This is a genomic window from Glycomyces sp. NPDC021274 (assembly GCF_040641195.1).
Taxonomy (GTDB): domain Bacteria; phylum Actinomycetota; class Actinomycetes; order Mycobacteriales; family Micromonosporaceae; genus Glycomyces.
This window is the reverse complement of sequence record NZ_JBFADC010000014.1, coordinates 1-57322: the sequence shown is the minus strand read 5'-3', so window position 1 is coordinate 57322 and position 57322 is coordinate 1. Positions and strand designations below refer to the sequence as shown.

Annotated in this window: 51 protein-coding genes (1 of these 51 cut by a window edge); 11 read left to right on the top strand and 40 right to left on the bottom strand. The window is 71.1% G+C overall.

Translation table 11 applies throughout. The features are described from left to right. From AB0I03_RS23390 to AB0I03_RS23350, 9 genes are all read right to left on the bottom strand, one after another. Window positions 1-598: the 5' portion of a transcription antitermination factor NusB gene (locus tag AB0I03_RS23390; protein ID WP_360416236.1), read on the bottom strand. It extends 779 nt beyond the left edge of the window; the window shows 598 of its 1377 coding nt (coding positions 1-598); it begins with the start codon at window positions 596-598; the stop codon falls past the left edge of the window. Continuing rightward, a complete protein-coding gene (fmt, locus tag AB0I03_RS23385) occupies window positions 595-1518 on the bottom strand; it encodes a methionyl-tRNA formyltransferase (protein WP_360416234.1) in 924 nt (307 codons plus the stop codon). Before fmt ends, AB0I03_RS23390 begins: the two co-directional genes overlap by 4 nt. Then, on the bottom strand, window positions 1515-2066 hold the full coding sequence (def, locus tag AB0I03_RS23380) for a peptide deformylase (RefSeq protein ID WP_360416441.1): 552 nt from the start codon (window positions 2064-2066) through the stop codon (window positions 1515-1517). Before def ends, fmt begins: the two co-directional genes overlap by 4 nt. 246 nt (window positions 2067-2312) lie before the next feature. Next, window positions 2313-3017, bottom strand: coding sequence for a hypothetical protein (locus AB0I03_RS23375; RefSeq protein ID WP_360416232.1), 705 nt, complete (start codon window positions 3015-3017; stop codon window positions 2313-2315). Window positions 3018-3019: 2 nt separating this feature from the next. Beyond that, window positions 3020-3703: a hypothetical protein gene (locus tag AB0I03_RS23370; RefSeq protein ID WP_360416230.1), complete on the bottom strand. Its 684-nt coding sequence runs from the start codon at window positions 3701-3703 to the stop codon at window positions 3020-3022. Window positions 3704-3705: 2 nt separating this feature from the next. Beyond that, entirely contained in the window at window positions 3706-4464 is a 759-nt protein-coding gene (locus AB0I03_RS23365; RefSeq protein WP_360416228.1) for a hypothetical protein, read from the bottom strand. A 2-nt stretch (window positions 4465-4466) separates the two neighbouring features. Continuing rightward, a complete protein-coding gene (locus AB0I03_RS23360) occupies window positions 4467-5342 on the bottom strand; it encodes an ABC transporter ATP-binding protein (protein WP_360416226.1) in 876 nt (291 codons plus the stop codon). Then, a complete protein-coding gene (locus AB0I03_RS23355) occupies window positions 5339-5704 on the bottom strand; it encodes a GntR family transcriptional regulator (RefSeq protein WP_360416224.1) in 366 nt (121 codons plus the stop codon). Before AB0I03_RS23355 ends, AB0I03_RS23360 begins: the two co-directional genes overlap by 4 nt. A gap of 188 nt (window positions 5705-5892) precedes the next feature. Beyond that, complete coding sequence (locus tag AB0I03_RS23350) at window positions 5893-8304, bottom strand: BTAD domain-containing putative transcriptional regulator (protein WP_360416222.1); 2412 nt, start codon at window positions 8302-8304, stop codon at window positions 5893-5895. 115 nt (window positions 8305-8419) lie between these two features. On the opposite strand from AB0I03_RS23350, the gene AB0I03_RS23345 reads away from it, so the two are divergent. Further along, on the top strand, window positions 8420-9112 hold the full coding sequence (locus AB0I03_RS23345; protein WP_360416220.1) for a hypothetical protein: 693 nt from the start codon (window positions 8420-8422) through the stop codon (window positions 9110-9112). Window positions 9113-9377: 265 nt separating this feature from the next. Here the strand turns inward: AB0I03_RS23345 and AB0I03_RS23340 are convergent, their stop codons facing one another. Then, window positions 9378-10772, bottom strand: a complete 1395-nt coding sequence (locus AB0I03_RS23340) for a hypothetical protein (protein ID WP_360416218.1) — start codon at window positions 10770-10772, stop codon at window positions 9378-9380. Window positions 10773-10780: 8 nt separating this feature from the next. Beyond that, entirely contained in the window at window positions 10781-11107 is a 327-nt protein-coding gene (locus tag AB0I03_RS23335; protein ID WP_360416216.1) for a hypothetical protein, read from the bottom strand. Window positions 11108-11254: 147 nt separating this feature from the next. Here AB0I03_RS23335 and AB0I03_RS23330 point away from each other — a divergent pair, with 147 nt between their 5' ends. Together AB0I03_RS23330 and AB0I03_RS23325 are read left to right on the top strand one after the other, a co-directional pair. Next, window positions 11255-12949: a hypothetical protein gene (locus tag AB0I03_RS23330; RefSeq protein ID WP_360416214.1), complete on the top strand. Its 1695-nt coding sequence runs from the start codon at window positions 11255-11257 to the stop codon at window positions 12947-12949. 14 nt (window positions 12950-12963) lie between these two features. Further along, window positions 12964-13407: a hypothetical protein gene (locus AB0I03_RS23325; protein WP_360416212.1), complete on the top strand. Its 444-nt coding sequence runs from the start codon at window positions 12964-12966 to the stop codon at window positions 13405-13407. A 54-nt stretch (window positions 13408-13461) separates the two neighbouring features. On the opposite strand, the gene AB0I03_RS23320 is transcribed toward AB0I03_RS23325, so the two are convergent. The 3 genes from AB0I03_RS23320 to AB0I03_RS23310 all read right to left on the bottom strand — a co-directional run bounded on the left by AB0I03_RS23320 (window position 13462) and on the right by AB0I03_RS23310 (window position 15931). Next, entirely contained in the window at window positions 13462-14115 is a 654-nt protein-coding gene (locus AB0I03_RS23320; RefSeq protein WP_360416210.1) for a response regulator transcription factor, read from the bottom strand. Beyond that, window positions 14112-15329 (bottom strand): histidine kinase, encoded by a 1218-nt coding sequence (locus tag AB0I03_RS23315; protein ID WP_360416208.1) that lies wholly within the window; start codon window positions 15327-15329, stop codon window positions 14112-14114. The genes AB0I03_RS23320 and AB0I03_RS23315 overlap by 4 nt, the downstream gene beginning before the upstream one ends. A 122-nt stretch (window positions 15330-15451) precedes the next feature. Further along, window positions 15452-15931, bottom strand: a complete 480-nt coding sequence (locus AB0I03_RS23310; RefSeq protein ID WP_360416206.1) for a VOC family protein — start codon at window positions 15929-15931, stop codon at window positions 15452-15454. Window positions 15932-16048: 117 nt separating this feature from the next. On the opposite strand from AB0I03_RS23310, the gene AB0I03_RS23305 reads away from it, so the two are divergent. The 4 genes from AB0I03_RS23305 to AB0I03_RS23290 all read left to right on the top strand — a co-directional run bounded on the left by AB0I03_RS23305 (window position 16049) and on the right by AB0I03_RS23290 (window position 20404). After that, window positions 16049-16411 (top strand): DUF1801 domain-containing protein, encoded by a 363-nt coding sequence (locus AB0I03_RS23305; protein ID WP_360416204.1) that lies wholly within the window; start codon window positions 16049-16051, stop codon window positions 16409-16411. A 241-nt stretch (window positions 16412-16652) separates the two neighbouring features. After that, window positions 16653-19166, top strand: a complete 2514-nt coding sequence (locus tag AB0I03_RS23300; protein WP_360416202.1) for a helix-turn-helix domain-containing protein — start codon at window positions 16653-16655, stop codon at window positions 19164-19166. A gap of 192 nt (window positions 19167-19358) precedes the next feature. Next, complete coding sequence (locus AB0I03_RS23295) at window positions 19359-19625, top strand: hypothetical protein (RefSeq protein WP_360416200.1); 267 nt, start codon at window positions 19359-19361, stop codon at window positions 19623-19625. Between the two features lie 68 nt (window positions 19626-19693). Continuing rightward, on the top strand, window positions 19694-20404 hold the full coding sequence (locus tag AB0I03_RS23290; RefSeq protein WP_360416198.1) for a DUF4190 domain-containing protein: 711 nt from the start codon (window positions 19694-19696) through the stop codon (window positions 20402-20404). A 28-nt stretch (window positions 20405-20432) separates the two neighbouring features. Here the strand turns inward: AB0I03_RS23290 and AB0I03_RS23285 are convergent, their stop codons facing one another. The 14 genes from AB0I03_RS23285 to pyrR form a co-directional block, all read right to left on the bottom strand. Continuing rightward, window positions 20433-22358 (bottom strand): primosome assembly protein PriA, encoded by a 1926-nt coding sequence (locus AB0I03_RS23285; protein WP_360416196.1) that lies wholly within the window; start codon window positions 22356-22358, stop codon window positions 20433-20435. A 90-nt stretch (window positions 22359-22448) separates the two neighbouring features. Next, window positions 22449-23441, bottom strand: a complete 993-nt coding sequence (locus tag AB0I03_RS23280; RefSeq protein ID WP_360416194.1) for a polysaccharide lyase — start codon at window positions 23439-23441, stop codon at window positions 22449-22451. Between the two features lie 134 nt (window positions 23442-23575). Beyond that, entirely contained in the window at window positions 23576-24769 is a 1194-nt protein-coding gene (metK, locus tag AB0I03_RS23275; protein WP_270109766.1) for a methionine adenosyltransferase, read from the bottom strand. A gap of 116 nt (window positions 24770-24885) precedes the next feature. After that, window positions 24886-26076, bottom strand: a complete 1191-nt coding sequence (gene coaBC, locus AB0I03_RS23270) for a bifunctional phosphopantothenoylcysteine decarboxylase/phosphopantothenate--cysteine ligase CoaBC (protein ID WP_360416192.1) — start codon at window positions 26074-26076, stop codon at window positions 24886-24888. A gap of 26 nt (window positions 26077-26102) precedes the next feature. Next, window positions 26103-26375, bottom strand: a complete 273-nt coding sequence (gene rpoZ, locus AB0I03_RS23265; protein ID WP_270109768.1) for a DNA-directed RNA polymerase subunit omega — start codon at window positions 26373-26375, stop codon at window positions 26103-26105. 53 nt (window positions 26376-26428) lie between these two features. Further along, a complete protein-coding gene (gene gmk / locus AB0I03_RS23260; protein WP_360416190.1) occupies window positions 26429-27040 on the bottom strand; it encodes a guanylate kinase in 612 nt (203 codons plus the stop codon). A gap of 20 nt (window positions 27041-27060) precedes the next feature. After that, window positions 27061-27384 carry an integration host factor, actinobacterial type gene (gene mihF / locus AB0I03_RS23255; protein ID WP_030156658.1) on the bottom strand — a complete coding sequence of 108 codons (324 nt, stop codon included), beginning with the start codon at window positions 27382-27384 and terminating at the stop codon, window positions 27061-27063. A gap of 149 nt (window positions 27385-27533) precedes the next feature. Then, window positions 27534-28451 carry an orotidine-5'-phosphate decarboxylase gene (gene pyrF, locus AB0I03_RS23250; protein ID WP_360416188.1) on the bottom strand — a complete coding sequence of 306 codons (918 nt, stop codon included), beginning with the start codon at window positions 28449-28451 and terminating at the stop codon, window positions 27534-27536. Between the two features lie 44 nt (window positions 28452-28495). Further along, window positions 28496-29572 (bottom strand): quinone-dependent dihydroorotate dehydrogenase, encoded by a 1077-nt coding sequence (locus AB0I03_RS23245; protein WP_360416186.1) that lies wholly within the window; start codon window positions 29570-29572, stop codon window positions 28496-28498. A 73-nt stretch (window positions 29573-29645) separates the two neighbouring features. Next, window positions 29646-32966 (bottom strand): carbamoyl-phosphate synthase large subunit, encoded by a 3321-nt coding sequence (gene carB / locus AB0I03_RS23240; RefSeq protein ID WP_360416184.1) that lies wholly within the window; start codon window positions 32964-32966, stop codon window positions 29646-29648. Further along, window positions 32959-34092, bottom strand: a complete 1134-nt coding sequence (gene carA / locus AB0I03_RS23235; protein WP_360416183.1) for a glutamine-hydrolyzing carbamoyl-phosphate synthase small subunit — start codon at window positions 34090-34092, stop codon at window positions 32959-32961. The genes carB and carA overlap by 8 nt, the downstream gene beginning before the upstream one ends. Then, window positions 34089-35378 carry a dihydroorotase gene (locus tag AB0I03_RS23230; RefSeq protein WP_360416439.1) on the bottom strand — a complete coding sequence of 430 codons (1290 nt, stop codon included), beginning with the start codon at window positions 35376-35378 and terminating at the stop codon, window positions 34089-34091. Before AB0I03_RS23230 ends, carA begins: the two co-directional genes overlap by 4 nt. A 20-nt stretch (window positions 35379-35398) precedes the next feature. Then, window positions 35399-36319 carry an aspartate carbamoyltransferase catalytic subunit gene (locus tag AB0I03_RS23225; RefSeq protein WP_360416181.1) on the bottom strand — a complete coding sequence of 307 codons (921 nt, stop codon included), beginning with the start codon at window positions 36317-36319 and terminating at the stop codon, window positions 35399-35401. Continuing rightward, complete coding sequence (gene pyrR / locus AB0I03_RS23220) at window positions 36316-36912, bottom strand: bifunctional pyr operon transcriptional regulator/uracil phosphoribosyltransferase PyrR (RefSeq protein WP_360416179.1); 597 nt, start codon at window positions 36910-36912, stop codon at window positions 36316-36318. The genes AB0I03_RS23225 and pyrR overlap by 4 nt, the downstream gene beginning before the upstream one ends. Window positions 36913-37184: 272 nt before the next feature. Here pyrR and AB0I03_RS23215 point away from each other — a divergent pair, with 272 nt between their 5' ends. Beyond that, window positions 37185-37685, top strand: a complete 501-nt coding sequence (locus AB0I03_RS23215) for a transcriptional regulator (RefSeq protein WP_205325653.1) — start codon at window positions 37185-37187, stop codon at window positions 37683-37685. A 66-nt stretch (window positions 37686-37751) separates the two neighbouring features. Here AB0I03_RS23215 and nusB read toward each other — a convergent pair whose 3' ends face one another. The 6 genes from nusB to AB0I03_RS23185 form a co-directional block, all read right to left on the bottom strand. Further along, on the bottom strand, window positions 37752-38192 hold the full coding sequence (nusB, locus tag AB0I03_RS23210; protein ID WP_360416176.1) for a transcription antitermination factor NusB: 441 nt from the start codon (window positions 38190-38192) through the stop codon (window positions 37752-37754). Between the two features lie 2 nt (window positions 38193-38194). Next, entirely contained in the window at window positions 38195-38752 is a 558-nt protein-coding gene (gene efp / locus AB0I03_RS23205; RefSeq protein ID WP_270114909.1) for an elongation factor P, read from the bottom strand. Window positions 38753-38859: 107 nt separating this feature from the next. Next, window positions 38860-39282 (bottom strand): type II 3-dehydroquinate dehydratase, encoded by a 423-nt coding sequence (gene aroQ / locus AB0I03_RS23200; protein ID WP_360416174.1) that lies wholly within the window; start codon window positions 39280-39282, stop codon window positions 38860-38862. Further along, window positions 39279-40835 (bottom strand): 3-dehydroquinate synthase, encoded by a 1557-nt coding sequence (gene aroB / locus AB0I03_RS23195; RefSeq protein WP_360416172.1) that lies wholly within the window; start codon window positions 40833-40835, stop codon window positions 39279-39281. The genes aroQ and aroB overlap by 4 nt, the downstream gene beginning before the upstream one ends. Beyond that, a complete protein-coding gene (gene aroC, locus AB0I03_RS23190) occupies window positions 40835-42013 on the bottom strand; it encodes a chorismate synthase (protein ID WP_360416170.1) in 1179 nt (392 codons plus the stop codon). Before aroC ends, aroB begins: the two co-directional genes overlap by 1 nt. 112 nt (window positions 42014-42125) lie before the next feature. Beyond that, window positions 42126-42479 carry a cupin domain-containing protein gene (locus AB0I03_RS23185; RefSeq protein WP_360416168.1) on the bottom strand — a complete coding sequence of 118 codons (354 nt, stop codon included), beginning with the start codon at window positions 42477-42479 and terminating at the stop codon, window positions 42126-42128. Window positions 42480-42732: 253 nt separating this feature from the next. Between AB0I03_RS23185 and AB0I03_RS23180 the strand changes: the two genes are divergently transcribed. After that, entirely contained in the window at window positions 42733-43719 is a 987-nt protein-coding gene (locus AB0I03_RS23180) for a LacI family DNA-binding transcriptional regulator (RefSeq protein ID WP_360416166.1), read from the top strand. Window positions 43720-43817: 98 nt separating this feature from the next. Beyond that, entirely contained in the window at window positions 43818-46397 is a 2580-nt protein-coding gene (locus tag AB0I03_RS23175) for a glycoside hydrolase family 9 protein (RefSeq protein WP_360416164.1), read from the top strand. A 173-nt stretch (window positions 46398-46570) separates the two neighbouring features. On the opposite strand, the gene AB0I03_RS23170 is transcribed toward AB0I03_RS23175, so the two are convergent. From AB0I03_RS23170 to gsmA, 4 genes are all read right to left on the bottom strand, one after another. After that, window positions 46571-46843: a hypothetical protein gene (locus AB0I03_RS23170; protein ID WP_360416162.1), complete on the bottom strand. Its 273-nt coding sequence runs from the start codon at window positions 46841-46843 to the stop codon at window positions 46571-46573. Window positions 46844-47008: 165 nt separating this feature from the next. Next, window positions 47009-47617 carry a prepilin peptidase gene (locus tag AB0I03_RS23165; protein WP_360416160.1) on the bottom strand — a complete coding sequence of 203 codons (609 nt, stop codon included), beginning with the start codon at window positions 47615-47617 and terminating at the stop codon, window positions 47009-47011. A 225-nt stretch (window positions 47618-47842) separates the two neighbouring features. Beyond that, window positions 47843-50752 carry an excinuclease ABC subunit UvrA gene (gene uvrA, locus AB0I03_RS23160; protein WP_360416437.1) on the bottom strand — a complete coding sequence of 970 codons (2910 nt, stop codon included), beginning with the start codon at window positions 50750-50752 and terminating at the stop codon, window positions 47843-47845. A gap of 317 nt (window positions 50753-51069) precedes the next feature. Continuing rightward, a complete protein-coding gene (gsmA, locus tag AB0I03_RS23155; protein WP_360416158.1) occupies window positions 51070-52131 on the bottom strand; it encodes a sporangiospore maturation cell wall hydrolase GsmA in 1062 nt (353 codons plus the stop codon). A 177-nt stretch (window positions 52132-52308) separates the two neighbouring features. Between gsmA and typA the strand changes: the two genes are divergently transcribed. Next, window positions 52309-54180 (top strand): translational GTPase TypA, encoded by a 1872-nt coding sequence (gene typA, locus AB0I03_RS23150; RefSeq protein WP_360416156.1) that lies wholly within the window; start codon window positions 52309-52311, stop codon window positions 54178-54180. Between the two features lie 60 nt (window positions 54181-54240). Here typA and AB0I03_RS23145 read toward each other — a convergent pair whose 3' ends face one another. Continuing rightward, complete coding sequence (locus tag AB0I03_RS23145) at window positions 54241-55155, bottom strand: PAC2 family protein (RefSeq protein WP_360416154.1); 915 nt, start codon at window positions 55153-55155, stop codon at window positions 54241-54243. Between the two features lie 88 nt (window positions 55156-55243). Then, window positions 55244-57097, bottom strand: a complete 1854-nt coding sequence (locus AB0I03_RS23140; protein WP_360416152.1) for a penicillin-binding protein 2 — start codon at window positions 57095-57097, stop codon at window positions 55244-55246. Between the last annotated feature and the right edge of the window lie 225 nt (window positions 57098-57322).

Here is a 57322-nt window from a genome sequence, read left to right as displayed (position 1 = left end):
ACAGGTGCACCGGCGGGGCCACGTTGTCCGCCGCCAGCGCGGGCGGCAGCTCCTCGGGGCCGAGCACCGATTCGAACTCGCTGGAGATCCACTGCGGGTGCGAGTAGCGCAGGGAGAGGTCGTGGAGGCGGTCGCCGGTGGCGAGTTCATCGGTCCACTGCTCGAGGTCCTTCGCGGCGACCTTGCGCAGCACGGCGTTCGCGAGCCCGGAGACGCGCGGCGACACGGCGGCCTTGACGAGGCTGACGGTGGTGGCGACGGCCGCGTGCGCGGGGACGCGCATGTACAGGAGCTGGTAGGCGCCCAGGCAGAGGGCGTCGACGAGGTCCTGCTGGAGCTGGCGGATCTCGCGGCCGGAGGCGGCGGCGAGGATCGCTTCGAGGGTGCCCAGGCTGCGGAGCGTGCCGTAGGTGAGCTCGGTGGCGAGGGCGGCGTCGCGGCCGGAGTTGTCGGTCTCGGCGAGCATCCGCGGGAGCACGAGGTTGGCGTAGGCGTTGTCGGCGGTAACGGCGTTGATCGCGTCGAAGGCGACGCGGCGCGGGTTCACCTTGGGCCGGTCGCTCTCGGGCTCTCGTCGGCGGTTTCGCTTGTCGCTCATGTGAACACCGGGCTCTCGGTCTGGAGGCCGCGGCCCCATGCGGCGGCGTCCATGGGTTTCTTCCCGGCGGGCTGGACCTGGTCGAGGAGGACCGGGTCGGTGGCGGTGCCGACATGGACGTGGTGCTTGGCGATACTGATCGCGCCGGGGGCGAGGCGCGGGCCTTCGGGGTCGGGGCGGACGGGGCCGAGGCGCAGGCGCTGGCCTTCGAAGTCGGTCCAGGCCCCGGGGGCGGGGGTGACGGCGCGGATGCGGCGGTCGACGGCGAAGGCCGGGTCGGTCCAGCGGACGCGGGCGTCGTCGACGGCGATCTTGGGGGCGTAGGAGACGCCGTCGTCAGGCTGCGGTTCGCCGGTGATGACGCCGGCCTCAAGGGCGTCGACGACGTCGACGGTGAGGCGGGCTCCGGCGACGGCGAGGCGGCCGAGGAGGTCGCCGGCGGTGTCGGTGGGCGCGATGGGCTCGGTGAGGCGGCCGTAGACGGGCCCGGTGTCGAGGCCTTCCTCGAGTTGGAAGACGCAGGCGCCGGTCATTTCGTCGCCGTTGAGCACGGCGTGCTGCACGGGGGCGGCGCCGCGCCAGGCGGGCAGCAGCGAGAAGTGCAGGTTGATCCAGCCGAGGCGCGGGATCGCGAGCGCGGCGGGCGGCACGAGCGCGCCGTAGGCGACTACGGGCACGATGTCGGCGTCGAGTTCGCGCAGGCGCTCGAGGAACTCGGGTTCGCGCGGTTTGGCGGGGGTGAGCACTTCGACGCCGTGCTCGTCGGCCCAGGCGGCGACGGGCGAGCGGGAGACCTTGCGGCCGCGTCCGGTGCGCGCGTCGGGGCGGGTCAGCACGGCCACGACGTCGTGGTCGGACGCGTGGAGGGCCGCGAGGGTCGGCAGGGCGACCTCCGGGGTCCCGGCGAAGACGATCCTCATCGTTTGAAGAACACACCCTTGGAGTCGTGGGGGGTGACTTTCACTTTGACGTCTTCGTTGTACCAGTCCTGGGACTGGATCTCGGCCATTGCGGCCTTGCGGCGGTCGGAGTCGAGGCGGTCGATGAAGATGATGCCGTCGAGGTGGTCGGTCTCGTGCTGCAGGCAGCGGGCCATGAGGCCGGTGCCGACGATCTGGAGGGGGTCGCCGTACTCGTTGAAGCCCTTGGCGACCACGTTCTGGCGGCGGATCGTGTCGAAGTAGAGGCCGGGGAGGGAGAGGCAGCCTTCGGGGCCGTCCTGCTCCTCTTCGTCGGGGAACTCGAGCACGGGGTTGACGATGTGGCCGATGACGTCGTCGACGTCGAAGGAGAACACGCGCTTGCTCACGCCGAGCTGCGGCGCGGCGAGCCCGGCGCCGCCTTCGTCGCGCATGGTGTCGAGCAGGTCCTTCACGAGGCCCCGCAGTTCCTTGTCGAAGGTGTCGACGTCCTCGGCGGCGGTGCGCAGGACCGGGTCGCCGAAGATGCGGATGGGCTGGATCGACAATGTGCTGACCTTCCGATGCGTGTACTGGCCGTCTACCAGTGTCCCACCCGCCGCACGCGCTGCGTGAGGGGTCCGCGCCCGGTGTGGTGCGGGTCGGGGCCGCCGCGCCCCGGCCGGGCCCGCGGCGGTGCGGGCCTCTGCGGCGCGGTCGGCGGCGAGCATGAGGGCGGCGACGAGGCAGGCGGTGGTGCACACGAGGAGGACGACCACGGGGAAGGGCACGGCGATGCTGAGGAGTCCCATGGTTCAGGCCTTTTTGTGGGGCATCGGCGCTCGGGCGAGCGTGAGCCACACGATGAGGACGAACACGACGGTGAGGACGGCGTCCATCGGGGCCAGCAGCTCCTCACTGCCGGGGAACTCGACTTCGAAGACCTTGCCCTGTGCGAACTCGGTGAACAGCAGTTGGAAGGGGATCGGTCGGAAGATCAGCACCCCGATGACGACCCCGGCGAGTACCGCGCCGAGGGTTCGGCCGTTGAAGCGGGCCATGACGGCGCCGGCGGCGGCCCCGGCGCTGAAGTAGACGGCCGTGCGGATCAGGGTTTCGAGCAGGGCAGCGCCGCCGAGGTCGAGGCGGCCGAGGTCTCCGGGGCCGATGAGGTTGTGGCAGAGCTTGACCAGTTCGATGAAGGCGACGCTTCCGGCGATGACGACCGCGCTGAAGACTGCGAACGCGACGAAGAGCTCTTTGCGGGTCATGCCGGTGGCTATGGCGCGCGGGAAGGCCTTGAAGAGGTAGACCCAGCCGACGGCGGTGAGGACGAACGGCGCGTAGCGGAGGAGGTAGTAGGTGTAGTCGCCTTCGAAGCCGATGGCGAGGCGGAATCCGATCTGGGCGAGTTGCAGTGCCGCGAGGGCGATCAGGGCCCAGAGGCCGAAGGTCCGGCCGACCTCGGCGGACCATCGCAGGCCGAGCCGGTACTTGCGTTGGGCGAGAGCGGTGTCCATGGTCAGGCCTGCTTTGCTCGGATCGGGATGGACCGCAGAGCGGCGGCGCATCCGGCGGCCAGGGCGATGGCGACGATGACGGCGGCGGCGGCCGAGGCCGCTGTGGACCAGCCCGGGTCGAACCATGCGTCGTTGAACTCGAGGTAGAGGGTCGCGGCGTAGAGCCCGCCGGAGCCGAGGAGGACGGCGGCGGTGAATCCGCTGCTGCCGCTGTAGCGTGCGGCGAGGGCGCCGATGAGGCCGCCGGCGAAGAAGTACACCGGGGTGATGGCGAGGTAGCGGACGCCGGAGCCGAGGGCGACGCCGAGGCTTGTCGGCGGTTCGGCCACGAGTCCCATCACGGCGTGCTCGGCGACGAAGCCGAGGGTCAGGTACGCCGCGAGGCTCACGGTGGTCAGTGCGCCGAAGACGATGAAGGCGGTGGTGATCTCGCGGCGGGTGCAGCCGCGCGAGATCCAGACGGCGAGGTTCCCGAAGAGCAGCATGCCGGCGGTGCCGGCGGCGAACCACTGGAGGACGGCGGCGGCGATGGACCACAGTCCGCTCTCGATCACGTCGGCGAGCACTGCGGAGACGGCGGGGACCAGCACGATCCCGGTGAGGAGCCACCACTTGAGCCAGATGGTGGCGCCGGTGAAGAGGCGCCAGCCGAACCGGTAGCGGCGCTTGGCGAGTCGGGTTTCCATGGTCAGGCCTTCTTGGAGCGCAGCGGGATGTCGATGAGGATCTGGCGGGCGGCGAGCCCGAGGACGGCCGCCACGGCGACGACGCCGATGAGGATGGGGACGCGGCCCCATTCGTCCATGAAGCCGCCGAGGAAGCCCATCCAGCCGGGGCCGAACGGCTCGGTGTCGTAGAGCGCGTTGTCGAGGCTGAAGACGACCGGGAGGATCGGGACCAGGAGCAGCCAGCCGCTGCCCTCCCAGCGGTAGGCGGCGGCGCCGATCACGGCCCCGGCGGCGAAGTACGCGAGGTACATGAGCGGGTAGACCGCGGCGAAGACGGCGGTGTCGCTCCAGGAGCCGAGCGCGGAGATGGTGTCGCCCGTCTGGACGCCCTGGGTCCAGCCCATGGCGTCGTAGAAGGCGCGTTCGGCGAGGAGACCGGCGAAGACGAGCGCGCCGAGGGCGACTGACCACAGGAGGCCGAAGAGGCCCATGGCGACGCTGAGCTCGCGGCGGGTGAGGCCTGCGGCGATCATGTTGGGCACCAGGGCGTAGAGGAAGCCGCCGGCGACGAACGCGGTGAACCACTTGCCGATGTTCGCGGTGTAGAACCAGGTCGAGAGGTCGATCTCGGTGGTCTGCGAGAGCGCGAGCGGCCCGAGGAAGGCGAGCACGACGGCCGCGACGATCCAGTACTTGAAGTACTTCAGGCCCTCCCCGGCGATGCCGAGGCCGAGGGCGAATTGCCGGTTGGGGAGCGTGAGGTTCTCGAGGGAGGGCATCGTCAGGCTCCGTTCCGGTTCGGTTCGGTGAGGTGGATGAAGAGGTCCTGGAGGCCGACCGGGCCGATCTCGAGCCCGGCGGCGGCGGCGCGCTCGCGCGTGCCGGCCTCGAAGGCGGCGACGGTGGTGCTCTTGGTGCCGCCGAGCTGCTGTTCGGCGAGGATCTCGAGGCCGGCGGCGATCTCGTCGACGGCGGCGGCGGGGCCGGTGAGGGTGGCGCCCATGTTCTGGAAGACCTCGACCTCCTCGTGGCGCAGGATGCGTCCCTTGTCGAGGATGACGACCTCTTCGAGGTAGTTGGCGACCTCGTCGATGAGGTGGGTGGAGAGGATGACGGTGTGGGGCCGGTCCATGTACTCGGCGAGGAGCTCCTTGTAGAACGCGTCCCGGGTGGGGGCGTCCATGCCGAGGTGGACCTCGTCGAACATGGTGAGCTCGGCGCGGGCGGCGAGGCCGCACACCGCGGCGAGGATCGAGCGCTTGCCGCGGGAGAGCTCGCGGACCTTCTTCTTGAGCGGGAGTTCGAAGCGCTCGGCGAGCTTGAGGGCGTAGGCGGTGTCGAAGCCGGGCCGGATCTGGCCGGTCTCGATGGCGGACTTGACCGTGTCGGAGTCGTCGAAGTCGCCGCCTTCGCGGATGAGGGCGACGCGGGAGACGATCCCGGCGTTCTCCCACACGGGCTCGCCGCCGACGAGGATCTCGCCGCTGGTGGGCTTGCGGAACGCGGCCAGGAGGCTGAGGAGGCTGGTCTTGCCGGCCCCGTTGCGTCCGAGCAGGCCGTAGATCTTGCCGGCTTCGAGTTCGAGGTCGACGTCGGCGAGGGCGTCGGAGTCGCGGTACTTCAGTGTGACGTCGCGGAGGGTGGCGGAGAAGCTCATTTGCGGGCGCCTTCCTGTGCTTCGAGGTAGTCGATGATGTCGGTGAGCGAGATCCCGGCCTGGCGGGCCTCTTGGACGAGGGGGGCGAGCACGCGCTCGAAGAACCGCTCGCGGAAGTCGGCGGCGAGCCGCTCGCGGGCGTCCTCGGCGACGAACATGCCGACGCCGCGCTGCTTGTAGAGGACGCCTTCGTCGACCAGCTCCCGGAACGCCTTCTGCGCGGTGGCGGGGTTGATCTGGTAGAAGGCGGCGTACTGGTTGGTCGACATGACCTTGCCTCCCGGTTCGAGCGAGCCGTTCATGATCTCGGCCTTGATCTGATCGGCGATCTGCCGGTAGATCGGTGTGCCGTCATCGAACATCTCGCCTCCTTCGGTGTAGAGCGAATGGTTCGTTGGTCCATAGGTTCATTACTTGACTAATGAACCATAGCACGTACTGCCGACGCGCGTCGACACGAGCAGCCGCGAACCATCGCGGGCCCGGCTGCGGGAGTCGGACTCGGAGGTGAGCAGTGTTGGGGTGCTTGGCCTTCGGCCGGATTCGAGCGTTACGCGATGCGCGGTGCGGCCGGACCGCGGCTGTCCACGGCGAGGGACGCGAGGCGGGCGCGGAGGGTCTGGGCCTCGCGCTCGCGCCCGGAGGCGGCGGCCTCGGCGTACGTGGCGAAGCCGCGGGTCCAGGTGCGGCCGTCGCGTTCGGCGAACCGCACCGCGCCCTCGACGCAGGCGCGGGCGGCGTCCGCATCGCCGAGGGCGTGGTGGGCGATCCCCAGGTAGCCCAGCGAGACCGCCTGCTCGAACGCGTCGCCGCGCCGCCGCGCCGCGGCCAGCGCGGCGGTCTGGACCGCGAGGAGCGTGTCGGGACGGTCGAGCGAGCGCTCGGCGAGGAGCCAGCCGAGCTGCCAGACCCGCAGGTCGGCGGCGAAGCCGGCGTCGACGTGCAGCAGCCCTTGGAGCACCGCGTGCTCCGCGGAGAACCAGGTCGGGGCGTCGACGACGAGCTCGACGAAGACGCCCGGGGCCGGCGGTCCGGGGTCGAAGCGGTGGCTGGCGTGCCGGTCGGCCCGGTGGGCGGCGACGAGGTAGTGCTCGAGCATCCGCCGGGCGGCGGCGCGGCGCTCGGCTTCGAGCACTTCGTCCACGAAGCATTCGGCGGCGTAGTCGCGCATGAGCCCGTGGACCCCGAAGCGGCCGCCGGGGAAGCGGTCGACGAGGTTGATCTGCGCGAGCGCCGCCAATGCGGCGCGGGCCTCGGCCAGCGGCGCGCCCATGAGGCTGGCGAGCGCGGCCGGGGTGAGCGAGGGTCCCGGGTGGAGGCCGAAGAGGCAGAACGCGAGGGCGTCGCGCTCCCCCAGCAGCTGGTAGGAGCTGTCGAAGACCGCGCGCGGGTCGGAGGCGTGGTCGGTGGAGACGAGCACGTTGAGGAGGTTGCCGGTGCTGGCGAGCCGGTCGGCGAGCGAGTTGAGGGTGAGCGCGGGATCGGCGGCGGACCAGCAGCCGACCAGGGTGAGCGCCAGCGGGAGCCGCCCGCAGGCGGCGGCGATGCGGTGGACGGCCGCCTGGTCGTCGGCGGCGCGCTCGGGGCCGAGCCGCCGCGCCAGCAGCGCCTCGGAGTCGGCCTCGGAGAGCAGGCCGAGGTGCACGACCTCGGCGCCGTCGCTCATGTCGAGGCCGGTGAGCCGGTCGCGGCTGGTCACGATCGTGAACGAGCCGGGCGCGGTAGTCAACAGCGGGCGCACATGGGCGGCGTCGCGGGCGTTGTCGAGCACGATGAGGACCCGCCGCTGGGCGAGGATCGTGCGGTAGAGGCCGGCGCGTTCGTCGAGTCCGGACGGGAGCCGCGCGGCCGAGACGCCGAGTGCGCTGAGCGCTTCGCCGAGCACGTCCTCAGGGCGGGCGCCGGGCGCGGACGGGTCGAAGCCGCGCAGGTTGAAGTACAACTGCCCGTCGGGGAACCGGTGGGCGACGCGGTGCGCCCAGGAGACGGCGAGCGCGGTCTTGCCGACCCCGCCCATCCCGGTGACGGCGGCCAGCCCGGCCTCGGCACCGGCGTCCATGAGGAACCGGTCAAGGGCCCGGATCTCGTTCTCGCGCCCGGTGAAACGGCGCGTGGTGCGCGGCAGCATCGCCGGGACCGCCGCGGCGGCGATCGGTTCGAGCGGTTCGACCGGGGCGGGTTCGGCGGGCTGGTCGCGCAGGATCGCGGTGTGCAGTTCGACGAGTTCGCGGTTGGGGTCGGCCCCGAGGGCGTCGGCGAGCCGCTCCTTCAAGGCGGCGAAGGCGTCGAGGGCCTCGGCGGTGCGCCCGCAGGCGTGGAGGGCGCGCATGAGGAGGCCGACGAGGCGCTGTCGGGAGTCGTGGACGGCGAGGACCTGCCGCAGCTCCTCGACGGCGGCCGGGGCGCGGCCGGAGTCGATGTCGGCGTCGATGCGCTGCTCGAGGAGGGTGAGCCGGTATTCGTCGAGGCGGCGGCCGATGGCCCCGGCGGCGCGCCCGGGCAGGTCGGCGAGTGCGGGGCCGCGCCATTCGGCGAGGGCCTCGCGCAGGACGGCCGCGGCCTCGTCGCTCTTGCCTTCGCGGCGGAGCGCGCGGGCCTGCGCTTCCTTCGCTTTGCAGCGCAAGATGTCGAGTTCGGTCTCGGCAATGCGGCAGCGGTAGGCGCGGCCCACGGTCTCGATGCGGTCGCGGGCCGAACCGAGCTGGCGGCGCAGGACGCCGACGGTGTTCTGGATCTGGGCTTCCGGATCGAGCGGGAGGTCGTCGCCGTAGACGCCGGACACGAGGCCGCTCATGGGGATCACGCGGCCCGCGTCGTCGAGCAGCAGTGCCAGGATCGTGGTGGCGTTGCCTCGCGGGAAGGACACGGGACGCCCGTCGACGCGGACTTCGAGGGGTCCGAGCAGGCGCACGTCGAGGGTCATGGTCGTCGCTTTCAGCACCGCGGTTCGAGGGAGCTCCATTGTCCCACAAAGGTGCGACGCCGGTGCCGCCCTGAGGCATGGCGATTCGAGAGCGGATCCGTGGCGGACGGGGCGAGGATGCGAAGACGACGAACCGGCCGAGGAGGCATCCCTTATGGACCGAAATGCGATCCCTGACGGCAGTGTGATCCCTGACGACTACGAGGACCGCCTGCGGGCGGCGTACACCGCGGCCGGCCGGCTGCCCGAGGGACCGGCGCGCGACAACGCCCTGCGGGCCTTGGAAGCCGCGCCCACGCGCGAGCGGTACGCGGACGCGGCGCAGGCCGCGGCGAAGGCGGGTGCCCTCGCCGCGCAGCTGATGAGCGCCGGGTTCGACGGCACCGACCCCGGCCGGGTGGTCTGGCTGCGGTTGGACTACACCGGGCGGCTCGGGTCGCTCGCGTTGAGCCCCACAGTGGATCGGATGAGCGGCCGCGCCGTCGCCAAGACCGTCCAGACCGCTTGGGACGCGGCCGAAGCGGCCCGTGCCGAGCACGTGATGCGCGCCGAGCGCACCGCTGCAGACCTGCTCGCGAGGTGCCAGCCCGACGCGCGCTCGGCGGACCTGCGGGAGTGGATCGGGCGCTCCCCTGAGCGGTTCACCAGCCAGGCCACCGACGACGACCTGTGCGAGGCCGAGGTGACCTTCGCGGGGCGGCTGACCGCGTTCCGGTTCCTGGTCCCGAACGCCACGGTCGACGCCGACCACGAGGAGCTCTCCGCCGCGGTCTCGGCGGCGATCGCGCTGGCGCAGCGGCGCGCATCCGACCGCCTCACCGCGCTGTTCCAGGCCACGTCCCGGTAGCGCGCACGCGAAACGGCCCGTCATCCGAAGCGGATGACGGGCCGGCGCCGTTCGGGCTGAGCGGCGATGCCCGACTGCTTTCGCCGGTGACGCCCGTGCGCTCCTCCGCAGGACGCCCGCGATCGATCCGGTCCTCGATCCCTGCAGCCGCATCCGATCGGGACGAGCGGGTGCTCGGTCGCCTCGGACGCGATCGCCGAGGCCCGCCGCCGCGGGAGCGGGTGGCCGCACCCGCGCAGCACCGCGACACCCGCGGGCGCGAACCTCAGGACTTTCCGGGCTCGGGCAGGTCGAAGCCCGGGAGGGCGAACGGGGGCAGTTCCTCCACGGGGGCGAGCGTCGGCAGGTCGGACTGCTGCGCTTGCTCCTCCTGGTAGTCGACGTAGGGGTTGCCTTCGTCGGTGCCGATCCCCCACACGTCGTCCTCCGGGTCCTCGGTCAGGAACGACTCGCGCTCGTACTCCTCGTCGCCGTTCACCGGCCCGCGCGCGCCGGGCGCGCCGACCAGGCCGCCGCCGAGGCCGGGCCTGCCGCCTGCGGGAGCGCCCGCGGGTGTGCCGCCCGCAGGGGTGCCGACAAACCCCAAAGGGCCGCCCGAACCGGTGCCCGAAGTGCCGGAGGGGACGCCGGACGAGCCGGGGCCACCGCCGCCGATGCCGCCGCCACCGCCGCCTGAGGCGAGACCGCCGGAGGGCACCTCGGCATCCTCGAGTTCAGTGGGCTTCCAAGGGTCGCCGAGGTCAGGGCCGCCGGGCACGATCGGGTCGGTCGTGAAGTCGGGCACCTCGGGACCCACCGGGTCCGGCGGCTCGAACCCGGGGACCTCGTTCTCGGGCCGCTCGCGGTCCGGTTGCGGGACTTCAGGCTGCGGCTGCTGGTCACCGGGCTGCTCTGGGTCCTTGTCCTGGTCGTCCTTGCCCTGGTCCTTGTCCTGGTCCTCTTTGTCCTTGTCGTCGCTCTTCTCGTCCTCGTCCTCGCCCGAGTCGTCCTTGCCGGAGTCCTTCTCAGTGTCCTTCTCGGTGTCCTTCTGGGCCTTGACGTCCGTCTGCCGCTCCTCCTTCTCGAGGTTCCCGTCGGTGCCGTCGTCCTCCACGGGCAGGCAGTCGGTGGCGCCGGGGCCCTTGTCCTCCAAGGGCTGCAGCGCCTCGGCGGCGGCGGTCAGCGAGGTCCCGGTCGCCACATCGGTCGCGGTCAGCACGGCCAGGCCGGTCGTGAGCCGCATCGTGCCCTCGTCGGCGCGGGCCTGGAACACGGCCTGCAGCACGGGCCCGAACGGCCCGGCGGCGGCGATCGCCGCCCAGTGCGCCGGCCCCAGCTCGACCTTCGGCGCGGGCTGCACGACGAACCCCGCGCCCTTGTAGGCCGCGTCGACGGCCTTCAACTGCTCCACCTGCGAGACCATCGCCGAGCCGCCGGTGCTCAGCACTTCGGCGGCGTCGCCGACCTTCGCGACGACCTGGTCCACGTGCTCGTCCACGAGGTCCACGTCATCGTTGAACGCGGTGTTCGCCGTGTCGTGCCAGCCGTCGTTGATCGTCGTGACCGTCGTGTCGTACTCGCCCCGGTGCTCGGTCAGGTCGTTCCCGGCGGCGCTCATCGCTGCGGCGCAGTCGACGAACGCGGCGGGCTGGGCCGCCAGCGCCTCCTCGTATGCGGGCATGGCTCCTCCTACTGCTCGCGGCGGGCGGGGATGCGGCGTTCGATCGCGCGGAACTTGCCGCGCACCTCCTGGTCGCAGGATTCGAGTTCGTCGGCGCTTGTGGTCACCTGCGCGCCCTGCCAGTCGACGCGGCGTTCGACGCCCGCCGTGACGGCGTCGAACCTGCCGTGCCACTGCACGCCGGCGTCGCCGGTGATGAAGCCGCTGTTGCTCGACGCGGCGGTCGCGGCGGGCGCCTGCACCCGGTCGGAGGCCAGCTTGGCCTTCGGCGCGAGCGACTGCAGGTCGCCGCCGCCGCCGCGCACCTGCTCCACTTCCATGTACACCTCGTCCACGCTGCTCCTCCATCCGTTCGGCGCTACCCCTGCAATGTGCCTCCCGCCGCCACGGACCCGTCCCGCCGCGGCTAGAGCGAAGTCGTGGCGATTCCAGTGCGGAGCGGTCTTCCATGGGGGCGAAGCGAATCCAGGGAGGTGCACGGCATGAGCGACGGCGGGTTCATCGAGGGCTCGGCCCCCAGCGGCGATGCGGGGTCGGAGTTCGTGACGGTCTTCGAGGCCGATTCGGGGGCGGACGCGGGGATCGCGTACGAGGAGGCGGGCCTGGCGTACGACGACACCGCGTTCGCCGCCTACGACGGCACGGCCTACACCGAGATGGAGACGGCGACCGCGAGCTCCACGATCGCGTTCGGCGACACCGCGGCCCTCGAGACGACCGGGGCCGAGCGCGCCGGCTGCACGGCGGGCGCGTGCCCGCACCCGGTCGCGCATCCGGCCGAGACCGATTGGGAGCAGCTGGCTTCGGCGGTCCCGGTCGAGGGCCAGCTGGGCCGGTTCAAGCCGTTCTGCGAGGGCATGTCGTACCCGACGGAGGACGATTTCCGGGCGGCGGTGAGCGCGGTGCGCCCCATCGACCCGGACTCGTTCTCGCTGCAGCGCTTGCGCACCGGCTGGAACGAGGAAGTGGCCGCCGTCATCGGGGACTGGCCCGCGCAGCTGAAGTCGAAGCTCACGGCGCTTTCGACCGGTTGGGCCGGAATGGACTTCGACGCGTTCGCCGACCAGACCGACCAGGCCCGCGCGCTGCTGGAGGGCGTACTCGACGACATCGAGGCGGCGGCGCAGGAGCTCAAGCACCGCGAGGAGGCGATCTACACGCTCCAGGGCGGCGACTCGGGCGAGATCCCTTACCCCGCGCCGCTGGTCGGCGCCGACGGCGAGTGGACGAATCTGGTGGCGATCCATGTGCGGCCCGCGTGGTGGCACGGCGACTGCATCCAGATGACCTGCGAGGAGGCCGAGAAGGCGCTCGAACTGGGCGGGGCCGATCCGGGTCTGGCGGCGGAGGTGCGGTCGTTCATCGAGCAGAAGGCGGGCGAGACGTCCTCCACTGCGGTGGGTGCGGTGGTCTCCGAGGCGCGGGTGGCGGCGGGCGAGGAGGCGAAGTCGAGCTTCGGTTCGCGCATCACCGCGGAGCTGGCGGCGTACGCCGAGCGGCAGGCGGCGATCGACGAGTCGATCGGCGAGAAGCGCTCGGGCCAGAGCGAGCAGCTGGCGTCGCTGCGCACGGCCGGTGCCGACCGGCCGTACCCGGCCAGCGCGGACACGGCCTATATGGACCTCGAGTCGCCCGCGATGGAGCAGCCGGCGCCGCCGGTGCCGCCGCAGACGACCCAGGACCCGACTCCGGTGCCGCCCGGCGGCGACGGTTCCGTGGCGTCCACGGAGTCCGCGGCCGAGGCCGAGGCGAGCGCGAACCCTTGGGAGACCGCGGGGGCCGAGGACGGCGAGGTCGCCGGCGGCCTCGCGAGCGGGGGTGTCGGCGGCGGGTTCGGCGGCGGCATGGGCGGCGGCTTCGGCTCGGTGCCGGGCGGCGCGACCGCGCCGGCCGGCGGTGCGGTGGCGGGCGGGGCCTTCGGGGGCACGATGCCGGGCGCGTTCACCGCGCCGGGGTCGCCGGGTGCGGCGCCTGCGGGCGGTTCGGGCGGCGGCGCGGGCGGGTCCAGGACCGCGATGATCGGCGGCGCGCCGCAGCAACAGCAGCAGTCGGCCGAGACCCGCAAGAGGCAAGGTAAGTCCGAAGAGGACGAAGAGCCGGAGGAAGAGGACCTGACGTTCCGGGAGACCGATTTCGCCTGGGGCTACGTCAGGCCCGGCGACGATCCGTACAACTAGCGAGGAGTGGCGCGATGGCACAGGAGCGGGTGTTCGACCCCGAGGCGATCGAGGAGTACCGGCTGTTCCTGCTGGAGCTGCTCGATGCGCTCGAGAACCAGGTGATCCCGGTGCTGGGTGCCGGGACGCTGAGCCGGGCCCCGGCGTTCGGGACCGCGCCGGGCGCGGCCGAGAACGCCGCGGGCCAGTACCAGGAGTTCCATGCCGCCACCTGGCGGAACCTCCAGTACCTGCGGGGAACGCTGCACGGCATGGAGTCCGCGCTGACCGTGGTCGCGGCGAGCGGCGGCGAGGCCGAAGAGGAGGCGACGGTGGGCCTTGCGGCCACCGAGTCCGATCTGGCCGCGCCGACCGTGCAGCCGCTGGCCGACCAGAGCACGGCCGGCACGGTCCTCATCGCCGAGGGCGTCACCATCGAAGGCACCGATCCCGGTGGGACCGCGGTGTTCACCGCATAGGAGGCGCCCGGCCCCGCGCACTCGGGGCCGGGCGCGCTCGTTCACGAGCGCGCTTTACGGGAGCACGGTGACGAGTCCGCCTTCGTAGGCGGCGATCACGGCCTGCGTGCGGTCGCGGACGCCGAGCTTGGCGTACACGCCGCTGAGGTGGGTCTTGACGGTCTCGCGGCCGAGGAAGAGCTCGGCCGCGATCTCCTGGTTGGAGAGGCCTCTGGCGGCGAGCACGAGGACTTCGCGTTCGCGTTCGCTGAGGTCGTCGATGCCTTTGGGGGCCTTGCGGGTCGGGGCCGCGGCGGCGAGGCGGCGGACCGCTTCGGGGAACAGGAGCGCGTCGGTGCGGGCGACGAGCCTGACGGCCGCGAGGAGGTCTTCGACGCGGGTGCGCTTGAGCAGGAACCCGTCGGCTCCGGCGCGCAGGGCCTGCCACACGTAGTCGTCGTTGTCGAAGGTGGTGACGACGAGGATCTTCGGCGGTGCGGCGAGTTCGGCGACGATCCGCTCGGTCGCCTGGATGCCGTCCACTGTGGGCATGCGGACGTCCATGAGGAGCACGTCGGCCTTGCCGGAGCGGGCGATGGTGAGGGCGTCGATCCCGTCGGCGCCCTGGGCGACGACCTCGAGGTCCGGTTCGGCGCCGATGATCGCGGCGAACCCGGTGCGGATCAGCGCCTCGTCGTCGATCAGCGCGATGCGCAGTGGTGCGGTCATTCCCGGCCCTTCGTCTCGATCGGTACGGCGGCGCGGACGGTCCATTCGCCCGCGTGCCAGTCGGCTGCGGCCGTGCCGCCGAGGACGGCGGCGCGTTCGGTCATGCCGATGAGGCCGCGGCCGCCGGCGCGCCCGCGCGGCCTGCGCGCGGCCGGGCTGATCACCGTGACGGCGGCTTCGGCGGCGCCGAGGTCGACCGTGACCGCGGCGCGCGGCTCGTCGGCGTGGCGCAGCACGTTCGTCAGCGCCTCCTGGACGATCCGGTAGATCTCGCGGGAGGCCAGGCGGCCCAGCGCCTCGGCGTCGCCGGTGACGTGCAGATCGACGGCGACGCCCGACTCGGCGGCGAGGTGCGCGAGGTCGGCGAGGTCGCGCTGCGGGGCGCGCGAGTCGTCGCGGTCCTCGCGCAGGGCCCCGATCACGGCGTCGAGTTCGGCCAGCGCGTTGCGCGCGGTCTCGCCCACGGCGGCCATGGCCTGTGCGGCGAACGCGGGGTCGTGGGCGATGAGGCGCGAGGCGGCCTCTGACTGGACGACGACCACGGAGAGGGCGTGGCCGACCGAGTCGTGGAGTTCGCGGGCGATGCGGTTGCGGGCGGCCAGGCGGGCGGCCTCGGCGCGGGAGGCGGCGAGGCGGTCGCCCGCGCCCTGGCCGAGCAGGTGGGGCGCGAGGGCGCGCATGCCGGCGGTGGCGGCCGCGATGAGCGCGATGAGGGCCGCCAGGATGAGCGGACCGGTGAGCAGGCCCAGTTCGGGGATGCTCCCGATGTAGAAGGCGGGCGTGGTGTCGAACCCGGTGAAGGCGGCGCGGGCGCCGTAGTACAGCAGGTAGGCGGCGTAAGGGACGATCGCGAGGGTCATGCCGCTGAGGACGCCGCCGATCGCGGCGTGCAGGGTGAACCAGCAGCCGGTGCGCCAGCGGGAGTTCCAGGAGTCGTCGTCGGCGGGAGAGGCGAACTCGGCGCCGAGCAGGCGGCGGGCGGCCGTGCGCTCGACCTCGCGGTCGGGCAGGAGCAGCGAGGCGGCGGCGACCAGCGGCAGGACGGCCGCGAAGACGGCGGGTTCGATGATCCCGTTGAAGCCGTTGTCGGGGTCGAGGGCGTTGTGGCCGATCGCGCCGACCATCATGAACGGCATCATGAGCGCGCCGCCGAGGATGATCCAGACCCAGCCGCGGTAGGTGGCCCGGGACCAGAGCGGGGCGAGGAGGCGCATGGGGCCATTGTGCCAGCGGCGGTTCATTCGTTCAGCCTCGCAGGCGCGGGGGCCGGCGGCCTCCCTCCGCGGCGGGGCCCCGGTCCCCCGCGCGGGGGACCGGGCGTGCCCGGGTTCGAGCGCTAGCGGCCCTGGTAGGCGTCCTTGAGCGCCTGGAGGTCGATCTTCTTCATCGCGTACATGGCGTTGACCGCGCGCACTGCGGCGTCCTTGTCCGGGCCGCCCACGTACTGGTCGGCCTCGGTGGGCCAGACCTGCCAGTTGACGCCCCACTTGTCGGCGATCCAGCCGCACTGGATCTCGCTGCCGCCGTTGGCGAGGAACGCGTCCCAGAGGCGGTCGACCTCCTCCTGGGAGTCGCAGTTGATGAGCAGCGACATGGCGTGGTCGTGCTTGGCCGAGTCGTCGCCGTTGATGGCGGTGAACGACTGCCCGGCGAGGTCGAAGTTCACGACCATGGCCTCGCCGACCTTGCCGTGCGCGTCCTCGACGTACGGGATGGTGCTGGTGACCTTGGCGTCGTCGAAGAGGGTCAGGTACCACTCGACGGCCTCCTCGGCGGCGTTGTCCTGGTACCAGATGTTGGTGACGATCTTCTGCATGGCGGTTCGTCCTTCCGAGCTGAGCTGAGCTGCCTTGACTAGGCGATTGCATCAGTTGAGACGAGGCGGCGGGCCGAAACTCATCGCTCGGGAACGGGTTCGCGCTACGTTGCCACCATGGTGCAGAGCGACGCGGCGACCGTGGACGAGTACCTGGCGGAGCTCCCGGAGGAGCGCCGGGAGGTGATGACGGCGATCCGCGACGTCTGCCGGGCCGAGATGCCCGGGTTCACCGAGGTCATGGAGTACGGGATGCCCGGTTTCACGCGCGACGGCAGCGACGGCGTCGCCTTCGCTTCCCAGAAGCGGTACCTCTCGTTCTATATGCCCACCAGCGTGCGCGACGCCCTCGCCGACCGCCTCGCGGACCACGACATGGGCAAGGTCTGCCTCAGGTTCTCCTCCCCGAAGAAGGTCGACCTCGACCTCATCCGCGACATCGCCCGGGCCGCGGCCGCCGCCTCCGGCCCGGTCTGCTGAGGCCGCCGAGGGGGAACCCCCGGCCGCTCCCGCATGGGTGGCGGGGAGCGGCCGGGGGTGCGGACCGGCGACAGCACTGGCCGGCCCTGGTTTCCTGAAAGGTCGCCCTTGCGCGCGGAGGCGGCGCTTCGGTGCACCTCCAGTGCACCACCGGATCGCACTGGGCGGCAACGGTTGCGGTGTCCCGGATCGTCCCGGACGGGGCGGGCGCGCGACGCCGGTCCTCGGTAGACTCAGTGACGTGCGTCATTCCCTCAATGGCCTGGACCCCTCGTCCGCCGGTTCGGCTCCCCAGATGGTCGCCCTGCTCCGCGAACTGCGCGCCGGTTCGGGCTTGAGCATCCGCGAGGTCAGCCGCCGCGCCCGCGACCACGGCGACTGGCTCCCCACCTCGACGCTCGCCGCCGTCCTCAACCGCGACACCCTCCCCCGCTCCGAAGTCGTCGCCGCGCTCGTGCGCGCCTGCGGCGGCGACGAGGCCGCCGTCGACACCTGGCTCGCCCAGTGCTCCCGGATCGCCGCCGCCGATGTGGCGGACGCCGGCCAGGTCCCCCGCCAGCTGCCGCCCGCACCCCACGCGTTCACCGGCCGCGAGCGCGAACTGCGCCTGATCGGCGAGCACACGCGCGAGTCCGCGCCCCGCGCCGTCGTCGTCGCCGGGCCCGCCGGGATCGGCAAGACCGCGCTCGTCCTCCACTGGGCCCACCGCGCCCTCGACGACTACCCCGACGGGCAGCTGTACGTCGACCTCCGCGGCTTCTCCGGCACCGACCCGCTCGCGCCCTCGCCGGTGCTGCAGCGGTTCCTCACCGCACTCGGCACCGACGCGGAGGAGATCCCGGCGGACGGGGACGAACGCGCCGCGATGTACCGCTCGCTCCTGAGCCACCGCCGCGTCCTCATCGTCCTCGACAACGCCCGCAGCCCCGAGCAGCTGCGCGACCTCCTCCCCGGCACCGGGGGCTCAGCCGCCCTCATCACCGCCCGCACCGTCCTCTTCGGACTCACCGCGACCCACGGCGTCCCGCACCTGCGCCTCGCCCCGCTCGCCCGCGAAGAATCAATGGACCTCCTCGGCGCCATGGTCGGACGCGACCGCATCGCCACCGACCCGCAAGCGGCCCGCGGCCTCGCCGCCGCCTGCGGCGACCTCCCCCTCGCCCTGCGACTCGCCGCCTGCCAGACCCTCGCCCACCCCGAACAGGCCCTCGGCGACCTCCGCGACCGCATCGCCAGCGCCCCCCTCGCCAACCTCGACCTCCCCGGCGACGAAGCCGCCGGCCTCCGCTCCTGCCTCGACCTCACCCGCGACCGGCTCGCACCCGCCGAACGCCGGGCCCTCAACGCGATCGGCCTCCACCCCGCCACCGAGTTCGAACCCGCCGGCATCGCCGCCCTCACCGCGGCCACCACCGCCGACGCCGCCGCCGCACTCCACCGGCTCGCCGAAGTCCACCTCGCCGCCCCCCGCGACGACCGCTGGAGCGTCCACGACCTCGTCCGCGCCTACGCCCGCGAGCAGGCCGACGCGCATCCCGACCGCGACGAGGCCCTGCACCGCCTCTACGACTGGCACCTCGCCTCCGTGGCCGGGTCCTGGCAGGTCCTGTTCGGACTCGAACCCGAAGCGAACCCGGAGACCGCTGTTCCCAAGGCGCACTTCGCGACCCCCGAGGACGCCCTCGAATGGCTCGACGCCCGCCACAGCGCACTCGTCGAGACCATCCGCCACGCCGCCGCCGGCGGCCACCACTGGCACGCCAGCCGCCTCGCCTCAGCCCTCTGGCGCTACCAGTACCTGCGCGGCCTGCGCACCGAAGCCCTCGACTGCCTCGCGATCGCCCTCGACGCCGACCGCGCCGCAGGCGACCGGCGGCACGAGGCCACCGTCCGCTACCAGATCGGCAGCACCCACCGCGCCATCGGCGCCCTCGACGACGCCGAATACCACCTCAACGCCTCCCGGACCCTCGCGGCCGAACTCGGCGACCGCAACGGCGAACTGATCGCCCTCGCCGGCCTCGGCTGGTGCCACAGCCAGCGCTGGCGGCTCGCCGAGGCCCGCCAGTGCGCCGTCGAGGTCGCCGAGGGCTTCCGCGACCTCGGCGACGCCGTCCGCGAGGCCAACGCGCTGGACGACCTCGCCCATCTCGACCTCCTCATCGGCGACAACGAGAACGCCCAGTCCGGGTTCGAGCGGTCCGTCAAGACCTTCGCCGACCGCGGCTGGAACCAGAACCTCGGCGCCGCCCTCGCGGGCCTCGCCCGCCTGCGCCTGCGCGACCACGACCCCCACGCCGCCGCCGAGCTCCTCGAGAAGGCACTCCACGCCTACCGCGACTCCGGCGACGACTACGGCCAGGCGTTCATCCGCAGCCGCTTCGCCTACGCCCGCGCCCACCAGGGCCGGCACGACGAGGCCAAGGCGCTCGCCGAGCACGCCCTCGACGCGACGGCCGGCGCCAGCAGCATCGAACTGCGCCTCGAGATCCTCAACAACACCGGGTTCACCTACAACGTCGTCGGCGACCCCGCGACCGCCGAACGCCTCCACCGCGAAGCCCTCGACCTCGCCGAAGCCGCCCCCGACCCGTACGAGGAGGCCCGCGCCAACCACGGCCTCGGCAACGCCATCGCGGCCCAGGGCAACGAGCGTGAGGCGCGCACACACTGGGCGCGGGCCCTGCGCCTGCACGACGCGATCGGCACCTACGGCAGGGCCGAGGTCGCCGAGCTCCTCGGCAAGTCGAAGTAGGCCTCCCGGGGAAGCGGCGTAGACGCCCTGCTCCCCGACCCCGCCGAAGAGCCCGTCGCCGACGAGCACTGCTCGCTCTGGTCGAGGCAGCCCGTCCTGAAATCCGTCCTGCACTTGGGCGGGCACCGCCTGCCCTCCTCACGGCGAGTTCGGGAGCGGCCGCGACATGATCCCCGCTGGTATACATGAGCAGTGACCGAAAAGCGGCCCGGCCGCCTCCGCAACGCGTTCGCAGCCCTCGTCTACCGCATGCAGGCGTTCACCGTGGTCGGCTACATGGGCGTCGCCTCGTTCATCGGCGTCGAAGCGCTCATCGTGCTCCTCGGCTTCACCACGGTCCTGCCGATCGCGATCCCGTTCGTGCTCATAGTCCTCGGCCTCGTCTACCTCTTCCGCCAGCGCCTCCGCGGCCTGTGGGCCGGGGCCCGCGCCAGGCTGCGCCGCGGCGAAGCCGAGTAGGCGCTGGGGGGACCCCTCCCGGTCGGCCCCTGCGACAATCAAGGTCCCCCTGACATGAAGGACCTGACATGTCCCCGAACGAATCGCGCCCCGAACCCGACTCGGAGCCGAACCCCGCGCCCCCTCCCGAGCCCACCGCAGCGGACCCGAACGCTGACACCGAGCCGGCCGCCCCCGAACAGCGCCCCCCATCAGCGCCCGAGCCTCCCACGGCCCCAGAGCAGCACGCCCCGCCGCCTCCCGCATCCGCGTTCGCCTCGGAACCGGACGCCGACCCGTCGTCAGCGACCGCCGCCGCACCCGAACCGCCCATTGCGGCAACTGCAGCCCAGGACGACACGGCGTCTCCCAATGTCACCGATGACAATGCAGCCCAAGCCATCACGGAACCACCGCCCGTGGCACCCGCGAACGCCGCCTCCGATGACGCTGCCGCCCAAGGCACCTCGGCACCACCGCCATCCGGTACCGGAGCCGCCCCCGCACCGCCGCCCTACCCGGCCGCGGCACCGTACTACTGGCAGCCGGCGCGACCCCGCACGAACGGATTCGCGGTCGCGGCCCTGGTCGTCGGCATCGTCGGCGTCTGCCTCTGCTTCGGGTTCCTGGGCATCATCTTCGGCAGCATCGCGAAGCGGCAGATCGCCGAGACGGGCGAAGCCGGGGCCGGCCTGGCGACCGCCGGCATCGTCCTCGGCTGGATCGCGGTCGCCTTGGTCGTGCTCCGAATCCTCGTCATGATCGGCGCGGGCGGCGTCTCCTCCGGCTACGACTACTGACCCGCCGCAGGCCCGAACCGGTTCCGGCTCAAGCGATCTCGCGGGGATCGATCTGGACCCTCACCTGCTCGGCCTTCGCACTGGACCGCTCGGCGGTCGCCTTCGCGAGCACGCTCGCGAGGGCGGCCCCGTCCCGGCGGCGCACCCGCAGCAGCAGCCGCTCCGTCTGCTCATCGACCGGAATCGGCCCGATCACCTCGGCCCCCAGGTCCGAAGGCAGGTCCGCGGCGATCTTCTCCGCCTCGCCGTTCGGCCCCGTCAAAGCGGCGAACTTCATCACCGGCGGGAACCCGAGCTCAGCCCGCTCCTCGAGCTCGACACGCGCGAACCACGCAGGATCCCAACGGATCAGCGCCTGCACCACCGGCAGTCCCCCGTCCGCCGTCACCACAGCAGTGCCCGTGGAGGCGCACAGCGACACCGCGTTCATCCAGATCCGAAGCGCCTCTTCAGAAGCGGTCAACTCGGCCCGGGTCAACTGGGCCCACGTGTCCAGCAGCAGCACCGCGCCGTAGCCCTGCGGCGCCGTCGGCTCGACCCCCGGAGTGGACACGACGATGCGCCGGCCCTCCGGGATCACGCCCAACCGCTCCGAAGCGTTCGACTCGACCACCTCGACCCCCGGGAACGCACTCGCCAACTCCTCGGCGGTCCGCGCCGCACCGATCACGACCGCCCTGATCTGCGTCGATCCGCATTCCTTGCAACGGTAATGCTCATCGACCCGGCCGCACCACGTGCACACCGGAGGCCGACGCGGCCCCGTGAGCCGCAGCGGCCCAGTGCACTCCGGACACAGCGCGCGGGTGCGGCAGCGCTGGCAGGAGACGGCCGGCACATAGCCCCGGCGCGGCACCTGCAGCAGCACCGGCAGGTCGGCGTTCAACGCGCTCCGCGCGGCCTCCCAAGCGACCGTTGGCAAGCGCGCGGTCGAACTCGACGGGTCGGCCGCGAGGTCCGCGTCGTCGCCGATCGGCACGACGCGCGGCGCGGCGGCGCGGAGCGCGTCGCGCTCGCCGACCGCTGAAATCGCCCAGCCGGTCTCGACCAAGAGCTGCGCCTGCGGCGTGCGCGAGAAGCCGCCGACCACGCAGGCGGCCCCGGCGAGCTCGGCGCGGGTCAGCAGCACGTCGCGGGCGTGCGGCTGCGGCGCGTGGAGACTGATCAGGTTCTTGTCGCCGTCGTCCCAGACCGCCACCAGCCCGAGGCGTTCCACCGGCGCGAGCATCGCGACCTGCGTGCCCGCGACGACGCGGACCTCGCCCCGCAGGGCCTTGAGGAACGACCGGTACCGCGGCGTCGGACCCATGGCGTTCGAGAGCGTCACGTGCCGGTCCGGTCCGAGCACGGCGCTCAGCGCCGTGTCGAGCCGTTCCAGGTCGTACTGGTCGGGGACGACCAGCAGCGCCCCTCGCCCGGCGGCTGCGGAGGTCGCGGCGGCCTCGGCGAGCCGGGTCGCCCAGTCCTCGCCGGGGATCGCGCTCCAGACGATCCGGGGTGGTTTCCCTTCGCGCACCGCGCGCAAGAATGCCTCGCCAGCGATATATCTATTCCAGTGAGTGGTGGTCGGCGCCGTCACGGGCTGCGGTTCGCCCGGGGCCTCCTTCTCCACCCGCAGCTTGCGCTCGGGCAGGGCGAGGCGCAGCACGTCGGCGAGGTTGCCCGCGTAGCGGTCCGCGACACGGCGCGCCGCCGCCGCCACCTCAGCGGTGAGCACCGGCCCGGGCGGGACCGCTTCGAGCACCGGGAGGATCTTCCCGGTGAACTCCGTCCGGTCGCGCAGCTCCATCACGGTGGCCTTGAGCTTGCGGCCGTTGAACCGCACCGCGACGCGGCATCCCGGCTGCACCTCGTCGAGGAGTTCGACCGGGACACGGTAGTCGAAAAGCTGGTTGAGCTGCGGCAACGGGTGGTCTACGCAGACCGCTGCGTATCGTGCCGGGGACTCGTCCATCCAATAAAAATACCGGGCGGCTACGACAGTCGCAGCCGCCCGGCGCCTGAAGTCAGTACCCAGTTCACAGCATGTCGAGCGCAACCGCGCTCAGTACCGTCGCCGCCTCGCCAGCGCTCGCAGCTGGGTCTGGCCCGCGGTGACCGCCGTGTCGGCGAGTCCGAAGTCCGCGGCAGCGGTCGCGTCGCAACCGGGCGGCGCGCCCCAGCCCGTCGGCATGACGGACGCGCATGTGGTGCCGACCGCGACGTTGTCATGGAGGACGGCGCGCATGTCGACGCCGTTGGTCGCACCGCCGTTCCAGCCCGGCTTGTAGAGCCCCCACTTCACGTAGCCGCCGACATGGTTGTCGTTGTACGTGTTCGGACCGTCCGCATCGACGACCTGCCGCCAGCCGGGGCTCTTGCTGGTCTGCATCCAGGCGTCGATGTGGCCCGATGCGTCATAGGCCCAGTCGAACTTGAAGACGAAGTCGGTCCACTGGCCGAGCGCGGGCGTGCCGAGCGAGAAGTGGGTCATGGCGATCGAGTTCGCGGTGGTGCAGGCGTTCGGGTCGGCGTTCACGCGCAGGCGCCACTCCGCGGGCGGCGCGGGGTCGCTGCCGGGGTGCACCGCCAGGAAGGCGCTCGGCGTCTTCTTCGGCTCGCAGGACTCGGTGGGCGAAGGCGTGTTGTGCCACTGGAAGACGATGTCCTCAGCGGACCCGTCGTGCGCCCAAGTGCTGGGCAGGTAGACGCTGAACGCGTAGTAGCGGCTGTCGCCGACGCCGAAGCGCGCCTCGTCCACGTTGAGCGCATCGCTCTCGGAACGCATGCCGCCCTTCACCGGTGCGTCCGTCTGGCGCAGCTCGTGCCGGATCGAGGTGGTGCTGTCGCGACCGGTCCCCGAGGTCTGGATCGAGTGCGTGCAGCACTTCCCCAGGCCGATCTCGGGGTTTCCGGAGGTCACGCCGCCCGCCTCGTAGTCCGCCCAGAGCAACGCGTCGGGATCGTGCTCATCGGCGAGGGCGTTGAGCGAGGTCATGCCGGCGGCGGCCAGCGCGGCGACGGCGACCGCGACGATGGTGAGGGTGGATCGCTTCACAGGGGGGGACCCGTTCCAAGTCAAAAGGGACAGTACGCCTGCACCGTACCGCATCCGGGCCAGGCCGAAGGTTCCCGAAGACGCGAACGCGAGCGCCCCTGCCCGCCGGGCAGGGGCGCTCGGTTAGTGCGCTGCTAGTTCACGGCCTCTTTGAGGGCCGCGGCGCGGTCGGTGGCCTCCCAGGTGAACTCCGGGAGCTCGCGCCCGAAGTGGCCGTAGGCGGCGGTCTTGGAGTAGACCGGGCGGATCAGGTTGAGGTCGCGGATGATCGCGGCCGGGCGGAGGTCGAAGACCTCGAGCACGGCGCGCTCGATGCGCGCGGGGTCGACGGTCTCGGTGCCCTGCGCGTCGACCGCGACGCTCACCGGCTTGGCCTTGCCGATCGCGTACGCGACCTGGACCTCGCAGCGCTCGGCGAGCCCGGCGGCCACGACGTTCTTCGCCACCCAGCGGGCGGCGTACGCGGCCGAGCGGTCGACCTTCGACGGGTCCTTGCCGGAGAACGCGCCGCCGCCGTGGCGGGCGTAGCCGCCGTAGGTGTCGACGATGATCTTGCGGCCGGTGAGGCCGGCGTCGCCCATCGGGCCGCCGATCTCGAAGCGGCCCGTGGGGTTGACCAGGAGCTTGTAGTCGGCGGTGTCGAGGTCCAGGCCGGAGACGACCGGGGCGATCACGTGCTCGGCGACGTCGGGCGACAGCAGCGAGTCGAGCGAGATGTCGGGCGCGTGCTGGCTCGAGACGACGACGGTGTCCAGGCGCACGGGCTTGTTGCCCTCGTACTCGATGGTGACCTGGGTCTTGCCGTCCGGGCGCAGGTACGGCACGGTGCCGTCCTTGCGGACCTCCGTGAGGCGCTGGGAGAGCCGGTGCGCCAAGGCGATCGGCAGGGGCATCAGCTCGGGGGTCTCGCGGCATGCGAAGCCGAACATGAGGCCCTGGTCGCCGGCGCCCTGCAGGTCCATCTCGTCGATGTCGCCGGAGTCGACGCGGGACTCCCAGGCCTTGTCGACGCCCTGGGCGATGTCCGGGCTCTGTCCGCCGATCGAGACGTTCACGCCGCACGAGGCGCCGTCGAAGCCCTTCTTGGACGAGTCGTAGCCGATCCGCAGGATCGTGTCGCGCACGATCCGGGGGATGTCCGCGTAGGCGTGGGTCGTGACCTCGCCCGCCACGTGCACCTGACCGGTGGTGATGAGGGTTTCGACCGCGACTCGGCTCGAGGGGTCCTCGCCCAGCAGGGCGTCCAGGATCCCATCGGAGATCTGGTCGGCGATCTTGTCCGGGTGGCCCTCAGTGACCGACTCGGAGGTGAACAGGCGACGTGCCACGGCACTCCTCAACACTTCCACACCGCCAAGCGGCGCTCATTCGACTGACTTCGCAGCTCACAAGTCTATGCGCTGATGATCTTCCCACCAAGTCGGCACGCGCCGGTCACGCGGTGTCAATTGCGTCCACCCAGCGGGAGCCGCCCTGCGACGGCGTCCCAGATGGCATCGGCCACGGCCTCTTTGGAGGCGTGCTCGCGGGCGTCGACTTCGCCACGTTCGTCGAATACGGTGACCGAGTTCTCCGCCGAGCCGAACACGGCCCCGCCCGAGACGTCGTTGAGCACCACCAGATCGGCCCCTTTGGCCGCGCGCTTGCGCATGGCGTGCTCGGGGCCGTCGTGGGTCTCGGCCGCGAACACGACGAGCACCTGCTCGGGGCGTTTCTCGCGGCCCACGGCCGCGGCGATGTCGGCGGTGGAGGTCAGCGCCAGGTCGAGGTCGCCCTTGCGCTTGAGCTTGCGGTCCGACCGGTCCTTGGGCGTGAAGTCGGCGGGCGCGGCCGCGAGGACCGCGGCGTCGGCCTCGGCGGCGGCCTTCACGGTGGCGTCGTACAGCTCGCCGGTCGTGGAGACGCGTTCGACGCTGATCCCCGCGGGCAGCGGCGCGTCGATGTGGGCGGCGATGAGGTGCACCTCCGCGCCGCGCGCGGCTGCCGCGGCGGCGAGGGCGATGCCCTGCCTGCCTGAGGAGTGGTTCCCGATGAACCGGACCGGGTCGATCGGCTCGCGGGTCCCGCCGGCGGTCACGAGGACCTTGCGGCCCACCAGGTCCCTGGCCGGTGACGTCAAGAAGCCCTTGATGAGCGCGAAGAGCGATTCGGGCTCGGGCAGGCGCCCGGGACCGGTGTCGGCGCCCGTGAGGCGGCCCGAGTCGGGCTCGACGACGTGCGCGCCGCGCTCACGCAGGAGGGCGACGTTGGCGCGCGTGGCCGCGTGCTCCCACATCTCCGTGTGCATCGCCGGGGCGAACACGACGGGGCAGGTGGCGGTCAGCAGTGTGCTGGTGAGCAGGTCGTCGGCGCGGCCGTGCGCGGCCCGCGCGAGCAGGTCGGCGGTCGCCGGGGCCACCACGACGAGGTCGGCCTGGCGGCCGAGCCTGACGTGCTTGACCTCGGACACGTCGGAGAAGACGCCGGAAGCCACCCGGTGGCCCGAAAGGGCCTCCCAGGTGGCTTCACCGACGAACTTGAGCGCTGCCTCGGTCGGAATCACGTGGACGTCGTGTCCGGATTCCTTGAGGAGGCGGAGCAGTATGCAGGCCTTGTAGGCGGCGATGCCGCCTGACACGCCCAGGACGATGTTCACGCGCGAAGTTTACGCCCGCCGGACGCTTACGCGTCGGGGTCGTCGAACGCCTTCGTCTCGAGCAGGCCCTTGTCGAGCTCGCGCATGGCGATCGACAGCGGCTTCTCCTCGGGCGTGGTCTCGACGAGCGGGCCGACGTACTCGAGCAGGCCTTCGCCCAGCTGCGAGTAGTACGCGTTGATCTGACGCGCGCGCTTGGCCGAGTAGATGACCAGCTGATACTTCGACTGGCTCTTCTCGAGCAGGTCGTCGATCGGCGGATTGGTGATGCCGACCGGGTCGGCGACAGTCCCTGACACGTGTAATCCTTCGTGTGCGACTCGTGTTGCTCAGAGGCCCGGTGTGCCGGACCTCAGTTGTGGCTCGCCAGCTTCGCCGAGGCGAAAGCGGGGGAACTGAGCAACTCTACCAGCTCGGCGGCCGCCTGCTCGATCGACACATTCGTGACTGTGTGATCGAACTCGGCCTCCGCGGCGAGCTCTTGGCGGGCGGCGTCCAGGCGGCGCGCGATCGTGGCCTCGTCCTCGGTGCCGCGGCCGGTGAGGCGGCGGACGAGTTCGTCCCACGACGGCGGTGCCAAGAACACCAGTTGGGCGTCGTGCATGGCCCGGCGGACCTGGCGGGCGCCCTGCAGTTCGATCTCCAGCAGCGCCGGGAGTCCGGCGCGCAGGCGCTCCTCGACCGGGCCGCGGGGGGTTCCGTAGAGGTTCCCCGCGTAGGAGGCCCACTCAAGGAACTCCCCCGCGGCGATCATCGACTCGAACTGCTCGGTCGACACGAAGTGGTAGTCGGCGCCATCGGCCTCACCCGGGCGAGGCTTGCGGGTCGTGCAGCTCACGGAGAGCCAGACCCACGGGTAGTACTCCTGGATGAGGGCCTTGACGCTGCCCTTGCCGACTCCGGACGGGCCGGACAGCACCGTGAGGCGCTGGGCCAGGGCTGCGTGGTGACGATCGATGTTCACGCGACTACTACTACCCGAACTTAGGCCTGGTCGCCCTTGAATTCATCCAGAAGCGCGGCGCGCTGGTGCTCGCCGAGGCCGCGCAGCCGACGGGAGTCGGCGATCTTGAGCTTCTCCATGATCTGGGTGGCGCGCTTGTCGCCGATGCCGGGGAGGGCCTTGAGCACGGCCGAGACCTTCATCTTGCCCGAAATGTCGTCGGTGGCGGCGGACTTGAGGACCGCTTCCAGGGTGGTCTCGCCCGACTTCAGCTTCTCTTTGAGCTCGGCGCGGGCCTTGCGGGCCGCGGCGGCCTTCTCGAGAGCTGCGGCGCGCTGTTCCGGAGTCAGTTTAGGGAGCGGCACGGGGTCTCCTTGCAGTCGATGGTTTCTGTCCCTGTGGACCTTGACGTGCGGGTATCGCTGAAGCATACCCAGCTCGGGAACGGTAACCCCAGCGTCCGACACGCCTGCGACCGGGGGTGGGGCAAATTTCGGGCCCCGAAATCGCGGGTTTATTCCCCCATTGCGGCGCGGCATTCCTCCTGCAGCGCCTCGACGGCGCCGCGAATGCTCGCCACGGCTGGCCCCGGCTGTGCGATTTGTCGGGAATAGGACGGGATTGCGAAGTTCGTTGCCGCGCCGAGCACGCGCGGAAGATCACTCGGGCGTCCGCCCTGCGCTCCCATGCCCGGGACCAGGATGGGGCCGTTGAACTGGGACAGGTCGTGAGCGGTGTCACGTTGCCGCACGGTGGTGTGCGTGATTCCGTAAGTCGACTCACGCAGGCGGGCCTCCCCTTCTGAGGCGCAGGCCCCGATGGTGGCGCCCATGACGATGCCGAAGGAGCCCATGGGCTCGGCGTCGCCGTTCTGCTCGTTCACCTCGTCGATGATCCCCTGGGCCACTGACTTGCCGTCGCGGCGCTTGGCCATCTGCACCTGCTTGCCCTCGGGGTTCGAGGTGCGGGCCAGGACGAACAGGCCCTTGCCGTGGGCGCCGGCGAGGTCGAACGCGGGCTGCAGCGAGCCGGTGCCGAGGAACGGGCTCACCGTGATCGCGTCGACCGCGAGCGGCGAGGCCGGGTCGAGGTACGCCTGGGCGTACGCGGCCATCGTGGAGCCGATGTCGCCGCGCTTGACGTCGAGGATGACGAGCGCCCCGGCCCGGCGGGACTCCGCGATCACCCGTTCGAGGAGTGCCACGCCGCCCGAACCGAACCGCTCGTAGAACGCCGACTGCGGCTTGATGAACGCGCACGTCTCGGCCGCGGCCTCGACGAGCGTCATCGCGAAGCGCTCGGCGCCGGCCAGGTCGTCGTCGAGGCCCCAGTGCTGCAGGAGTGCGCCGTGCGGGTCGATCCCAGCGCAGAGCGGACCGCGCACCCGCGAGAGGTGGTGGGCCCGGGAGCCGAAATCCTTGCTGGTAGGCATGGCATTCCTTAAAAGGTTCAGGCTTAAGAGGTTCAGGCTTGTCGTCAACTGGACTGAGGGGTGCGGGCGCCCTTGCGGGCGGACGATCGGTAGCGGCGCACGCTGCTGCGCACCAGGCCGGGTCCGTTGTACACCAGGCCCGAATAGAGCTGCACGAGGCTCGCGCCGGCGTCGAACATCGCCTGCGCGTCGTCGGCGGTCATGATCCCGCCCGAGCCGATGATCGGCAGCGCCCCGTTGGTCTCACGGTGCACGAAGCGCACGATCTCGCGCGAGACCTGCGTCAGCGGCTTGCCGGACATGCCGCCGGGCTCGGCCGCGATCGCGTCCTCGCTCGGGTCCACGCCGTCGCGGCCGAGCGTGGTGTTCGTGGCGATCACGCCCGCGACCCCGGTCTCGAGGCAGACCTCCAGGAGCTCCGCCATGGCGGGCTCGGTGAGGTCGGGCGCGATCTTGACCAGGAGCGGGCGGGCCGGGCGGCCGGCGGCCAGGCGCACGCCCTCGGTGCGCAGCGCGTTGAGCAGGGCGCGCAGTGCGGCCGCGTCCTGGAGCTGGCGCAGGCCCGGCGTGTTCGGCGAGGAGACGTTGATGGCGATGTAGTCCGCGAACGGGTAGAGGAACCGCAGCGAGACCAGGTAGTCGTCGATCGCGCCCTCGAGCGGCACCGCCTTCGACTTCCCGATGCTGATCCCCAGCGGGCAGTTCACGGCCGGTGCGGAGGTGAGCTGCGCGGCCAGGGCCTGCGCGCCGTGGTTGTTGAAGCCCATGCGGTTGACGATGCCCTGGGAGCGGCGCATGCGGAACATGCGCGGCTTGGGGTTGCCGGGCTGGGGCTGGGCGGTCACGGTGCCGATCTCGGCGAAGCCGAAGCCGAGGGCGGGCCAGGCGCCGGTGGCGACGCCGTTCTTGTCCATGCCGGCGGCGAGGCCGATGGGGTTGGGGAAGGGGATGCCGCAGACGGTGACGGGGGCGCTGAGCTGGTTGAGCTTGATGAGCGCGTTCCGGGCCTGTCGCTGGGAGGACAGGCGGGTGAGCCAGCGCAGGGTGAACTCGTGCGCTTGCTCGGCGTCGCCGCGTCCGATCCGGAACAGGACCGGGCGGGCCAGTTTCTGGTACAGCATGCTCATTCCTGTATACGTCAATTCGCCGGGTGAGCGACACGGCTACGCCGTGCAGTCGCTCACCCGGCGAAGGTTACGAGGCGGTCGCTTCGCTGCCGCGGAGGCGCTGGTGCAGTTCCTGGAGCGAGGCGACGCGGATCTCGCCGCGGGAGGCCGATTCGATGGCCTGGGTGGCGGCGGCCGCGCCCTGGATGGTCGTCACGCAGCTGACGTCGGCGACGACGGCGGCGGAGCGGATCTCCCAGCCGTCGGTGCGCGGGCCCGTGGAGGCCGAGGGCGTGGTGATGACCAGGTCGATCTCGCCGGAGGCGATGAGGCTGACGGCGTCGACGGCCTCGCCCGAGCTGTGGCGGGCGACGGCGGTGGAGTCGATGCCGTGGCGCTTGAGGACCAGGCCGGTGCCTTCGGTGGCGTAGACGGTGAAGCCGAGGTCGACGAGGCGGCGCACCGGGAAGACGATGGCGCGCTTGTCGCGGTCGGCGACGGACACGAAGACCTTCCCGGTGGTGGGCAGCTTGCCGTAGACGGCGAGCGTGGCCTTGGCGAAGGCGAGGCCGAAGGAGGAGTCGATGCCCATGACCTCGCCGGTGGACTTCATCTCCGGGCCGAGCACGGCGTCGAGTCCGGCGCCTTCGACGGTGCGGAACCGCTTGAAGGGCAGGAGGACCTCTTTGACGCTGATCGGGACCTCGGGGCCGGCGTAGGAGCCGTCGCCCTCGGGCAGGAGCAGGCCTTCGGCGCGCAGCTCGGCGATGGTGGCGCCGAGCGAGATGCGGGCGGCGGCCTTGGCGAGCGGCACGGCGGTGGCCTTGGAGACGAACGGGACGGTGCGCGAGGCCCGCGGGTTCGCCTCGAGGACGTACAGCTGCTCGTCCTTGAGGGCGTACTGGACGTTCATGAGGCCGCGCACGCCGATGCCGAAGGCGAGCTTCGCGGTGTAGTCGCGGATCTGCTCGATGACCGTGGCGCCCAAGGTGATGGGCGGGAGCGCGCAGGAGGAGTCGCCGGAGTGGACGCCGGCCTCCTCGATGTGCTCCATGATGCCGCCGATGTAGAAGTCGGTGCCGTCGCAGAGGCAGTCGACGTCGATCTCGATGGCGTCGTCGAGGAACCGGTCGATGAGGATCGGGTGCTCGGGGCTGGCCTCGGTGGCGCGGGAGATGTAGCCGGCGAGGGTGTCCTCGTCGTAGACGATCTCCATGCCGCGGCCGCCGAGGACGTACGACGGGCGCACGAGCACGGGGTAGCCGATCTGGGCGGCGACCTCGCGGGCCTCCTCGTAGGAGAACGCGGTGCCGCCCGCGGGGGCGACGAGGCCGAGTTCGTCGAGGAGCTTCCCGAAGACGCCGCGGTCCTCGGCGTTGTCGATGGCCTTGGGGCTGGTGCCGACGATCGGGAGTCCGGCCTGCTCGAGGCGCTCGGCGAGGCCGAGCGGGGTCTGGCCGCCGAGCTGGACGACGACGCCGATGACGCCGGGTCCGCCCGCGGCGCGGCCGGTCTCGTTCTCGGCGTGGTAGACCTCGGTGACGTCCTCGAAGGTGAGCGGCTCGAAGTAGAGCCGGTCGGCGGTGTCGTAGTCGGTCGAGACGGTCTCGGGGTTGCAGTTGACCATGATGGTCTCGTACCCGACCTCGCGCAGGGCCTGCACGGCGTGGACGCACGAGTAGTCGAACTCGATGCCCTGGCCGATGCGGTTGGGGCCGGAGCCGAGGATCATGACCTTGGGCCGATCGGAGGGCGCGACCTCGGTCTCGTCCTCGTAGGTCGAGTAGTGGTAGGGCGTGTGGGCCTCGAACTCGGCGGCGCAGGTGTCGACGGTCTTGAAGACCGGGCGCAGGCCGAGCCGGTGGCGCAGGCGCCGCACGCCGGCCTCGCCGGCGAGCTCGGGGCGCAGGGCCGCGACCTGGGCGTCGGAGAATCCGGCGCGCTTGGCCTTGCGGAGCAGGGCCTCGTCGACGACGGCGGCGTGCTCGATCTCGTCGCGCAGGTCGATGAGCTGGGCGACCTGGTCGAGGAACCACGGGTCGATCTTGCAGGCCTCGTGGACCTCGGCGACGCTGGCGCCGAGGCGGAGGGCGCGCTCGGCGGTGTAGAGCGTGCCGTCGTGCGCGGTCTTGAGGGCTTCCATCGTGTTCTCGAGGGTCGCGCCCGCGGGGTCGGGGCGGGTCCAGAACCCGGCCTGCTTGGTCTCGGTGGACCGCAGGGCCTTCTGGAGGGCCTGCTGGAAGGTCCGGCCGAGGCTCATGGCCTCGCCGACGGACTTCATGGTGGTGGTCAGGGTCGGGTCCGCGCCGGGGAACTTCTCGAACGTGAAGCGCGGGACCTTGACGACGACGTAGTCCAGGGTCGGCTCGAACGCGGCCGGGGTGGCCTTGGTGATGTCGTTCGGGATCTCGTCGAGCGTGTAGCCGATGGCGAGCTTCGCGGCGATCTTCGCGATCGGGAAGCCGGTGGCCTTGGAGGCGAGCGCGGAGGAGCGGGACACGCGCGGGTTCATCTCGATGACGATCATGCGGCCGTCGGCCGGGTCGATCGCGAACTGGATGTTGCAGCCGCCGGTGTCGACGCCGACCTCGCGGAGCACGGCGATGCCGATGTCGCGCATGTGCTGGTACTCGCGGTCGGTGAGGGTCATCGAGGGGGCGACGGTGACGGAGTCGCCGGTGTGGACGCCCATGGGGTCGATGTTCTCGATGGAGCAGACGACCACGACGTTGTCGTTGCGGTCGCGCATGAGCTCGAGCTCGTACTCCTTCCAGCCGAGCACGGACTCCTCGATGAGGACCTCGGTGGTGGGCGACTCGGCGAGGCCGTTGCCGGCGATGCGGTCGACGTCGTCCCAGGTGTAGGCCATGCCGGAGCCGAGGCCGCCCATGGTGAAGGAGGGGCGGATGACCACGGGCAGGCCGAGGTCGTCGATGGTGGCCTTGACCTCGTCCATGCTGCGGCACACGGCCGAGCGCGGGACCTCGCCGCCGACCTTGAGGACGATGTCCTTGAACTGCTGGCGGTCCTCGCCGCGCTGGATGGCGTCCATGTCGGCGCCGATGAGCTCGACGCCGTACTTCTCGAAGATGCCGGCCTCGTGGAGGCCGACTGCGGCGTTGAGCGCGGTCTGGCCGCCCAGGGTGGGCAGGAGCGCGTCGGGCTTCTCCTTGGCGATGATCTGCTCGATGACCTCGGTGGTGATCGGCTCGACGTAGGTGGCGTCGGCGAACTCGGGGTCGGTCATGATCGTGGCCGGGTTGGAGTTGACGAGGGTGACGCGCAGGCCCTCCTCGCGGAGCACGCGGCAGGCCTGCGTGCCGGAGTAGTCGAATTCGCAGGCCTGGCCGATCTGGATGGGTCCGGACCCGATGACCAGGACGTGCTTGAGGTCGGTGCGCTTAGGCATGGGTCGGTGCCCCTTCTTGCTGCTGAATGAGTTCGATCAGGCGGTCGAACAGGTAGTCGGCGTCGTGCGGCCCGCCGGCGGCCTCGGGGTGGTACTGCACGGAGTAGGCGGGCGCGTCGAGGCAGGTGAGGCCTTCGACGACGTCGTCGTTGAGGCAGACGTGGCTCACCTGGACGCGGCCGAACTCGGTCGCGAAGAACTCGCCGCTCTCGGGCGCCTTCAAGGCGAAGCCGTGGTTGTGGGCGGTGATCTCGATCTTGTTCGTGTGGCGGTCGAGCACCGGCTGGTTGATGCCGCGGTGGCCGAACTTCAGCTTGTAGGTCTCCAGGCCCAGGGCGCGCCCGAGGATCTGGTTGCCGAAGCAGATGCCGAAGACCGGGACCTTGCGGCGCAGGAGTTCCCGCGTCAGCGCGACCTGGTGTTCGGCGGTGGCGGGGTCGCCGGGGCCGTTGGAGAGGAACACGGCGTCAGGATTCCCCGAAAGGAGCTGCTCGACCTCCGCAGTGGCGGGGAATACCTGGGTGGTGATCCCGCGTTCGGCGAGGCGGCGCGGCGTGTTCCGCTTGATGCCCAGGTCGAGGGCGGCAACGGTGTACCGCGGCTCCTTGGCCTCGTACGTGTAGGGCTCCGGAGTGGTCACGGCGCCCACGTGGTTGGCGCCGGCCATGTGGGGCGTGGCGCGGACCCGCTCCAGGAGCGCGGCCACGTCGGTGTCGCGCGAGGAGATGCCGACGCGCATGGCCCCGGCTTCGCGGAGGTGGCGGGTGAGCGCACGGGTGTCGACGCCGCTGATGCCCACGATCCCCTGGGACGCCAGCTCGTCTTCGAGGCCGCGCTTGGACCGCCAGTTGGAGGCGGTGCGGGCGGGGTCGCGCACGACGTACCCGGCGACCCAGATGCGGCGGGACTCGTCGTCCTCGTCGTTCCAGCCGGTGTTGCCGATCTGCGGGGCCGTCTGCGCGACGACCTGCCCGTAGTAGGACGGGTCGGTGAGGGTCTCCTGGTAGCCGGTCATGCCGGTGGAGAAGACCGCTTCACCGAAGGTCTCGCCGACCGAGCCGTAGGCCTCACCGCGGAAGACGCGGCCGTCCTCGAGTACGAGGATCGCTGGTGCTCTGCTGCTCATTCGGAGATCTCCTCTGCAATTTTCCCGTTGAGAACGGTGGCGCGTCCGCGAAGGAACGTCGCCTGGACGGTGACCGGGAGCTCCCTCCCGGCGTACGGCGTGTTGCGCGACAGGGACGCCAGTCCCTCGGGGACGACGGTCCAGGTCGCGGCGGGGTCCACGAGCGTGAAGTTCGCTTCGGCCCCCGGCTGCGGGTCGCGGCCGTGGGTCTCCAGGCCCGCGATGCGCGCGGGGGTGCGGGAGGTGCGCTCGGCGAGCACGTCCCAGTCCACACTAGAGGGTCCACCGAGGGCGAGGACGCTGATCGAGAGCGCGGTCTCGAGGCCGAGCATCCCGGGGCGGGCGGCGGCCCACTCGCACTCCTTGTCCTGGGGGGCGTGCGGGGCGTGGTCGGTCGCGACGGCGTCGATGACGCCCTCGGCGAGCGCGGCCCGCAGCACTTCGACGTCGGCTTCGCGCCGCAGCGGCGGGTTGACCTTGTACACCGGGTCGTAGGAGCGCGCGGCCTCGTCGGTGAGGAGGAGGTGGTGCGGGCAGACCTCGGCGGTCACGTTCGCGCCGCGGGCCTTCGCCTCGCGAATGATGTCGACCGAGCGGGCGGTGGAGACGTGGCAGAAGTGGACGCGCGCACCGGTGTACTCGGCGAGGAGCACGTCGCGGGCGATGATGGCCTCTTCGGCGACCGAGGGCCAGCCGGGCAGGCCGAGCTCGGCCGAGACGGCGCCCTCGTTCATCTGGGCGCCTTCGGTGAGCCGCGGCTCCTCGGCGTGCTGGGCGATGAGCCCGCCGAAGGTCTTCACGTATTCGAGGGCGCGGCGCATGAGCACCGGGTCGTGCACGCAGTGTCCGTCGTCGGAGAACATGCGGACCCGCGCGGCGGACTGGGCCATCGCGCCGATCTCGGCGAGCCGCTTGCCTTCGAGGCCGACCGAGACGGCGCCGATGGGCTGCACGTCGGCGTAGCCGGCGGCGCGGCCGAGCGCGGCGACCTGCTCCACGACCCCGGCCGTGTCGGCCACGGGGTAGGAGTTCGCCATGGCGCACACCGCGGTGTAGCCGCCCTTGGCGGCGGCGCGGGTGCCGGAGAGGACGGTCTCGGCGTCCTCGCGGCCGGGCTCGCGCAGGTGGGTGTGGAGGTCGACGAGGCCGGGCAGGAGCACCAGGCCGTCGGCGTCGACCACGTCGGCATCCTTTGCGGACAGTGTGCCGATCTCGGCCACTCGGCCGTCGCGGACGAGGACGTCCTGGCGTCCCCTGCCGACGATGTCGGCGCCCTTGATCAGGATGGTGCCGTTGAGCGGGTCGCTCACTTGCTCTCTCCGTTCGTCAGCAGCAGGTAGAGGACGGCCATGCGGACCCACACGCCGTTCGTCACCTGCTCGGTGATGGTGGCGCGGGGCGAGTCGGCGACCGCCGCGGCGATCTCCATGCCGCGGTTCATCGGGCCGGGGTGCATGACGATCGCGTGGTCGGGCATGAGGCCGAGGCGGCGCTCGTCGAGCCCGTAGAGGCGCGAGTACTCGTTCGCGGTGGGGAAGAACGCGGCGTTCTGGCGCTCGTGCTGCACGCGGAGCATCATCACCGCGTCGACGCCCTTGAGGCTGGCGTCGAGGTCGTAGCCGATCTCGACGGGCCAGTCGTCGATGTCCTTGGGCAGCAGCGTGGGCGGGCCGACCAGGCGCACGTTCGCGCCGAGCTTGGCGAGCAGCCAGATGTTGGAGCGGGCCACGCGCGAGTGGAGGATGTCCCCCACGATCGCCACGGTGCGCCCCTCGACGCCGCCGAGGCGCTGCTGCATCGTGTAGGCGTCGAGCAGGGCCTGCGTCGGGTGGGCGTGCGTGCCGTCCCCGGCGTTGAGCACCGCGCCGTCGAGCCATTCGGTGAGCCGCTGCGGGGCCCCGGCGGCCGGGTGGCGGATGACCACCGCGTCGGCGCCCATGGCCTGCAGGGTGAGCGCCGTGTCGCGCAGGCTCTCGCCCTTGTTGACGCTCGAGGTCTTGGCCGCGAAGTTCACGACGTCCGCGGAGAGGCGCTTGGCGGCGGTCTCGAAGGAGGTGCGGGTGCGCGTGGAGTCCTCGTAGAAGAGGTTCACGACGGTGCGCCCGCGCAGCGCCGGGAGCTTCGGGACCTCGCGGCCGGTGACGGCCTCGGCCATCTGCCCGGTGACGTCGAGGATGAGCTCGGCCTCCTCGCGGGTGAGCTCTTTGGTGGTGAGCAGATGCTTCATCGCTCCCGGCCTCCGGTCAGGATCACGGCGTCGAGACCGTCGTACTCCGTCAGGCGCACGGCCACGGACTCGTCGCGCGCGGTGGGGATGTTCTTGCCGACGTAGTCGGCGCGGATCGGCAGCTCGCGGTGGCCGCGGTCGACCAGGATGGCGAGCTGGACGCTCGCGGGGCGGCCGAGGTCGTACAGCGCGTTGAGCGCGGCGCGGACGGTGCGCCCGGAGTAGAGGACGTCGTCCACGAGGATGACGCGCTGGTCGTCGACGCCGCCGGGCGGCAGGTCGGTCGGGCCGAGGGCCCGGAGCGCGTTGCGCCGCAGGTCGTCGCGGTAGAGCGTGATGTCGAGGGTCCCGGCCGGGACGTCGAGGCCGGCGAAGCGGCGGATCCGGTCGGCGAGCCGCCCGGCCAGCGCCACGCCGCGGGTGGGGATGCCCAGGAGCATGGTGTCCGGGGCGCCCTTGGTCTTCTCGAGGATCTGGTGGGCGATGCGGTCGAGGATGCGACCGATGTCCTCGCCCGAGAGGATGTGCTTGCCTGAGAGGCCGTGCTCGCCCGACGGGTCTTCCTCTGGCTGCCTGAGGGCAGGGGAAACCACGCGAACCTCCTTCTCCGCCTCACTGGACGGTCTGTTAAAGAATGGTTTCGTCGCGCGCCAGCTTACGCCGCCGGTGACGGAGCGTAAAGGCCGATCCCAAATCAACGGGGCCGGTAGCGGCCGTGATGTCAGTTTTTGCCGGGTTTGCCAGGCGGTTGTGTGGGGCCTACGCGACGAAGAACACTGTTTGGGGGCACCCCAACGGCCGATGGTGACCGACCGTAGTCAAGAATAGGATTCCTCTCGTACCGAAAATTGGAGTTGATCCCAGCATGGCGACATCTGACTACGCCAAGGCGCTCGGCAACCGGCTGCGTGACATCCGCATGCAGCAGGGGCTGTCGCTGCAAGGCGTCGAGGACAAGTCCGGCGGCAAGTGGAAGGCCGTCGTCATCGGTTCCTACGAGCGAGGCGACCGGTCGATCACCGTGAGCCGTCTCGCCGAGTTGGCCGACTTCTACCGGATCCCCGTCTCGGAGCTGCTTCCCGAGGGCGTGCCGCTCCCGGTCGAGCAGGCCGAGAAGATCGTCCTCAACCTCGAGGCGCTGTACGACCACCCGGACTCCGACCTGGAGCACGTCGCGAAGCTGGCGCGCTCGATCCAGCAGCGCCGCGGCGACTACAACGGCCGGATCCTCTCGATCCGCGCCGACGACCTCTACACCCTGGCCGTGGTCTACTCGACCACGCCTTCGGGCCTGATCGAGAAGCTCGAGGACTTCGGTGTCCTCGTGCACGACCTCCAGGCGTTCTTCGCCTCGGACGCCGAGTAGGTCTCCCGAGCACGGATGAAGCCGGGCCTCCCCATGAGGGAGACCCGGCTTTCGCGTTCGCTGGAGCTATCCGGCCTTGGCGGCGGCGTCGAGGACGGCGTTCACGAACGAGGTGTCGTCCGAGGAGCCGATCTGCAGCGCCACGCGCATGGCCTCTTTGATGGCCACGGCGGTGTCGACGTCGTCGACGTGGCGGATCTCGTAGAGGGCCACGCGCAGGACGTTCCGGTCGACGGCGGGCATCCGCTCGACCGACCAGCTCGTGGAGGCCTTGCCGAGCACGGCGTCCAGTTCGTCCAGGTTCGCGGCGACACCGCGCACGAGCTGCTCCGCGTACGCCGGGAGGCGCGGGGCCTCCGGGTCCGTGAAGGCCCGGTCGGCGCGCTCGGCGAGGACCTTGGAGGGCTCGGTGTCGCGGCTCTCGGCTTCGTACAGGATCTCGACGGCCCGCATCCGCCACTTGGTGCGGGCGGTGAGCCGATTGGGATCGTGCTGTTCCTTCGCCACGCCTATGCCCGCGAGAGGTACTTGCCGTCGCGGGTGTCGACCTTGATCTTCTCGCCGTTGTCGATGAACAGCGGCACGAGGACCTGCGCGCCCGTCTCGACGGTGGCGGGCTTGGTGCCGCCGGAGGAGCGGTCGCCCTGGAGGCCCGGCTCGGTGTAGGTGATGGTGAGCTCGACCGAGGCGGGGAGCTCGACGTAGAGGACCTTGCCCTCGTGCTGGGCGACCGTGGCGTCGGAGTTCTCGAGGAGGAACTTGGCGGCGTCGCCGACGACGCCGGGGCCGACCGGGATCTGGTCGTACGTGTCGGTGTCCATGAAGACGAAGTCGTCGCCTTCCTTGTACAGGAAGGTCATGTTGCGGCGGTCGACGTTCGCGGTCTCGACCTTGGTGCCGGCGTTGAAGGTCTTGTCGACGATCTTGCCCGAGGGGATCTGCTTGAGCGTGGTGCGCACGAACGCCGGGCCCTTGCCGGGCTTGACGTGCTGGAATTCCTGCACCTGCCAGAGCTGGCCCTCCAGGTTGAGCACCAGGCCGTTCTTGAGGTCGTTCGTGGATGCCACGGGCGTCGTCTCTTTCGGTTGAGGTTGGAGTTGACCGTCAATGCTAGCGGGCGGCCGGGCTGGTCAGGGCTGCGGCCGCTCCGGCTGTGGTGGGCGGCGCAGCGGATCTATGCCGAGATGAACCGCAGTGCGGCGGTGTAGCCGCTCGGGCCGAGGCCCGCGATGACGCCGACCGCGTGGGCCGAGACGTACGAGTGGTGCCGGAACGCCTCGCGCTTATGGACGTTGGACAGGTGGACCTCCACGAGCGGGGCGGTCAGCTGCGCGCAGGCGTCGCCTATCGCGACCGAGGTGTGGGTCCAGGCGGCGGCGTTGAGCACGACCGGGTACCCGTTGTCGGCGGCCTCGTGCAGCCACTCCAGGAGTTCGCCCTCGTGGTTGGTCTGGCGGAAGTCGACCTCCAGGCCCAGTTCCTTGCCCGTTGTCACGCACAGCTCCTCCAGGTCGGCGAGCGTCTGGGAGCCGTAGATCGCCGGTTCCCGCTTGCCGAGCCGGTTGAGGTTGGGGCCGTTCAGCACCAAGGTCTTCATGCGGTCAGCCTCTCATAGGCCTCGCGCTGCTGGTCGGCGGTCACGTCGTCGACCACGACCGGTTCGGCCAGGGCGTCCAGGAGCACGAACCGCTGGGTGGCGCCGACGTTCTTCTTGTCGATCTTCATGACCTTGAGGATGTCGTCCCAGCGTCCGGCCTCGTACGTGGTCGGCAGGCCGAGCGAGGCGAGCACCGACTTCGTGCGTTCGACGAGGTCGACGCGGCCGGTGATCGCGTTCAGGTGCGCGGCGTAGACCATGCCGACGGCGACGGCGTCGCCGTGGCGCCAGCGGTAGTGCTCGAGTTTCTCCACCGCGTGGGCGAAGGTGTGCCCGTAGTTGAGGATGGCGCGCAGGCCGCCCTCTTTGAGGTCGGAGCCGACGACCTCGGCCTTGACGGCGATGGCGCGCTCGACGAGTTCGGCGACGACCGGGTGCCGGGCGTCGAGGGCCGCTTCGGGGTCCGCTTCGACGAGGTCGAGGATCACCGGGTCGCTGATGAAACCGGCCTTGACGACCTCGGCGAGGCCCGCGGCGAGGTCGCGCCTCGGCAGGGTCGCGAAGTGGTCGAGGTCGACCAGGACCGCGCGGGGCGGGTGGAAGGCGCCGACGAGGTTCTTGCCCGCGGCGGTGTTCACGCCGGTCTTGCCGCCCACGGCCGCGTCGACCGCGCCGAGCAGCGAGGTCGGGACGTGGACGACGGCGACGCCGCGCAGCCAGCAGGCGGCGACGAACCCGGCAAGGTCGGTGACGGCTCCCCCGCCGACGCCGACGACGAGGTCAGTGCGGGTGAAGCCTTCGGCCCCGAGGGCCTCCCAGACCTGCTCGGCGACGGCGACGGCCTTGCCGTCCTCGGCATCGGGCAGCTCCATGAGGGTGGCCTCGACGCCGTCGGGGCACAGGCCGCCGATGCGTTCGGCGAGCGGTGCGGTGCTCGCGGTGTGGAGCACGGCGACCCGCGAGGCCTTGCCCAGGAACTCGGGGAAGCGCTCGGTGGTGCCCCGTCCGATGAGGACCGGGTAGGGCTGCTCGGCGTCGTTCACCGTGACGGTGCGGACGGCGAGCTTCGCAACGATCGCTGCGGTCAGCTCGTCCACGTCCCTTCCGGTGGTGTCGATCGCGAAGGTCTCGACCTCGCGGTAGAGCGGCAGCCGCTCGTCCATGAGGCGCCGGAGCGTGGCGCGCGGGTTCACCTGCAGGAGCGGGCGGCCCTTGTCGATCTCGGTGCGCTTCACCGCTTCGCCGAGGTCCACGCGGAGGTGGACGACGGTGACATCGGCGAGGAGCTTGCGGGTGGCCTCGGCGAGGACGGCGCCGCCGCCCAGGGCGAGGACGCCGTCGTGCTCGGCCACGGCCCGGCGCACGGCTTCGCGTTCGAGGGCGCGGAAGTGCTCCTCGCCCTCGTCCACGAAGATGTCCGGGATCGGCTTGCCCGCGGCGGCGGCGATGTCGGCGTCGACGTCGCGGAACGGCGCGTCGAGCGCGGCGGCCAGCGCCCGCCCGATGGTGGTCTTGCCCGAGCCCGGGGGTCCGACGATGACGACGAGCGCCACTACTTCACCCGCAGGTGTTCGAGGTACTGCTCGAAGTTGCGGCGGGATTCGGCGACCGAGTCGCCGCCGAACTTCTCCAGGGCCGCTTCGGCGAGGACGTAGGCGACCATGTGCTCGGCGACGACGGCCCCGGCGGGGACCGCGCAGACGTCGGAGCGCTGGTTGATGGCCTCGGCGGGCTCGCCGGTGGTGGTGTCGATGGTGCGCAGCGGGCGCGTCAGCGAGGAGATGGGCTTGAGCATCGCGGAGACGCGCAGCGGCTGGCCGGTGGTGATGCCGCCTTCGAGGCCGCCGGCGCGGTCGGTGAGGCGCTGGACGCCGTCGGGGCCGGGCACGATCTCGTCGTGCGCGGAGGAGCCGCGCACTGCGGCCTGCATGAGGCCGTCGCCGATCTCGACGGCTTTGACCGACTGGATCGACATGAGCGCGGTGGCGAGGCGGGCGTCGAGCTTGCGGTCCCACTGGACGTGGGAGCCGAGGCCGGGCGGGAGGTGGTAGGCGAGGACCTCGACGACGCCGCCGAGGGTGTCCGCGTCCTTCTTGGCCGCGTCGACTTCGGCGACCATGCGGGCGGAGGCCTCGGGGTCCATGCAGCGCAGGGGGTCGGCGTCGACGGCGCCTGCGTCGGCCGGGGTCGGCACGAGGCCTTCCTTGGCGCGGACGGGGCCGAGGGCCTTGACGTGCGAGACGATCTCGATGCCGAAGGCCTGCTTGAGGAAGGCCTTGGCGGCGGTGCCGCCGGCGACGCGGGCGGCGGTCTCGCGGGCGGAGGCGCGCTCGAGGATCGGGCGGGCGTCGTCGTGGTCGTACTTCTGCATCCCGGCGAGGTCGGCGTGGCCGGGGCGGGGCCGGGTGAGGGGGGCGTTGCGGGCGATCCCGGCGAGTTCGGCGGGGTCGACCGGGTCGGCGGCCATCACGGTCTCCCACTTGGGCCACTCGGAGTTGCCGACGCGGATGGCGACCGGCGAGCCGAGGGTGCGGCCGTGGCGGACGCCGCCGATGAAGCTCACGGCGTCGGCCTCGAACTTCATGCGCGCGCCGCGTCCGTAACCGAGGCGGCGGCGGGCCAGTTCGGCCGCCACCGCGCCGGTGGTCAGCTCGATCCCGGCGGGCAGGCCGTCGAGCGTGACCACGAGTTCGGGTCCGTGAGATTCTCCAGCTGTCATCCATCGCAACACGCGGTCAAGTCTGCCACCCGGCCGGATGTGATCAGGCACCTGGTGGAAGGCGTGTCCCAGGGTCTGGGCGCGTTGCGGCCGCCCCGCGTGTCCGGGAGCGGCCGAGTGGTGCCTACTTGCTGTAGTGGGCCTTGCCGAAGTCGATGAGGACGACCTTGTCGTCGCCCATGACCTCCGCGTCGTGGCCCGGCGGAATCTCGAACGCGTCGCCGGCGCGGATGTCCTTGTCGGTGCCGTCGTTCATGTGGACCATCAGGTGCCCTTCGAGGCAGTACCCCAGATGGTGGACCTCGCAGGTGTCGGTTCCCGCCATGGGCTTGACGTCGTTGGACCAGCGCCAGCCCTTCGTGAATTCGGCGCGTTCGACGGGCATGCCGTCGATCATCACCGTGTCCTTCTGTCCGTGGCCGCTCAGGTTCACGGACTCGTCCGGTTGGTTGAAGTTCTTGATCGCGAGTTGACTCATGGTTCTCTCCCCCTGGGTCGAGTCTATGCCCGCATTGAGAGGGATGTTCACGTTCAAGGGCCGGGACGGATGCAAGGGCTTGCTGAAACCCGGGTTCCTGGAGGCAGGTGGTTACACTGGGCACTTCGTTCCCAGGTCATCCCCTCGATACTGGAACTTTCAACAAAGCTGCATAAGGAAGGACGCGATGAGCCCCCAGCACGCGCGGAAATCCCCAGACCGCTCCCCGGCACCGCGGTCTCGCAAGCCGACCATGGCGGACGTCGCCGCGGAGGTCGGCGTCTCGCGGGCACTGGTCTCGCTGGTGTTCCGCGGCCAGCCCGGCGCGAGTCCCGACACTCGCGAGCGGGTCTTCGCCGCCGCCGCCAGGCTCGGCTACAAGCCGGACATGGCCGCGCGGCTGCTCGCCCGCGGCCGCAGCAAGGTCCTCGGCGTGCTCTTCACCGCCCGCAACCCCTACCACATCGACCTCGTGGAGGCGATCTATCCGGCGGCCGAGGAGCTCGGCTACGACCTGGTGCTGAGCGCGACGGTGCCCACCCGCAACGAGCACAACGCGATCGAGGCGCTCATCGGCCACCGCAGCGAGGCGCTGCTGCTCTGCGGCCCCACGATCCCCGACGAGGACGTGTGCGAACTGGGCTCGAGGGTGCCCACAGTGGTGCTCGGACGGCACATCAAGAGCCCCCGGGTCGACGTGGTGACCTCGTACGACCGGCCCGGAGCGCGCGAGGTGGTGGACTACCTGGTGGGCCTCGGGCACCGCGACATCGTGCACGTGGACGCGGGCAACCGGCCGGGCGGGCCGGAGCGGCGGCGGGCCTACCGCGACGCGATGCGCGCGCACGGGCTGGCCGACCGCATCCGGGTGATCCCGGGGAACCACTCCCAGGAAGGCGGCTCGGAGGCGGCGCGGCTGCTGCTGGAGGAGGACGCGCCCCTGCCGACGGCGGTGTTCGCGGCGAACGACCAGTGCGCGATCGGCCTGCTCGACGTGTTCACCCGGGCCGGGGTGAAGATCCCCGAGCAGGTCTCGATCGTGGGCTACGACGACAGCCACATCGCCGGGCTGAGCCATATCGACCTGACGACGGTGCGCCAGGACGTGCCGCGCCTCGCGCAGCTGGCGGTCGAGGCGGCCGACGAGCAGCTCAGGGGCGCAAGGGAACCGGGCGTGTACCTCAAGCTCGAGTCGAAGCTGGTCGTGCGCGGCACGAGCGGTCCGCCGGGCAACCGGTAGCCGCGCCCGCGGCCGTCCGCACGTATTGACATCCATGTATTTCAATGACAGGATGTCGGGTGGTAACGCTCCCAAACCCCATCGGAGGCGAGCACTCCATGCCGCGACCGCACTCGCGACGGCGCCTCGGCGTCGCCGTCATCACCGCCCTCCTCCTCGGATCGGCCGCCGCCGCTCCGGCCGCGCTGGCGCAGGACGAGGAACCCACGAACCTGATCACCAACGGCGACTTCGCCTCCGGCACCACCGGCTGGTGGTCGACCGCCAACCTCACCGGCGAAGCGGCGGACGGCGAATGGTGCCTCGACGTCCCCGGCGGCACCTTGAACGCCTGGGACGCCATCATCGGCCAGAACGACCTCCCGCTCGTCGCGGGCGAGTCCTACGAGCTCCGGTTCACCGCGCGGGCCTCGGCCGACTTGAGCGTCCGGGCGCTGGTCCAGCGCGACGTCGACCCCTGGCCCACCGCGCTCGAGGAGTTCCCCGGGCTGACCGCCGAGGCGCAGACCTACAGTTACAGCTTCACCGCCAACACCGACTGGAGTGACGCGCAGTTGGCGTTCCAGATCGGGCGCCACGCCGAGCCGTGGCAGTTCTGCCTATCGGAGGTCGCCTTGCTCACCGGAGCCGAACCGCCCGTCTACGACCCCGACACCGGCCCGCGCGTACGGGTCAACCAGGTCGCGTACTTCCCTGACGCCCCCAAGCAGGCCACCCTGGTCACCGACGCGACCGACCCGGTCCCGTGGCAGCTCCACGACGCCGCCGGAACCCTGGTCGCCCAAGGCGAGTCCTCCCCGCACGGCGACGAGTCCACTTCGGGCGAGTCCGTGCACGTGATCGACTTCTCCGCCGCGACCGCCACCGGCGAGGGCTTCACCCTCACCGCCGACGGCGAGACCTCCTACCCGTTCGCCATCGGCGGCGACGTCTACGGCGACATGGCGGTCGACGCGCTGTCGTTCTACTACCCGCAGCGCTCGGGCATCGCCATTGACGATGGCATAGCCCCCGGCTACGGCCGCGAGGCCGGGCACGTGGACGTCGCGCCCAACCAGGGCGACGGGGCGGTCCCCTGCTACGGCGGCGCCTGCGACTACACGCTCGACGTGACCGGCGGCTGGTACGACGCCGGCGACCACGGCAAGTACGTCGTCAACGGCGGCATCTCGGTCGCCCAGGTCATGAGCGTCTACGAGCGGGCCCTGCACGCCCCCACCGGCGACGTGAGCCGCCTCGGCGACGGCAGCCTGCGCATCCCCGAGCACGGCGACGGCGTCCCCGACGTCCTCGACGAGGCCCGCTGGGAGATCGAGTTCCTGATGGCGATGCAGGTCCCCGCCGGCGAGGAGCTGGCGGGCATGGCCCACCACAAGATCCACGACGAGAACTGGACCGGACTGCCGCTCATGCCCGCCGACGACCCGCAGGCGCGCTTCCTGGAACCGCCGTCGACGGCGGCGACGCTGAACCTGGCGGCCGCGGCCGCGCAGGCAGCCCGGCTGTTCGAGCCCTACGACGCCGAGTTCGCGGCGCAGGCCCTGGAAGCGGCCGAGACCGCCTGGGCGGCGGCACTGGCGCACCCGGACGTGTACGCGGTCGACCGCGGCGCGGGCGGCGGCCCCTACGGCGACAACGACGTCACCGACGAGTTCTACTGGGCCGCAACCGAACTATTCCTGACCACCGGCGCGAAGACCTATGAGGAGCACGTGCTCGGCTCGGAGCACCACGAGGCCGACACCTTCGGCCCCGGGGCCTTCTTCTGGGGCAGTGTGGCGACGGTCGCCAAGCTCGACCTGGCCCTCGTCCCCAACGCCCTGCCGGGCCGCGAGGACGTGGTCGCGCAGGTCGTGGCCGGCGCCGACCACTACCTGGAGCTGCAGGCCGCGAGCCCGTGGGGCCTCTCCTACGGCTCGAACGGGACCTTCGACTGGGGCTCGAACAGCGCCGTGCTCAACGAGCTGGTGGTCGTGGCCACCGCCTTCGACCTCACCGGCGAGGCGCGGTACCGCGACGGCGTGCTGACGGGCCTGGACTACCTCCTCGGCCGCAACGCGCTCGGGAACTCCTATGTGACCGGGTACGGCTCGCACGACTCGCGCAACCAGCACAGCCGCTGGTACGCCAACCAGCTCGACCCGAGCCTGCCCAACCCGCCGGCCGGGACGCTCGCAGGCGGCCCGAACACCGTGGCGTCGACGTGGGACCCGGTCGCGCAGCGCTGGCTCACCGGCTGCGCGCCGCAGCGGTGCTACATCGACGACATCGGGTCGTGGGCGACGAACGAGCTGACGATCAACTGGAACGCCCCGCTCGCGCAGATCGCGAACTTCGCGGCCGACCAGGCGGCGGACGTCGCCGGCAAGCCGTCGTGCAACGTGGAGTACCGGATCAACGGCCAGTGGCCGGGCGGGTTCAACGCGCAGGTCATCGTCACCAACACCGGTGACGAACCGCTGAAGGACCTCACGCTCACGTGGGCGCTGCCGACCGGCCAGTCGATCGTCCACTCGTGGAGCGTGGCGCTGGTCCAGGAGGGCCACCTGGTGACCGCCACCGAACTGGGCGGCGGCCACGAGCTCAAGCCGGGCCGGACTTACACGTTCGGGCTCATCGGGAGCAAGGACGCCCGCACCGCGGTCGCCCCCGCATCGGTGACCTGCTCGGCGGGATAGCAGTCAGGGTCGCCCCCGGGCGACCCTGAGCACGGCGAAGGGGCGGTCCATGGTGTCAGTGGACCGCCCCTCAATTCCGCTCACATGCCTGGTGGTCGGCGCCCCCCGTGCTCAGACCGGCGGCAGCCCGGTCCGCGCATGAGGTGCCGCGCAGACCGCACCTAGCGGCGTGCTTAGTCCTTGTGGCCCTTGCCGTCGATCCACACGTGCGAGTCGTCGAACTCGCAGGAGGCGTTGCCGGCCGTGAGGAGGTCGAGGACCTGGATCACGTTGATGTCGCTGACGTTCACGCAGAAGTTCGACAGGACGTTGACCCCGCCGAAGTCGTTCTGGTCGAAGTCGTAGTCGTTCGACGACGAGTACGCCATCGCGGGCGAAGCAGCGCCGACGGCGATGAGGGTAGCGGCCCCCGCGGCCGCTGCGCCCATGAGTGCTTTGCGAAGCATGAAGGCTCCTTGTTAGACGTGATTGGACAGTCCTGATTGTCGGGACTGCGTGAAACTCTAAGGGATGCCGCGGTGATGTCGCGACATTTCACGGCGTTTCTTCCAAAAAAACACTTTCACAATCATTTGCAAGACTTTCGCATGTTCTCGCGGCGAAACGCGAGGTCATGAGGAAGAGAAAGGCGCGATGGCGACCGCGGCCGCGGTGCCCGCGAGCATCGCGGGACCGTAAGGAAAGTCCTTGCGCCCCATGGCCACGACGACCGCGGCCTGTCCCCCGCCGATGAGCACCGTGGCCGCGAGCGCGATCAGCGCCGCGGGCCATCCGGTCCAGCCGAGGATCAGGCCGAGGAGCCCCGCGAGCTTCACGTCGCCGAAGCCGACATGGCCGGTCGCGCAGCCGATGCCGTACAGCGCCATCGCGGTCGCGGCGCACGCGGCGGCCCGCAGCAGCGTGTCGGGATCGCCCGTGGCGATGAGCAGCGTGCCCGCCAGCGGGTAGGCGGGGAGGATGAGCACGTCCGGCAACCGCCGCTGGTAGACGTCGATCCAGCCGGCCGCGATGCCGACCGCGGCAACGGTGCCGAGCGCGAAGCCGTGCAGCAGTCCGTCTGCGCGCCAGGCGATCAGGAGCGCCGCGGTGAGGCTCACGACCTTGATGAGCCGCGGGTCGGGATGGCGGTCGGTCGCCAGGGCGACGCAGCGGCCGAGGCCTGGACCAGCGAGGAGGGCGGCAGTGGCCGCGCCGATATAGAGGGCACCGGGGATGAGCACGCTGCGATGCTCGCATTCCGTTGCGGCCGAATGCGGGAGCGACGCGGCCGAGTTCGGCCGCGTCGCCGGTGTCGTGCGTCTTCCGTTGCGGCACCGCGGGACCGGAGGGCGCGATGCCGGTCACGGGCGGCGGGCGGGAAGCCCCTCGGCCGGAAGGCCACGGTCCCGCCGAGCCGTCGGAGCGGTCCGGCCGGCGTGTCGGCGCAAGCGCTTCGGAGCGGCCTCCTAGCGCTTGGCGGCGGTCTTCCTGCCGTTGCCGGCTTTGGCCCTTCGCGCCGCCGCGCCGTCGACTTTGCCCTTGCCGTCGAGGCCGAGCAGCGGGCGCAGGTACGCGCCGGTGTGGCTCGCGCTGATCGCCGCCACCTCCTCAGGCGTGCCGGCCGCGACGAGCGTGCCGCCCTTGTCGCCGCCTTCGGGCCCGAGGTCGATGACCCAGTCCGAGCACTTGATCACTTCGAGGTTGTGCTCGATGGTGATCACGGTGTTGCCCTTGTCGACCAGGCCGTCGAGCACGCCGAGGAGCTTGCGCACGTCCTCGAAGTGCAGGCCGGTGGTCGGCTCGTCCAGGATGTACACGGTCTTGCCGGTCGAGCGCTTCTGCAGCTCGGAGGCGAGCTTGACGCGCTGCGCCTCGCCGCCCGACAGGGTCGGGGCGGGCTGGCCGAGGCGCACGTAGCCGAGGCCGACGTCGTTGAGCGTCTTCAGGTGCCGGTGGATCGTCTGGATCGGCTCGAAGAAGTCGGCGGCCTCCTCGATGGGCATGTCGAGCACGTCGGAGATGGTCTTGCCGCGGTAGTGGACCTTGAGCGTGTCCCGGTTGTAGCGGGCCCCGCCGCACTCCTCGCAGGGCACGTACACGTCGGGCAGGAAGTTCATCTCGATCTTCAGCGTGCCGTCGCCGCTGCACGCCTCGCAGCGCCCGCCCTTGACGTTGAACGAGAACCGGCCCGGGCCCCAGCCGCGGACCTTCGCCTCGGGCGTGCCCGAGAAGAGCTTGCGGACCTTGTCGAACACGCCCGTGTAGGTGGCCGGGTTGGAGCGCGGCGTGCGCCCGATCGGCGACTGGTCGACGCCCACGACCTTGTCGACCCCGTCGATGCCGGTGATCGTGCGGTGCCGGCCCGCGACGATCTTCGCGCCGTTGACCTCGGCCGCGAGGGTGTTGTAGAGGATCTCGTTCACGAGCGTGGACTTGCCGGAGCCGGAGACGCCCGTGACCGAGACGAGGCAGCCCATCGGGAAGGCCGCGTCGATGCCCTTGAGGTTGTTCTCCGTGGCGCCCTTGACGACCAGCTCGCGGCCGTGGTCGGCCGGGCGGCGCTGCTCGGGCACCGGGATGTGCTTGCGGCCGGAGACGTAGTCGCCGGTGATCGAGCCCTCGGCCTCGGTGAGGCCGGCGACCGGACCGGAGTAGATGACGTGCCCGCCGTGCTCGCCCGCGCCGGGGCCGATGTCGACGATGTGGTCGGCGACGCGGATCGTGTCCTCGTCGTGCTCGACCACGATCAGCGTGTTCCCCAGGTCCCGCAGCCGCTCCAGGGTCGCGATGAGCCGGTTGTTGTCGCGCTGGTGCAGGCCGATCGACGGCTCGTCCAGCACGTACAGGACGCCCACGAGGCCCGCGCCGATCTGCGTGGCGAGCCGGATGCGCTGGGCCTCGCCGCCCGAGAGGCTCCCGGCGGCGCGCGCGAGCGTCAGGTAGTCGAGGCCGACGTCGAGCAGGAACTGCAGGCGGGCCTTGACCTCCTTCACGATCGGCGCGGCGATGATCGAGTCGCGGTTCGAGAGCTTGAGCGCGTCGAAGAACACCGAGCAGTCCGCGACCGAGAGCGTGCAGACCTCGTGGATGGACAGGCCCTCCACGGTGACCGCCAGGACCTCGGGCTTGAGCCGGGTCCCCTCGCAGGTCGAGCACGGGATCTCCCGCATGAACTGCTCGTACTTCTCGCGGGTCCACTCCGAGTCGGTCTCGTGGTGGCGGCGCTCGACCCACGGCACGACGCCTTCGAAGCGCGTCTCGTAGGAGCGGCGCTGGCCGCGCTTGTTGCGGTAGGAGACCTGGAGCGTCTCGCCGTAGCCGTAGAGCACGGCCTTCTGCGCCCGGTCCGGGAGGTCGGCCCAGGGGGTGTCGACGTCGAAGCCGACCGCCTCGCCGAGGGCGACGATCTGGAACAGGAAGTAGTCGCCCATGCCGACCGAGGACCAGGGCGCGAGCGCGCCGTCGCGGATGCTCGACTCCTGGTCGCGGATGACGAGCTCGGGGTCGACCTCCTTGCGCACGCCGAGGCCGTGGCACACCGGGCAGGCGCCGAACGGCGCGTTGAAGGAGAACGTGCGCGGCTCGAGCTCGTCGAGGGACAGCGGGTGGTCGTTGGGGCAGGCGAGCTTCTCGGAGAAGCGGCGGGTCCGGTTCGGGTCGTCCTCGGGGACGTCGACGAAGTCGAGCACCACGACCCCGTCGGCGAGGCCGAGCGCGGACTCCACCGAGTCGGTGACGCGCTGGATCGCGGAGGCCTTGACCGCGAGGCGGTCGATGACCACGTCGATGTCGTGCTTCTCCTGCTTCTTCAGCTTCGGCACGTCCGTGAGGGCGTACACCTCGCCGTCGACCCGCGCGCGGGCGTAGCCCTGCTGCTGGAGGTCGCCGAAGAGGTCCACGAACTCGCCCTTGCGCTTGCGCACGACCGGCGCCAGGACCTGGAAGCGGGTGCCCTCGGGCATCGCCATGATCTGGTCGGTGATCTGCTGCGGCGACTGGCTGACGATGGCCTCGCCGCACTGCGGGCAGTGCGGGACGCCGATGCGGGCGTACAGGAGGCGCAGGTAGTCGTAGATCTCGGTGATGGTGCCCACCGTCGACCGCGGGTTGCGGGAGGTGGACTTCTGGTCGATCGACACCGCGGGCGAGAGCCCCTCGATGAAGTCGACGTCGGGCTTGTCCATCTGGCCGAGGAACTGGCGGGCGTAGGCCGAGAGCGATTCGACGTAGCGGCGCTGGCCCTCCGCGAAGATCGTGTCGAACGCCAGGGAGGACTTGCCGGAGCCGGACAGGCCGGTGAAGACGATGAGCGAGTCCCGCGGGAGGTCGAGGTCGACGTCCTTGAGGTTGTGCTCGCGCGCGCCGCGCACGACGATGGTGCCGGCGCCGTGCCGTTCGGCGGGCGTGTGCGATCGGGCGGGAGATTGCGTTCGGGAATCGGTCTGAAGGTGCTCGTTGGCCACGGTGGGAATCTAACGTTCGGGTCCGACAGTTCTGGGAGGCCCGCTGTTCGAAAGCGGCTCCGCCATACGAGGCTACTCCCCCGCACCGTGCGCTTTCGTTCGTCGATGTGACGTTTGCCTCACCGTTCACGCATACGAAGGCGGGTCCGGTCGAAGCGAACGCGCGAGCGCCAGCCCGACCGGACCCGCCTTCGCCGGCAGGAATCAAGCCTTGCGGGTGACGTGTCCGGTCAGTCGAACCGGTACAGGTCGTAGTCGTCCATGATCCCGATGAGCTTGTCGGCGTACTCGGGGTCGGTGGCGTAGCCGGCCTTGTGGATCTCCCGCGCGAAGCGCTTCGGGTCGTTCGCGTGGTCCATGGCCGTGGCGTAGCGCGACCAGTTCGCGAGCAGGTCGCCGTGGTCGCGGTACGAGGCCGCCACGTTCGCGTAGGCGCGGAAGGTCGCGTTCATGTCGAAGCAGCCGCCGGTGGGACTGCACTCGAAGGTGGCGTAGTCGCGGCAGCCGATGGCGTGGTCGCCGGGCGAGCCGAAGCACTTCATGCCGAACAGGTTGTGGTCCTCGCGGGCCAGGGCCCCCTTGCCCCAGCCGGACTCGAGGATCGCCTGCGCGATGGTCACCGAGGCGGGCACGCCGGTGGCGCGGTCGCTGGCCTGCGCGGCGGGCGCGTGCGCGTCGATGAATCCCGCGGTGCCGCCCCGCGGGACCGACGGCGGGTCCTGGCCGCACCAGGGCAGCCACGGCTCGCCCGCGCTCCACTTGATGTAGGCGGCGGAGACGTAGCGCTTGTCGCCGATGCGGTACCAGGCGCCGGTGTCGCGGACGGGGCCGTCGACCTCCTGGCCCCAGGCCTGGCATTCGACGGTGATGCCGGTGCCGTTGGCGTACGCGCCCTGCCGTCCGGCCGACGAGTTCGCGGCGGCGCGGATGTTGAGCTCGCCGCCCTTCGTGCTCACGGCGGCGTTGGTGGCGGCCTTGGTGGCGGCCGAGCACCACGGCACGGGCTGCGCGGGCGACCAGGTGACGTACGCGTTCGAGATCCAGCGGTCCTTCCCGATGCGCAGCCACGTCGCGGTGGTGCGCACGTGGCCGCTGATCTCCTCGCCCCGGACCATGCAGAACACCTCGGGGCTCGCACCCTTGGCGAGCGTGCCGGCGGCCTTCTGGTCGGTGGCCGGGCCGGTGCGGACGTTGAGCGTGCCGCCTTCGGTGGCGATGATCGCACCGGTGATCTTGGCGTGTCCAGGGGCCGCGCCGACGAGGATCGCCCCGGCGGCGAGCGCGAGAACCATAACGAATCGGATAGATATATGGAATACGCCCATAATCGGCAGTCTAGGCATCGAAGGATTTTCTGTCACTGAAAGGCGCAATGTGAACAACCCTCGGTGAGTGGGCGCGAAATCTGGTGTCCGCGATCACCTGGGTTGACGCCAGGTCCGTCTCGTGCTTGAGCGACAATGGTCGTCGTGTCTACACGCTCTGATCTGCGCAACATCGCCATCGTCGCCCACGTCGACCACGGCAAGACCACGCTCGTCGACGCCATGCTGAAGCAGGCTGGCGCCTTCCGCGAAGGTGCCGCCGTCGACGACCGCGTCATGGACTCCGGTGACCTGGAACGCGAGAAGGGCATCACGATCCTCGCGAAGAACACCGCGGTCCACTACACCAACCCGGCCGACAACTCCGCGATGGTCATCAACATCATCGACACCCCGGGCCACGCCGACTTCGGCGGCGAGGTCGAGCGCGGCCTGTCGATGGTGGACGCCGTGGTGCTCCTGGTCGACGCCTCGGAGGGTCCGCTCCCGCAGACCCGCTTCGTGCTCCGCAAGGCGCTCACCGCGCGCCTGCCGGTCATCTTGTGCATCAACAAGACCGACCGTCCGGACGCTCGCATCGACGAGGTCGTCAACGAGACCTACGACCTGTTCCTGGACCTCGACGCGGACGAGGACCAGATCGAGTTCCCGATCGTCTACGCCTGCGCCCGCGACGGCGTCGCCTCGCTGAACAAGCCCAAGGACGGCACGGTTCCGGAGGACTCCGACAGCCTCAAGCCGTTCTTCGACACCATCATCGAGCACGTGCCCGCGCCCGAGTACACGCCCGGCGCGTCGCTCCAGGCCCACGTCACGAACCTCGACGCCGACAACTTCCTCGGCCGCATCGCCCTGTGCCGCGTCGAGGAGGGCGAGCTGCGCAAGGGCCAGACCGTCACGTGGATCAAGCGCGACGGCTCGCAGCAGAACGTGCGCATCACCGAGCTGCTCATGACCGAGGCGCTCACCCGCAAGCCCGCCGAGATGGCGGGCCCGGGCGACATCTGCGCCATCGCGGGCATCCCGGACATCATGATCGGCGAGACCCTCGCCGACCCGGAGAACCCGGTCGCGCTGCCGCTCATCACGGTCGACGAGCCGGCGATCTCGATGACCATCGGCACCAACACCTCCCCGCTGGTCGGCAAGGGCGGCAAGGGCCACAAGGTCACCGCCCGCCAGGTCAAGGACCGCCTCGACCGCGAACTGGTCGGCAACGTCTCGCTGCGCGTGCTCCCGACCGAGCGCCCCGACGCGTGGGAGGTGCAGGGCCGCGGCGAGCTGGCCCTCGCCATCCTGGTCGAGCAGATGCGCCGCGAGGGCTTCGAGCTCACCGTCGGCAAGCCCGAGGTGGTCACCAAGGTCATCGACGGCAAGGTCCACGAGCCGGTCGAGCGCATGACCATCGACTCCCCCGAGGAGCACCTGGGCGCGATCACGCAGCTCATGGCGACCCGCAAGGGCCGCATGGAGACCATGACGAACCACGGTTCGGGCTGGGTCCGCATGGAGTGGCTCGTGCCCTCGCGCGGCCTCATCGGCTTCCGGACCGAGTTCCTGACGCAGACCCGCGGCACCGGCATCGCGCACTCGATCTACGAGAAGCACGAGCCGTGGTTCGGCGAGCTGCGCACCCGCAACAACGGGTCGCTCGTGGCCGACCGGGCCGGGGCCATCACCGCGTTCGCGATGATCAACCTCCAGGAGCGCGGCGTCCTGTTCTACGGGCCGACCACCGAGGTGTACGAGGGCATGATCGTCGGCGAGAACTCGCGCTCCGACGACATGGACGTCAACATCACCAAGGAGAAGAAGCTCACCAACATGCGCGCGGCCGCGGCCGACTCCACCGAGAACGTGGTGCCGCCGCGCCTCCTGTCGCTGGAGCAGTCGCTGGAGTTCTGCCGCGACGACGAGTGCGTCGAGGTCACCCCCGAGACCGTGCGCATCCGCAAGGTCGTGCTCGACCAGAAGGAGCGCGGTCGCAGCGCTTCGAAGGCCAAGCACAACAAGTAGGCACTGCACATGAGAAGCGGGCCCGACCGATGGTCGGGCCCGCTTTCGTCGCGCTTGCGGTTACTTGTCGTCCTCGCCGCGCTGCCGCTCGGCGAGGAAGGTCTCGAAGGCCGCGCCGAGCTCGTCGGCGGTCGGCATCCGGCCGTCCTGGAGCATCTCGTCGGCCTCGGCGGCCTCGGTGAACGAGTCGTACTGCTCCTCAAGGGTCTTCACCACGTCCGCGACCTCGTCGGACTCGGCGACCTGCTCGGCGATGTCCGAGTCCACTTGGGCGCGTTCGAGTTCCAGCTCCTCGTCGGAGGGCAGGTCGAGGCCGGTTGCCTCGCGGATGCCCTCGAGGAGGCGGAGCGAGGCGGCCGGGTAGGTCATCTGCATGACGTAGTGCGGCACGTGCACCGACAGGCCGATCGCGTCCCGACCGGACTCGCCCAGGCGGTACTCGAGGAGGCCCGCGGCATTGCCGGGGACCGTGACCTCGTTGAACACCGGGCGGTTGTCGAAGACGAGCTCGGGCCGGGTGGCGTGCACGGTCATGCCGAGCGGCCGGGTGTGCGGCACCCCCATCGGGATGCCCTGGAAGCCCAGGGTGAGCGGCACGTGCCAGTGCTCGACCAGGTCCTCCACCGAGTCCACGAAGCGTTCCCACGCGAAGTCGGGCTCCGGGCCGGTCATGAGCAGGAACGGCTTGTCCGAGGCGTCCCGCATCAGGTACACGACCAGCTGCGGGGCCTCGAAGTCGGACCAGCGGTCGATCGAGAACGTGAGATTGGGCCTCCGGGACCGGTAGTCGATGAGCTGGTCCACGTCGAACGACGCGACCGGGGTGTGCTCGCAGGTCTTGAACAGGTGGTCCACCACCCCGCGACCCGCTTGGCCTGCGTCCATGAACCCGTCGAGGAAGTGCAGCAGCACCGCTCCCCGCGCGTCGGCCGGTTCCGCCAGGACCTCGCACAGTGCCCAAGGGTCAACGTTCAAAACAATCGGCTCCTTCTTCCTTGACGCCTTCGATGCTAACGCCCGGGGCCGATCCCCGATTCCCCCTCGTGGAGAAGTTCGGAGAAGGTCACCCCCAGACGTCGAACACCGGCGCGGGCGAGGTCGCGGGGCGAACCCCGAAGTAGCCCAAGGCGAACTCGTTGATCTCCTTGAACGCTTCACCGGTGGTCGAGCCGCCGCCCCCGCCTCCGGGGACGTAGACGCTGACGGCCACCACGTACTGCGGGTCCTCGGCCGGGGCGAAGCCCACGAACGAGGTGATGTTGCCGGGGGCGTACTGGCCGTCGACGACGAGGCTGCCGGTGCCGGTCTTGCCGGCCAGGTGGTAGTTCTCCAGCTGCGCGTTGCGGCCCGTGCCCGTCTCGGCCGCGATGGGCGCCTGCAGCAGGTACTGGAGGCTCTCGGCGGTCTCCTGCGAGATGACGCGGTGCGTCTCGGGCTCCGGCTGCTCAACGACGGTGCCGTCGGCCTCGATCAGCTGCTCGACGAGCGTGGGCTGCACGTACACGCCGTCGTTCGCGATGGCGCCGTAGAGCGCGGCCATCTGCATGATCGTGGCGGTGCCCTCGTGGCCGATCGGGACCGAGCCCGGGGAGGTGCCGGACCAGTGCTGCGGCTCCTGGAGGATGCCCGAGGCCTCGCCCTGGATGCCCACGCCCGTGGGCTGGCCGAGGCCGAACGCGAGCTGGTACTCGTACAGCTTCTCCTTGCCGATGCAGTCGGCGAGCTGGATGGTGCCCACGTTCGAGGACTGGGCGATGATCCCGGCCAGGCTCAGCACCGCGTCGCCGTGCTCGTAGCCGTCCCTGTAGACCTGGTCGCCCTTGGTGATGCTCTGCTCGACGGGCATCGTGCCGTCCGGCTCGATGCACCCCTCTTCGAGGGCCGCGGCGAACACGATCGCCTTGTGGATCGACCCGGGGTCCACAGTGGCCTGCGTGCCGTAGTCGCGGTACACCTCGGGATCGTCCACCTTGAACGGGTTGGCCGCGTCGTAGGTCGGGGTGGAGGCCATCGCCAGCATCTCGCCGGAGCCGACCTCCATCACCATCGCCGAACCGAACTCGGCGTCGTGCTCCTTCACGGTCTCCTGCAGGATGTTCTGCACCTGGAACTGGAGCTTGTCGTCGAGGGTGAGCTGGAGGTCGTTGCCGGGCAACGCCTCCTCCTCGCGGTAGAAAGCGCCGGGGATCGGCAGGCCCGACTGCTGGCTGCGCTCGTAGGAGACCTCGCCGTCCTCGCCGGAGAGCCAGTCGTCGTACGCGGCCTCCAGGCCGCCGAGGCCGTTGCCCTCGCTGCCGGTGAACCCGATGACGTTGGCCGCCAGGTCGTGTCCGGGCACCATGCGGCTCTCGTCCTGGCCGATGACGAGCCCCGGGTTCTCCATCTCGCGGATCTGGTCGCCGACCGCGAGGTCGACGCCGCGCTGCAGGTACGCGAAGCGGATCGGCTCGCCCTGCGCGGTCTCCTTGGTGGCGATGATCGGTTCGAGGTCGGAGGCCTTGCGGCCCAGGAGCGGCCCCAGGGTCGCGGCCAGCTCGGCGGGGTCGCCCTTGACCATGCCGGGGTCGACGGCGATGTAGTTGGCCTCGATCGAGTAGGCGAGCCGGTTGCCGTTGCGGTCGAGGATCGCGCCGCGCTCGGCGGGCAGCGGCTCGGTGGTGAGGCGCTGGTTCAGCGCCTCCGCGGCGTACGCGGCCGAGTCGGTGACCTGGAGCTGCACCAGGCGTGCGCCGGAGATGAGCAGCAGGATCATGACGAACGCCGAGGCCATGCGCAGGCGCCGCCGGGGGTTGCCGAGGCGCGGCAGGCTCGCGAGCGGCCGGACCTCGATCGGGCCCGTGGGCCGGACCGTGCCGCGCGGGCCGCCGCGGCGCGGCGGGTTGATCGGCCCGGTGCGGCGGGGCGGTGTCGGACGCACGGTCCCGGTGCGGCGCAACGGCTCCGAGCGCACTGCGGTGCGCCCGGGCTCCGGTTCGGCCGGGCGCGGTTCGGTGATCGTGCCGGTCTCGCGCTGGCGGCGCTCGCGGGAGCGGGCCGCGGCCTGGGGGGGGGGGCGGGGCGGCCGGGGGGCGGGGGGGCGGCCCGGGGCGGGGGGGGGGTTGGTGGGGGGGGGGGGGGCGCCCGCGCGGCCGCCCCGCCCCCC

What these genes read in the sequence shown, in the direction of transcription:
- fmt (WP_360416234.1), bottom strand. Translation starts at nt 1,518, where the DNA reads ATGAGGATCGTCTTCGCCGGGACCCCGGAGGTCGCCCTGCCGACCCTC.
- AB0I03_RS23375 (WP_360416232.1), bottom strand. Translation starts at nt 3,017, where the DNA reads ATGGACACCGCTCTCGCCCAACGCAAGTACCGGCTCGGCCTGCGATGG.
- AB0I03_RS23370 (WP_360416230.1), bottom strand. Translation starts at nt 3,703, where the DNA reads ATGGAAACCCGACTCGCCAAGCGCCGCTACCGGTTCGGCTGGCGCCTC.
- AB0I03_RS23365 (WP_360416228.1), bottom strand. Translation starts at nt 4,464, where the DNA reads ATGCCCTCCCTCGAGAACCTCACGCTCCCCAACCGGCAATTCGCCCTC.
- AB0I03_RS23360 (WP_360416226.1), bottom strand. Translation starts at nt 5,342, where the DNA reads ATGAGCTTCTCCGCCACCCTCCGCGACGTCACACTGAAGTACCGCGAC.
- AB0I03_RS23355 (WP_360416224.1), bottom strand. Translation starts at nt 5,704, where the DNA reads ATGTTCGATGACGGCACACCGATCTACCGGCAGATCGCCGATCAGATC.
- AB0I03_RS23350 (WP_360416222.1), bottom strand. Translation starts at nt 8,304, where the DNA reads ATGGAGCTCCCTCGAACCGCGGTGCTGAAAGCGACGACCATGACCCTC.
- AB0I03_RS23345 (WP_360416220.1), top strand. Translation starts at nt 8,420, where the DNA reads ATGGACCGAAATGCGATCCCTGACGGCAGTGTGATCCCTGACGACTAC.
- AB0I03_RS23340 (WP_360416218.1), bottom strand. Translation starts at nt 10,772, where the DNA reads ATGCCCGCATACGAGGAGGCGCTGGCGGCCCAGCCCGCCGCGTTCGTC.
- AB0I03_RS23330 (WP_360416214.1), top strand. Translation starts at nt 11,255, where the DNA reads ATGAGCGACGGCGGGTTCATCGAGGGCTCGGCCCCCAGCGGCGATGCG.
- AB0I03_RS23325 (WP_360416212.1), top strand. Translation starts at nt 12,964, where the DNA reads ATGGCACAGGAGCGGGTGTTCGACCCCGAGGCGATCGAGGAGTACCGG.
- AB0I03_RS23320 (WP_360416210.1), bottom strand. Translation starts at nt 14,115, where the DNA reads ATGACCGCACCACTGCGCATCGCGCTGATCGACGACGAGGCGCTGATC.
- AB0I03_RS23315 (WP_360416208.1), bottom strand. Translation starts at nt 15,329, where the DNA reads ATGCGCCTCCTCGCCCCGCTCTGGTCCCGGGCCACCTACCGCGGCTGG.
- AB0I03_RS23310 (WP_360416206.1), bottom strand. Translation starts at nt 15,931, where the DNA reads ATGCAGAAGATCGTCACCAACATCTGGTACCAGGACAACGCCGCCGAG.
- AB0I03_RS23305 (WP_360416204.1), top strand. Translation starts at nt 16,049, where the DNA reads ATGGTGCAGAGCGACGCGGCGACCGTGGACGAGTACCTGGCGGAGCTC.
- AB0I03_RS23290 (WP_360416198.1), top strand. Translation starts at nt 19,694, where the DNA reads ATGTCCCCGAACGAATCGCGCCCCGAACCCGACTCGGAGCCGAACCCC.
- AB0I03_RS23285 (WP_360416196.1), bottom strand. Translation starts at nt 22,358, where the DNA reads ATGGACGAGTCCCCGGCACGATACGCAGCGGTCTGCGTAGACCACCCG.
- pyrF (WP_360416188.1), bottom strand. Translation starts at nt 28,451, where the DNA reads ATGCCTACCAGCAAGGATTTCGGCTCCCGGGCCCACCACCTCTCGCGG.
- AB0I03_RS23245 (WP_360416186.1), bottom strand. Translation starts at nt 29,572, where the DNA reads ATGCTGTACCAGAAACTGGCCCGCCCGGTCCTGTTCCGGATCGGACGC.
- carB (WP_360416184.1), bottom strand. Translation starts at nt 32,966, where the DNA reads ATGCCTAAGCGCACCGACCTCAAGCACGTCCTGGTCATCGGGTCCGGA.
- carA (WP_360416183.1), bottom strand. Translation starts at nt 34,092, where the DNA reads ATGAGCAGCAGAGCACCAGCGATCCTCGTACTCGAGGACGGCCGCGTC.
- AB0I03_RS23225 (WP_360416181.1), bottom strand. Translation starts at nt 36,319, where the DNA reads ATGAAGCATCTGCTCACCACCAAAGAGCTCACCCGCGAGGAGGCCGAG.
- AB0I03_RS23215 (WP_205325653.1), top strand. Translation starts at nt 37,185, where the DNA reads ATGGCGACATCTGACTACGCCAAGGCGCTCGGCAACCGGCTGCGTGAC.
- aroQ (WP_360416174.1), bottom strand. Translation starts at nt 39,282, where the DNA reads ATGAAGACCTTGGTGCTGAACGGCCCCAACCTCAACCGGCTCGGCAAG.
- AB0I03_RS23185 (WP_360416168.1), bottom strand. Translation starts at nt 42,479, where the DNA reads ATGAGTCAACTCGCGATCAAGAACTTCAACCAACCGGACGAGTCCGTG.
- AB0I03_RS23180 (WP_360416166.1), top strand. Translation starts at nt 42,733, where the DNA reads ATGGCGGACGTCGCCGCGGAGGTCGGCGTCTCGCGGGCACTGGTCTCG.
- AB0I03_RS23175 (WP_360416164.1), top strand. Translation starts at nt 43,818, where the DNA reads ATGCCGCGACCGCACTCGCGACGGCGCCTCGGCGTCGCCGTCATCACC.
- AB0I03_RS23170 (WP_360416162.1), bottom strand. Translation starts at nt 46,843, where the DNA reads ATGCTTCGCAAAGCACTCATGGGCGCAGCGGCCGCGGGGGCCGCTACC.
- gsmA (WP_360416158.1), bottom strand. Translation starts at nt 52,131, where the DNA reads ATGGTTCTCGCGCTCGCCGCCGGGGCGATCCTCGTCGGCGCGGCCCCT.